Annotated in this window: 54 protein-coding genes (1 of these 54 running past the window's edge); 25 read left to right on the top strand and 29 right to left on the bottom strand. The window is 46.3% G+C overall.

Features of this window, described 5'->3' with window-relative positions; genetic code table 11:
• Positions 1-70: 70 nt before the first annotated feature.
• The 4 genes from NC997_RS11515 to NC997_RS11530 all read right to left on the bottom strand — a co-directional run bounded on the left by NC997_RS11515 (position 71) and on the right by NC997_RS11530 (position 3,742).
• Positions 71-322 (bottom strand): hypothetical protein, encoded by a 252-nt coding sequence (locus tag NC997_RS11515; protein ID WP_190525593.1) that lies wholly within the window; start codon positions 320-322, stop codon positions 71-73.
• Between the two features lie 146 nt (positions 323-468).
• Positions 469-1,134 carry a phosphate signaling complex protein PhoU gene (gene phoU / locus NC997_RS11520; RefSeq protein ID WP_190415204.1) on the bottom strand — a complete coding sequence of 222 codons (666 nt, stop codon included), beginning with the start codon at positions 1,132-1,134 and terminating at the stop codon, positions 469-471.
• Between the two features lie 340 nt (positions 1,135-1,474).
• Complete coding sequence (locus NC997_RS11525) at positions 1,475-2,791, bottom strand: ATP-binding protein (RefSeq protein WP_190429550.1); 1,317 nt, start codon at positions 2,789-2,791, stop codon at positions 1,475-1,477.
• A 198-nt stretch (positions 2,792-2,989) separates the two neighbouring features.
• On the bottom strand, positions 2,990-3,742 hold the full coding sequence (locus NC997_RS11530; RefSeq protein ID WP_190415208.1) for a response regulator transcription factor: 753 nt from the start codon (positions 3,740-3,742) through the stop codon (positions 2,990-2,992).
• 170 nt (positions 3,743-3,912) lie between these two features.
• On the opposite strand from NC997_RS11530, the gene NC997_RS11535 reads away from it, so the two are divergent.
• Both NC997_RS11535 and NC997_RS11540 read left to right on the top strand, forming a co-directional pair.
• Positions 3,913-4,659 carry a creatininase family protein gene (locus NC997_RS11535; protein ID WP_190525594.1) on the top strand — a complete coding sequence of 249 codons (747 nt, stop codon included), beginning with the start codon at positions 3,913-3,915 and terminating at the stop codon, positions 4,657-4,659.
• 637 nt (positions 4,660-5,296) lie between these two features.
• Positions 5,297-5,437, top strand: coding sequence for a hypothetical protein (locus tag NC997_RS11540; RefSeq protein ID WP_190525595.1), 141 nt, complete (start codon positions 5,297-5,299; stop codon positions 5,435-5,437).
• 30 nt (positions 5,438-5,467) lie between these two features.
• On the opposite strand, the gene NC997_RS11545 is transcribed toward NC997_RS11540, so the two are convergent.
• Both NC997_RS11545 and radA read right to left on the bottom strand, forming a co-directional pair.
• Positions 5,468-6,805: an MFS transporter gene (locus tag NC997_RS11545; RefSeq protein ID WP_190525596.1), complete on the bottom strand. Its 1,338-nt coding sequence runs from the start codon at positions 6,803-6,805 to the stop codon at positions 5,468-5,470.
• Positions 6,806-7,365: 560 nt separating this feature from the next.
• The gene (radA, locus tag NC997_RS11550; protein ID WP_190525597.1) at positions 7,366-8,913 is read right to left on the bottom strand and encodes a DNA repair protein RadA; all 1,548 of its coding nucleotides are present in this window, start codon (positions 8,911-8,913) and stop codon (positions 7,366-7,368) included.
• Positions 8,914-9,089: 176 nt separating this feature from the next.
• Between radA and rpaB the strand changes: the two genes are divergently transcribed.
• From rpaB to NC997_RS11565, 3 genes are all read left to right on the top strand, one after another.
• Positions 9,090-9,818, top strand: a complete 729-nt coding sequence (gene rpaB, locus NC997_RS11555) for a response regulator transcription factor RpaB (RefSeq protein ID WP_190525598.1) — start codon at positions 9,090-9,092, stop codon at positions 9,816-9,818.
• A gap of 97 nt (positions 9,819-9,915) precedes the next feature.
• Positions 9,916-10,584 carry a cofactor assembly of complex C subunit B gene (locus NC997_RS11560; protein WP_190525599.1) on the top strand — a complete coding sequence of 223 codons (669 nt, stop codon included), beginning with the start codon at positions 9,916-9,918 and terminating at the stop codon, positions 10,582-10,584.
• 6 nt (positions 10,585-10,590) lie between these two features.
• Positions 10,591-11,124: a DUF456 family protein gene (locus NC997_RS11565; protein ID WP_190427552.1), complete on the top strand. Its 534-nt coding sequence runs from the start codon at positions 10,591-10,593 to the stop codon at positions 11,122-11,124.
• 205 nt (positions 11,125-11,329) lie between these two features.
• Here NC997_RS11565 and rfbB read toward each other — a convergent pair whose 3' ends face one another.
• From rfbB to NC997_RS11585, 4 genes are all read right to left on the bottom strand, one after another.
• The gene (gene rfbB, locus NC997_RS11570; RefSeq protein WP_190525600.1) at positions 11,330-12,391 is read right to left on the bottom strand and encodes a dTDP-glucose 4,6-dehydratase; all 1,062 of its coding nucleotides are present in this window, start codon (positions 12,389-12,391) and stop codon (positions 11,330-11,332) included.
• Positions 12,392-12,442: 51 nt separating this feature from the next.
• Positions 12,443-13,468: a D-glycero-beta-D-manno-heptose-7-phosphate kinase gene (gene rfaE1 / locus NC997_RS11575; RefSeq protein ID WP_190525601.1), complete on the bottom strand. Its 1,026-nt coding sequence runs from the start codon at positions 13,466-13,468 to the stop codon at positions 12,443-12,445.
• 227 nt (positions 13,469-13,695) lie between these two features.
• Positions 13,696-15,558: a hypothetical protein gene (locus NC997_RS11580; protein WP_190525602.1), complete on the bottom strand. Its 1,863-nt coding sequence runs from the start codon at positions 15,556-15,558 to the stop codon at positions 13,696-13,698.
• 246 nt (positions 15,559-15,804) lie between these two features.
• Positions 15,805-16,524 carry a precorrin-2 C(20)-methyltransferase gene (locus NC997_RS11585; protein WP_190415225.1) on the bottom strand — a complete coding sequence of 240 codons (720 nt, stop codon included), beginning with the start codon at positions 16,522-16,524 and terminating at the stop codon, positions 15,805-15,807.
• Between the two features lie 41 nt (positions 16,525-16,565).
• Between NC997_RS11585 and NC997_RS11590 the strand changes: the two genes are divergently transcribed.
• Both NC997_RS11590 and NC997_RS11595 read left to right on the top strand, forming a co-directional pair.
• Positions 16,566-17,267, top strand: coding sequence for an alpha/beta hydrolase (locus NC997_RS11590; protein WP_190525603.1), 702 nt, complete (start codon positions 16,566-16,568; stop codon positions 17,265-17,267).
• 151 nt (positions 17,268-17,418) lie between these two features.
• Positions 17,419-18,114, top strand: coding sequence for a cytochrome b N-terminal domain-containing protein (locus NC997_RS11595; protein ID WP_190427564.1), 696 nt, complete (start codon positions 17,419-17,421; stop codon positions 18,112-18,114).
• Between the two features lie 161 nt (positions 18,115-18,275).
• Here NC997_RS11595 and NC997_RS11600 read toward each other — a convergent pair whose 3' ends face one another.
• Positions 18,276-20,216: a cation:proton antiporter gene (locus NC997_RS11600; protein ID WP_190415230.1), complete on the bottom strand. Its 1,941-nt coding sequence runs from the start codon at positions 20,214-20,216 to the stop codon at positions 18,276-18,278.
• A gap of 582 nt (positions 20,217-20,798) precedes the next feature.
• On the opposite strand from NC997_RS11600, the gene NC997_RS11605 reads away from it, so the two are divergent.
• Positions 20,799-21,770: a DUF5895 domain-containing protein gene (locus tag NC997_RS11605; protein ID WP_199306090.1), complete on the top strand. Its 972-nt coding sequence runs from the start codon at positions 20,799-20,801 to the stop codon at positions 21,768-21,770.
• Between the two features lie 551 nt (positions 21,771-22,321).
• Positions 22,322-24,061, top strand: coding sequence for a group II intron reverse transcriptase/maturase (ltrA, locus tag NC997_RS11610; RefSeq protein WP_190525604.1), 1,740 nt, complete (start codon positions 22,322-22,324; stop codon positions 24,059-24,061).
• 250 nt (positions 24,062-24,311) lie between these two features.
• On the opposite strand, the gene NC997_RS11615 is transcribed toward ltrA, so the two are convergent.
• The 4 genes from NC997_RS11615 to NC997_RS11630 form a co-directional block, all read right to left on the bottom strand.
• Positions 24,312-25,508, bottom strand: a complete 1,197-nt coding sequence (locus NC997_RS11615; RefSeq protein WP_190525605.1) for a murein transglycosylase A — start codon at positions 25,506-25,508, stop codon at positions 24,312-24,314.
• A 27-nt stretch (positions 25,509-25,535) separates the two neighbouring features.
• Complete coding sequence (locus NC997_RS11620) at positions 25,536-25,796, bottom strand: hypothetical protein (RefSeq protein ID WP_190415235.1); 261 nt, start codon at positions 25,794-25,796, stop codon at positions 25,536-25,538.
• Between the two features lie 230 nt (positions 25,797-26,026).
• Positions 26,027-26,797 (bottom strand): hypothetical protein, encoded by a 771-nt coding sequence (locus NC997_RS11625; RefSeq protein ID WP_190415237.1) that lies wholly within the window; start codon positions 26,795-26,797, stop codon positions 26,027-26,029.
• A 63-nt stretch (positions 26,798-26,860) separates the two neighbouring features.
• Positions 26,861-27,238, bottom strand: a complete 378-nt coding sequence (locus NC997_RS11630) for a Mo-dependent nitrogenase C-terminal domain-containing protein (protein ID WP_190415239.1) — start codon at positions 27,236-27,238, stop codon at positions 26,861-26,863.
• An 824-nt stretch (positions 27,239-28,062) separates the two neighbouring features.
• Here NC997_RS11630 and NC997_RS11635 point away from each other — a divergent pair.
• Complete coding sequence (locus NC997_RS11635; RefSeq protein ID WP_190525606.1) at positions 28,063-28,917, top strand: WecB/TagA/CpsF family glycosyltransferase; 855 nt, start codon at positions 28,063-28,065, stop codon at positions 28,915-28,917.
• A gap of 61 nt (positions 28,918-28,978) precedes the next feature.
• Here NC997_RS11635 and NC997_RS11640 read toward each other — a convergent pair whose 3' ends face one another.
• The 3 genes from NC997_RS11640 to NC997_RS11650 form a co-directional block, all read right to left on the bottom strand.
• Complete coding sequence (locus NC997_RS11640; protein WP_190525607.1) at positions 28,979-29,395, bottom strand: secondary thiamine-phosphate synthase enzyme YjbQ; 417 nt, start codon at positions 29,393-29,395, stop codon at positions 28,979-28,981.
• Positions 29,396-29,410: 15 nt separating this feature from the next.
• A complete protein-coding gene (locus NC997_RS11645; RefSeq protein ID WP_190525608.1) occupies positions 29,411-30,499 on the bottom strand; it encodes a glycosyl transferase in 1,089 nt (362 codons plus the stop codon).
• 67 nt (positions 30,500-30,566) lie between these two features.
• Positions 30,567-31,763 (bottom strand): aminotransferase class V-fold PLP-dependent enzyme, encoded by a 1,197-nt coding sequence (locus tag NC997_RS11650; protein WP_190525609.1) that lies wholly within the window; start codon positions 31,761-31,763, stop codon positions 30,567-30,569.
• Between the two features lie 391 nt (positions 31,764-32,154).
• Here NC997_RS11650 and NC997_RS11655 point away from each other — a divergent pair, with 391 nt between their 5' ends.
• Positions 32,155-32,352, top strand: a complete 198-nt coding sequence (locus NC997_RS11655; protein ID WP_190415249.1) for an NblA/ycf18 family protein — start codon at positions 32,155-32,157, stop codon at positions 32,350-32,352.
• Between the two features lie 3 nt (positions 32,353-32,355).
• On the opposite strand, the gene NC997_RS11660 is transcribed toward NC997_RS11655, so the two are convergent.
• Positions 32,356-32,505 carry a hypothetical protein gene (locus NC997_RS11660; RefSeq protein ID WP_190525610.1) on the bottom strand — a complete coding sequence of 50 codons (150 nt, stop codon included), beginning with the start codon at positions 32,503-32,505 and terminating at the stop codon, positions 32,356-32,358.
• On the opposite strand from NC997_RS11660, the gene pcrA reads away from it, so the two are divergent.
• Together pcrA and NC997_RS11670 are read left to right on the top strand one after the other, a co-directional pair.
• Positions 32,504-34,849 carry a DNA helicase PcrA gene (pcrA, locus tag NC997_RS11665; RefSeq protein ID WP_190525611.1) on the top strand — a complete coding sequence of 782 codons (2,346 nt, stop codon included), beginning with the start codon at positions 32,504-32,506 and terminating at the stop codon, positions 34,847-34,849. The two genes, NC997_RS11660 and pcrA, sit on opposite strands and share 2 nt — an antisense overlap.
• A 52-nt stretch (positions 34,850-34,901) precedes the next feature.
• Positions 34,902-35,462: a GNAT family N-acetyltransferase gene (locus NC997_RS11670; RefSeq protein WP_199306091.1), complete on the top strand. Its 561-nt coding sequence runs from the start codon at positions 34,902-34,904 to the stop codon at positions 35,460-35,462.
• 42 nt (positions 35,463-35,504) lie between these two features.
• Here the strand turns inward: NC997_RS11670 and NC997_RS11675 are convergent, their stop codons facing one another.
• Positions 35,505-36,776 carry an FGGY-family carbohydrate kinase gene (locus NC997_RS11675; protein ID WP_190525612.1) on the bottom strand — a complete coding sequence of 424 codons (1,272 nt, stop codon included), beginning with the start codon at positions 36,774-36,776 and terminating at the stop codon, positions 35,505-35,507.
• A 150-nt stretch (positions 36,777-36,926) separates the two neighbouring features.
• On the opposite strand from NC997_RS11675, the gene NC997_RS11680 reads away from it, so the two are divergent.
• From NC997_RS11680 to NC997_RS11690, 3 genes are all read left to right on the top strand, one after another.
• Complete coding sequence (locus NC997_RS11680) at positions 36,927-37,130, top strand: ChaB family protein (protein ID WP_190525613.1); 204 nt, start codon at positions 36,927-36,929, stop codon at positions 37,128-37,130.
• A gap of 134 nt (positions 37,131-37,264) precedes the next feature.
• The gene (locus NC997_RS11685; protein WP_190525614.1) at positions 37,265-37,408 is read left to right on the top strand and encodes a hypothetical protein; all 144 of its coding nucleotides are present in this window, start codon (positions 37,265-37,267) and stop codon (positions 37,406-37,408) included.
• 78 nt (positions 37,409-37,486) lie between these two features.
• Positions 37,487-39,136, top strand: a complete 1,650-nt coding sequence (locus NC997_RS11690) for a hypothetical protein (RefSeq protein ID WP_190525615.1) — start codon at positions 37,487-37,489, stop codon at positions 39,134-39,136.
• A gap of 100 nt (positions 39,137-39,236) precedes the next feature.
• Here NC997_RS11690 and NC997_RS11695 read toward each other — a convergent pair whose 3' ends face one another.
• Complete coding sequence (locus tag NC997_RS11695) at positions 39,237-39,362, bottom strand: hypothetical protein (RefSeq protein ID WP_277877671.1); 126 nt, start codon at positions 39,360-39,362, stop codon at positions 39,237-39,239.
• Here NC997_RS11695 and acs point away from each other — a divergent pair.
• The 3 genes from acs to NC997_RS11710 all read left to right on the top strand — a co-directional run bounded on the left by acs (position 39,361) and on the right by NC997_RS11710 (position 44,450).
• Complete coding sequence (acs, locus tag NC997_RS11700; RefSeq protein WP_190525616.1) at positions 39,361-41,334, top strand: acetate--CoA ligase; 1,974 nt, start codon at positions 39,361-39,363, stop codon at positions 41,332-41,334. The genes NC997_RS11695 and acs overlap by 2 nt on opposite strands.
• A gap of 454 nt (positions 41,335-41,788) precedes the next feature.
• Positions 41,789-42,712: a nucleoside hydrolase gene (locus tag NC997_RS11705; protein ID WP_190525617.1), complete on the top strand. Its 924-nt coding sequence runs from the start codon at positions 41,789-41,791 to the stop codon at positions 42,710-42,712.
• Between the two features lie 109 nt (positions 42,713-42,821).
• On the top strand, positions 42,822-44,450 hold the full coding sequence (locus NC997_RS11710; RefSeq protein WP_190525618.1) for an alkaline phosphatase D family protein: 1,629 nt from the start codon (positions 42,822-42,824) through the stop codon (positions 44,448-44,450).
• A 161-nt stretch (positions 44,451-44,611) separates the two neighbouring features.
• Here the strand turns inward: NC997_RS11710 and NC997_RS11715 are convergent, their stop codons facing one another.
• Positions 44,612-44,956, bottom strand: a complete 345-nt coding sequence (locus NC997_RS11715) for a hypothetical protein (protein ID WP_190415267.1) — start codon at positions 44,954-44,956, stop codon at positions 44,612-44,614.
• A gap of 470 nt (positions 44,957-45,426) precedes the next feature.
• On the opposite strand from NC997_RS11715, the gene NC997_RS11720 reads away from it, so the two are divergent.
• A complete protein-coding gene (locus tag NC997_RS11720) occupies positions 45,427-46,470 on the top strand; it encodes a hypothetical protein (protein WP_190415269.1) in 1,044 nt (347 codons plus the stop codon).
• 300 nt (positions 46,471-46,770) lie between these two features.
• Here the strand turns inward: NC997_RS11720 and NC997_RS11725 are convergent, their stop codons facing one another.
• From NC997_RS11725 to NC997_RS11735, 3 genes are all read right to left on the bottom strand, one after another.
• On the bottom strand, positions 46,771-47,481 hold the full coding sequence (locus NC997_RS11725) for a DUF3558 domain-containing protein (protein WP_242031285.1): 711 nt from the start codon (positions 47,479-47,481) through the stop codon (positions 46,771-46,773).
• A 127-nt stretch (positions 47,482-47,608) separates the two neighbouring features.
• On the bottom strand, positions 47,609-48,493 hold the full coding sequence (gene rsmI, locus NC997_RS11730; protein ID WP_190525619.1) for a 16S rRNA (cytidine(1402)-2'-O)-methyltransferase: 885 nt from the start codon (positions 48,491-48,493) through the stop codon (positions 47,609-47,611).
• A 64-nt stretch (positions 48,494-48,557) separates the two neighbouring features.
• Positions 48,558-50,966 (bottom strand): EAL domain-containing protein, encoded by a 2,409-nt coding sequence (locus tag NC997_RS11735; protein ID WP_242031286.1) that lies wholly within the window; start codon positions 50,964-50,966, stop codon positions 48,558-48,560.
• Between the two features lie 241 nt (positions 50,967-51,207).
• Here NC997_RS11735 and NC997_RS11740 point away from each other — a divergent pair, with 241 nt between their 5' ends.
• The 3 genes from NC997_RS11740 (at position 51,208) to NC997_RS11750 (ending at position 53,529) form a co-directional block, all read left to right on the top strand.
• Positions 51,208-52,080, top strand: coding sequence for a sugar kinase (locus tag NC997_RS11740; RefSeq protein ID WP_190430368.1), 873 nt, complete (start codon positions 51,208-51,210; stop codon positions 52,078-52,080).
• An 83-nt stretch (positions 52,081-52,163) separates the two neighbouring features.
• Complete coding sequence (locus NC997_RS11745; RefSeq protein WP_190525620.1) at positions 52,164-52,634, top strand: hypothetical protein; 471 nt, start codon at positions 52,164-52,166, stop codon at positions 52,632-52,634.
• A 1-nt stretch (position 52,635) separates the two neighbouring features.
• Entirely contained in the window at positions 52,636-53,529 is an 894-nt protein-coding gene (locus tag NC997_RS11750; RefSeq protein WP_190525621.1) for an inositol monophosphatase family protein, read from the top strand.
• A gap of 166 nt (positions 53,530-53,695) precedes the next feature.
• On the opposite strand, the gene NC997_RS11755 is transcribed toward NC997_RS11750, so the two are convergent.
• The 4 genes from NC997_RS11755 to NC997_RS11770 form a co-directional block, all read right to left on the bottom strand.
• Positions 53,696-53,929 (bottom strand): Nif11-like leader peptide family natural product precursor, encoded by a 234-nt coding sequence (locus NC997_RS11755; RefSeq protein ID WP_190415279.1) that lies wholly within the window; start codon positions 53,927-53,929, stop codon positions 53,696-53,698.
• Positions 53,930-54,210: 281 nt separating this feature from the next.
• Entirely contained in the window at positions 54,211-55,098 is an 888-nt protein-coding gene (locus tag NC997_RS11760; protein WP_190430365.1) for a hypothetical protein, read from the bottom strand.
• Between the two features lie 109 nt (positions 55,099-55,207).
• The gene (locus NC997_RS11765; protein WP_190441150.1) at positions 55,208-55,720 is read right to left on the bottom strand and encodes a hypothetical protein; all 513 of its coding nucleotides are present in this window, start codon (positions 55,718-55,720) and stop codon (positions 55,208-55,210) included.
• 287 nt (positions 55,721-56,007) lie between these two features.
• On the bottom strand, positions 56,008-56,652 hold the full coding sequence (locus NC997_RS11770) for a class I SAM-dependent methyltransferase (protein WP_190525622.1): 645 nt from the start codon (positions 56,650-56,652) through the stop codon (positions 56,008-56,010).
• A 243-nt stretch (positions 56,653-56,895) separates the two neighbouring features.
• On the opposite strand from NC997_RS11770, the gene NC997_RS11775 reads away from it, so the two are divergent.
• Both NC997_RS11775 and NC997_RS11780 read left to right on the top strand, forming a co-directional pair.
• On the top strand, positions 56,896-57,363 hold the full coding sequence (locus NC997_RS11775; RefSeq protein ID WP_190415287.1) for a MarR family transcriptional regulator: 468 nt from the start codon (positions 56,896-56,898) through the stop codon (positions 57,361-57,363).
• A gap of 297 nt (positions 57,364-57,660) precedes the next feature.
• Positions 57,661-57,671: the 5' portion of an MFS transporter gene (locus NC997_RS11780; RefSeq protein WP_190525623.1), read on the top strand. 1,264 nt of this gene lie beyond the right edge of the window; the window shows 11 of its 1,275 coding nt (coding positions 1-11); it begins with the start codon at positions 57,661-57,663; its stop codon lies beyond the right edge, outside the window.

The following is a 57,671-nucleotide window of genomic DNA, read 5'->3' on the forward strand; positions in this document are numbered from 1 at the left end:
CGCTTTTATAGGCTTTTCTAGTCATAGCCGCAGTTTTAGGCAACATCCACTTATGGTATTGGCGGCATTGCTATCCACTCCCTGTCTTCAGATTTACTTTATAAATCAGCTCTAAGTCCAACTTCAGAGCGTTGCTAATCTTGTAGTTCAAGCCGACACCAGCACCCAAAGATCCAATCCGATAAATGGGGTTGCGTTCGGCAAAGCGGGATAGGGCATTATTGCCACCGCCATTGCCTTCAAAATACGGGTTAACTGTGTCAGCGTAATAGTGATGCAGTCCATTAGCAGCAGTGAGGGTAACAGTTATATCACTTCTCAATGAGAGGGAAATACAGCGATAGGGGTCTACAGGTAGCTAGCTGTAGACCCTTATCGCGAACTGTATAGAACGCAAGTAAAAATGCTATATGAGTGCAAGCTTACTCTTAAATCAGTATGGGCACTGCCGTGCCGTGACTGTAGCCTTTAAGACCTGGTTCCCGTGACAATGTAGGCAACTCGTTGACCAATATTGGTGGCGTGGTCTGCCATTCGTTCCAAATGCCGAATGATCAACCCCATCAACAGAATCGGTTCAACCACCCCTTTGATATCCCGCTGAAAGGCTAAGGTTTGATAAACCGTTTCGTAAGCGCTATCCACGGCATCGTCTTGCTGCTTGACAGCTTTCCCGGCGGCTGCGTCCAAATCTGCCAGCGCGACTAAACTCGACGCCAGCATGGCTTGAGCATGATGGGACATTACCTCAATCTGCGGTAGGCAAGAATGAGGCGGGTAAGGAAAGAGTTTAATCGCAATTTCTGCTAGGTCTTTGGCGTAATCACCAATGCGTTCTAAGTCTCGCACCAGCTGCATACAAGCACTGAGTAAACGCAAATCCTGTGCAACCGGAGCTTCCAGGGTCATTAAAGTTGCACAATCTAGCTCGATTTGGCGATAAAATCGGTCAATTTGTTTATCCAATAAGGGAATTTCCCTAGCGGCTGCCAGGTTACGGGAAAACAAGGCTTGATGCGAGAGGCGAAAGGAGTTTTCTACTAAGGCTCCCATTCGCAAAACATCCCTTAATAAGCCCCTAGTTCTGCGATCGAAGTGTATCCGTTCCGTATGCACGTGTTTAGAGGAAAGCATTCACCTCTGCTGGTAGAAAAACAAAACGACTGTACTCTCTAAGATGGCTTAAATTTGTTGATTTGGCTGTATGCATATAGACTAAATGAAAACCTATCGTAGGATAGATGTAATCTCTAGGGGCTGATTTTGGAAGGTACAGTTAATAACTTAACGATCCAAGTTCAGTCGCTGAAACCCTTGAAAAATCATTTAGTCGAATCATACTTTGGTCATCTTAGTGTTTCAGAACCCTTTTAAATTGTGGGTTCTGTCTGACTAGCATGATTGGTTAATACTAATTTTCCTAAATGGTGCAAAAAACTCAAAGTGAATATCGAAACTGCAACGATGGCTAACCTTAAATTTCAAGCGGGGATTGAAAGGAAGGTAATTCAATTTGCAGCCATGCGCCGCCGGTTTCTGGATGATTCTTCGCTTTGACGGAGCCGCCATGAGCGATGACAATTTGCCGCACAATCGCTAAGCCTAAACCGCTGCCAGTCGTTACTACAACTGACAATTCTTCAGAAGTTCCAGAGGAGTTGTGCTGACGCCGCCTGGAGGGATCTCCTCGGTAGAGCCGCTCAAAAACATGGGGTAAATCGAACTCAGGGAACCCAATCCCTGAATCAATAATATTGATCTGAACCAAGTTAGGGATATCCTTATTCGGAATAAGATTTACTTCAACACGGATAGCCCCTTCAAGGGGACTGTATTTAATGCTGTTGTCGAGTAAGTTGAGAAATACTTGGGTGAGACGAGATGCGTCGGCTTTGATGAGTAAGGTGTCGGAACCAGAATAGCTGAAGCTGAGTTGCTTTTGTCGTGCTAAAGGCTCTATTGTTTCCCAGGCAGAGTGAATTAAGCTTCGCAGTTCTACTAATTTTAGGGTGAGGTGTTTGCTGGGATCTTGCTCTAAGTGGCTTAGTTCTAGCCAGTCTTGAACTAGGTTCATTAGTCTGTTGACTTCTGGCAGGAGGCGGTCAATTAATGAGCGCTCTTTTGTAGACTGCAAGCGTTTTTGCAAGGTTTCCGTTACCAAACGGATGGAGGTGAGGGGGGTTCTGAGTTCGTGGGCTAAATCAGAAACCCAGCGATCGCGCGATTGGGAAAGTTCGATTAAAGGTTGGCGATTTTCTAGAAATACACCCACTTGTCCGTAGGCTAAGGGCAAGCTAGATGCGCGTAAAGTAAGCGATCGCATCTCCCCAATTACCGCTGCATCCGAACAATCTGGGTGAAATACCCACTCTTGTTCACAAGGCTTTTGCTGGTGTCGAGTTTGCTCAATTAGCTGATCGAGTTCATAGGATCGCACTAACTCCAGCAGCAAACGCACCTGTCCCGGTTCCCATCGATGAAGCTCTAATAAAATGCGGGCTTGCTCGTTGCACCAAATCAACTGGTTTTCTTCATCCACCTCTAGATAGCCGATGGGTGCCACTTGCAGAATCTCTTGATTCATTTGCAACTGCGTCTTTAGCTGAAGAGACTGCTGATTTGCCAAAGCAATTCCACTGCGTAGCTGCGAAACCAGCGGTAAAGATACCCCAATTACACTTGAAGGTAGCAACCCAAGAATTTGCTCTAACTGGCGGTAAAGCTTGTTCCGCCGCCAGATCCAAAACCCAATTCCTAAAGTTAGCCCCACAAAAAATGCGATGAGGGTCATTTAAGCTATCAGTTGAAAATACAAAGTTAGTAGAGGTGGGTGTCAATAAACGTAAGGTGATGGGAATGGTTGGGGGGAGTGATTCATAAAAACAGCACCTCTCAACCATCGACCGCTACCAGCCATGTTTAGTTGTGCCCCTCTACTGATGAAGAAGGAAGGTTGAAAATTCATACTTCCTTCTTCATATTGCATCTTTTAGCCGAACCGATAACCAAACCCACGTACCGTAATTACGTATTCTGGTTGGCTAGGGTCGCGTTCTAATTTTTCTCGCAACCAGCGAATGTGAACGTCTACTGTTTTACTGTCCCCCACAAAATCTGGACCCCACACCTGATCGATCAACTGCTCCCGCGACCAAACTCGACGCGGATAACTCATAAATAAGTCCAGCAAGCGGAATTCTTTGGGTGATAGGTTAACTTGCTCGCCCCGAACAATCACGCGACACTCTTGGGGATAAAGCGTCACATCCTTGAATTGCAGCACTGGCGCTTGGGGCAATCCGCCAAGTCGTTGGCGTCGCAATAAGGCACGACAACGGGCAATTAACTCCCGCATACTAAATGGCTTGGTTAAATAGTCATCCGCTCCCACTTCTAGACCTAAAACTCGGTCAGTTTCAGTTGCTTTAGCACTGAGAATCAAAATCGGGACTGGATTTCCTTGATACCGTAACAAGCGACAAAGATCCAAGCCATTGACCTGAGGAAGCATTAAATCGAGAATAATCAGGTCAAAGGGGAAATCTACCGTAGCAGGGGTCTCACCCTGAAGAAATGTCAAAGCGGTACGCCCATCGGCGGCTGTTACCACCTCGAAACCTTCCTCTTCTAGAGCCAAAACTATCATTTCCCGGATGAGATCCTCATCTTCAACAATTAAGATCTGGCTCGTTCGCCCTAATTCTGGACTAGATGGGTTCTTCGGGAGGTCGAGGGAAAGCATAATTGGGGAACTTGAGAGTGTAATTCCATCCTCATTCATACAACAAAATTGCTGCCTCAGAGATTCCTTTTCGAGTACATGACCCCTCAACCCAGCTAGGATGGAGTCGGTGCGCTGTTTCGCCCAAATTTATCTTTAGCGATCGCCCAACATTTCTGATTATTCTGATTATGCTGCTGCACTTAAGTACCTGGCCTGAAGTAGAAGTCTATCTCAACCGTTCTCAGGGGATAATTTTCCCGATTGGTTCGACAGAGCAACACGGGCCAACTGGGTTGATTGGGACAGATGCAATTTGTGCAGAAGCGATCGCGCGCGGGGTCGGCGAAGCGATTGACGCAATGGTAGCCCCTACTATCAATGTTGGCATGGCGCTGCACCATACGGCTTTTCCTGGCACAATTAGCCTGCGCCCCAGCACCATGATTCAGCTAATTCGAGACTATATCCTCTGTTTAGCTAAGGCTGGATTTACCAAATTTTTCTTTATTAATGGTCACGGCGGTAATATTGCGACGCTAAAGGCGGCTTTCTCGGAAACTTACGCTCATTTAGCTGATTTAAATATTCCTAATGCCCAGTTAGTGCAGTGTCAAGTCGGCAACTGGTTCATGTGCAGTTCTGTCTACAAGCTGGCAAAAGAGCTATATAAAGACCAAGAAGGTTCTCATGCCACCCCTAGTGAAGTTGCCCTCACTCAGTACGTCTATCCAGAAGCCATTAAACAAGCGCCCCTCTCAGATCAAGTCGCTTCTGGACACCCAATTTATGGTGCTACTGATTTCCGTAACCGTTATCCCGATGGGCGTATGGGTTCTAATCCCGCTTTGGCAACACCCGAACACGGCAAGCAATTTTATGAATTAGCCGTAAAAGAACTCAGCAATGGATATCTGGAATTTTTGAATGCAAACTGAGCGCTTCTTTTCTTTATTTAGGTCTTTATTTAGGCAAATTGAGTAAAATCTGCTCAATTTCCTACTAGACCTATAAAATCGTTCTCGTTTTACGCTTAGCGGGCACTAAGAGTACACAATCCTGCCCACAAGACGATAAATGCCAGTATAGCTTTTCCAATATCCAGACCCGCTCCCAGCAATATTCCAAAAACACACCCTACAAACCCTAAAAGCAGGAACGCGCAAAAGAGCAAGCGGCGGTTGCGTCGGCTGATTTGCATGGGGTTTCCCAAAATCCATCCACTGTGCGTATCAAAATTTGTACGTGTGCTTAAAGGTGAGCTTTCGGAAGAGTTGTACATAATATTTATAAAATACAGGCGTCTACTTAAAAATACTTACATAGCTTGCTATGAATTCCCAGTAGGTTCACGGAATCTTTATCAAAAAAATATCTTGATTTACCTACAAATAGAGTAGGTAAAACTATAAAGCTGCTATTTCCTTGGCTTTAAGGAGTTTTACTGAATATTAATACTTAACTAAATTATGAAGATTAGATAAAGCTTCCGTATTCTTCGATTTGTTTTTGTGGTTAGCAGAATATCAAACTTGGGCAGGATGTAAATGAGGACAGGTGTTTATTTAGTTACAGTTGTATAAAAATAGACAAGAAACAATTTGGGGCGATGCGATCGCATCCTCATCAGACAGAATCAGACAGAGTGCAAGCGATCGCGCTCAAGAATTTGTCTTTGTTTGCACTTGCCCGGTCATTTCAAAAATTGTTGCCTAGTATCTTCTATTTACAAAGCCCAAAAGCCACTCAGGACGTTTTGGCTAATACAACAGGCTGTAGTTGCCAAAGCAACCATGCAGTGAATGCTGTCAATAGTGCGCCTATCCCAAAACAAACGCTATACCCAAAGGTAGCAGCAAGGTATCCGCTTCCCAAGCTACCCAGTGCGCCTGATGCCCCAATTATTGCGTTGTAAAACCCAATTGCCGAACCTTCCTTGTCTTTGCCAGCCAGTATACCCACTGCCGTGCTACTAGATACAGCGATCGCTGCCCAAGTAATACCGCTTAATATCTGGGCTAATCCAACGAACGCCAGACTGCTCGGTTGAGGCGGAATTAAAGCCAACAAGACAAAAATTCCAAAAACGCCACCCCTGAGAGCGGTAGCCTGCGCTTGGAGTTTGATACCAGGTCGCTGATGCACCCAATGACCGACAGGAACGTACAACCAAGACTCTATTGTTGACTTAACTAAGGCAATTAAGAATACCTGAGTATTCGTAGCTTTTAATGTGTTGGTGAGAAAAACCGGGAAGGGCACAATAACCAGGTTGATGGCAACGAAAAATAGTAAAGAACATAGATAATAACGCCCTAAAGGGCTTCCTAGTGGCTGAACCGCTTGGCTCAGAGTGCTTGGGCGCAGTACAAAGTACAGGGCGCGAGATGGGTAAAAAACTGCTCGCCTTTCAATCACTCCTACAGTCAATTGTCCTAGCAGTTTCGGATTAAATTTTCGGCGTTTGCGAACAAATTTCGGTTCTTTTACCCAAAGAAAGCACAGAAGTAAACTCAGCGACGAAACAACACCTGCAAATAATAATAATCCGCGCATTGCTGCAACATTACTCACGAATTTGGAAGCAAAGTTGAGCCAGGTCATCCCGAATAGAACACTAGCGACAAAACTCCATCCTGTTACCTGATAAAATTTACCGAAAAACTTAGGCCACTCCTGTTCGGGAAAACTATCCAGTACCAATGCTGAACCTACTGGGGTAATCGTTGCCATGAAAAAGCCCCCCACACTGCCAAGAATTAATACTTGTGAGAGGTTATCGCTAAAGCTGAGCATTGATGTGCAGAGAGTGAATCCCAGAAATCCCAATATCAAGAAGGGAGTACGATAGCCCATCTTATCTGATAGGTTGCCCCATAAAATGAAGGCAAACATACCTACTAGGGCGATCAGTGAGTTTACTTTAGCGACATCAGCGACGGTTCCCCCTACTACCTGAATGATAAATAGGGGCATTAGTATAATTAGTAGACCTTCGCCTATTTTATAAGGAACAAAAGCGAAAAACCATAATGGAACTGAGCTTTCAAGCTTCCACGCGTTTTTCTTGGTAGTAATATTCATTGCTAAATTAAACTTAATCTGGGTGCTGGATTGGCTGTAACTCTCTGTTAAGGTTTACCAGAGTTCTTCATCAGTAACAGGATCGATTATCTGCACCCAGACGGTTAATTATTATTAACCCTTTTCTCAATTCAGCCTATTTTTTTTTATTTGTGCATCAGTAATATTACGGATAAAATTGCGATGAATATTAACAAATAAAACTATTTGGTTTTATAAAAAGTTTATTTTATTAAGGGATTGAAAGTTAAATTTCTATAATTTGGGATTTAAATAAATTCATTTTTTGAGGCAATATACAGCAAGCCTAAATGATGCGGGAAAGCGAGATCCCTGACTTCCTAGAGAAGTCGGGGATCTGAAGAGCTGGCTCACAACTTAAATAGAATTGCTATATTCGCTTTCTCCTTGGTTCCGCTTAATAACGGTTTTTGAGAAAGCGTATATTACAAAAATTGGTGAAATGGATAGATTCCAAAATGATACAAGATGCCTAGAAAACGCAATAAAGGCGATCGCGCATCATTCCCCAAGCGCTACCACTTGCACCTTAATGCCGTCTATTCATCATCATCATCTAGCATTTCTTCATCATCATGATGATGAGAGGCTGGGATAGCAGCAATGATGGCATCGATAACTTTGGCGACGGGTACAATTTCTAATCCCAATTCTGGGAAAGTTTGCCCTTTGGGGACAATTGCTCGCTTAAAGCCTAGTTTGGCGGCTTCTTTCAGGCGCAGTTCCATTTGGGAGACAGCGCGGACTTGTCCGCCTAAGCCAACTTCGCCAATTAAGACAGTGCGGGGATCGACGACGCGATCGCGAAAAGAAGCCACAACTGCGATCGCCATTCCCAAATCAACAGCGGGTTCTTCTACACTCAAACCGCCCGCTGAAGCCACATAAGAATCTAATTTAGATAAAGGGATGCCGACTCGTTTTTCTAATACTGCCAAAATTTGTAGCAGTCGGTTGTAATCAACACCCGTCGTTGAGCGGCGGGGGGAACTATAACTGGTTGGACTCACTAAGGCTTGCAGTTCCACGACAATCGGGCGAGTGCCTTCGCAGGCGACGACAAGGGCGGTACCCGGAACCACTTCGTCCCGATTGCCCAAAAATAACTCCGAGGGATTAGAAACTTCTCGGAGTCCTCGATCTGCCATTTCAAAAACGCCAATTTCGTGAGTTGCGCCGAAGCGGTTTTTAACAGAACGCAGAAGCCGATGAGAAGCAAAGCGATCGCCTTCAAAATACAATACGGTATCTACTAGGTGTTCTAGGACTTTTGGCCCAGCGATCGCGCCCTCCTTAGTAACGTGTCCCACAATCAGCAGGGTGATACTCTCTCTTTTTGCCACCTTCATCAATGCAGCAGTACATTCCCGCACCTGCGCCACCGATCCCGCTGCCGACGTTAGAGACGGTAAGTAAATCGTCTGCACGCTATCAATTACTGCCACATTCGGTTTCAGAGATTCCAACTCCCTGATAATCTCTTCTAAATCGGTTTCCGCCAGCACATACAGATCCGCACCCGCTGAGATAGATGTCACCGGAGTCTCTACAGATGTCTCTACAGATGCCTCTATTTCTGGCTGGAGAGACACGCGATCGCCGTTTTTTTCCCGATCCGGATTCAGGTTGCTAACACCCAAACGCGAAGCTCGCAGTTTCACTTGTTGTCCCGATTCTTCCCCACAGACATAGAGAATGCGATACATCTGCGACATCTGATTCGCCGTTTGCAGCAGCAGCGTTGACTTACCAATGCCCGGATCGCCACCAATTAACACCAAAGAGCCAGGAACAACCCCCCCGCCCAGTACGCGATCAAATTCTCCATAACCAGAAGTCCAGCGCTCCTGATACTTGTCGGTAATTTGCGCGAATGTCAGCGATGCTCTCGCCTGGGGCGCTTTGGCAGCTAATTTTCCATTGCGCTGTGAGCTTTGCAAACCCCGGCTGGGAAGGGAAGAATTAAGCTGGGACACAAACTGCTCTTCCAGGGAGTTGTAGGTGCCGCAGGTGGGACACTTGCCAAACCATTGTGAAGATTCTGACCCACATTCGTTACAAACATAGTTAGTTCGCGGCTTTGCCATGCACCATTCTCGATTTGTTAAAGAATCTTAATAAATCGCAAGGAATAAGAGAATATAAAAATCCAGCAACTGTGAGGATTTCAGGCTTTCCAAACCGACTAAACAGAATGATATCTTAATGTAATGGTATCTAAAATTAACGATTAGAAATCGGAACTTAAGGAGCGTTGACGAGCTTGGAAAGCCATAAAGAAAAAATTCTGGTAGTTGACGATGAAGCTAGCATCCGTCGCATTCTGGAAACGCGCCTTTCCATGATTGGCTACGATGTCGTGACGGCTGCCGATGGAGAAGAAGCGCTGGATACCTTTCGCAATGCCACTCCTGACTTAGTAGTTTTGGATGTGATGATGCCAAAGCTAGATGGCTACGGCGTCTGTCAGGAATTGCGGAAGGAATCGGATGTGCCAATTATCATGCTAACGGCTTTAGGGGATGTCGCCGACCGCATCACTGGTTTAGAGCTGGGTGCAGATGATTACGTTGTCAAGCCTTTTTCCCCTAAGGAACTGGAAGCCCGCATCCGCTCTGTGTTGCGGCGGGTAGACAAAACGGGTGCCTCTGGGATTCCCAGTTCTGGGGTCATCCATGTCGGGAATATCAAGATTGACACCAATAAGCGGCAAGTCTATAAAGGCGATGAGCGGATTCGACTCACCGGAATGGAATTCAGCTTGCTGGAGTTGTTAGTCAGCCGTTCTGGAGAACCTTTTTCCCGTTCTGAGATTTTGCAAGAGGTTTGGGGATATACGCCAGAACGCCACGTAGACACTCGCGTGGTGGATGTGCATATCTCACGACTCCGGGCAAAGTTGGAAGACGATCCAAGCAATCCAGAGCTAATACTGACGGCGCGAGGCACTGGCTATCTGTTTCAACGGATCATTGAGCCGGATGAACTCTGAACTGAAGGATGAAGAATGAATTACGTTAAAAGGTGAGAAAATTTCTACTCTTTTATTCCTACTCATTCCTCAGCCCTTAATCCTCAGCACTAAGAAAATGGCTAAGCCAGATCAAAATCAGGTTCTACGACAACTCCCTCTTGTGGTTGGTGGGTTGGCAGGGGTGCTGCTGTTGATTAACCGTTTATTGACACCGCAGCTAGCGGATTCTCAAGCTCGTTCGGATGCGTTGGGCGTGATAATCAGTGCGGTGTTAATTTTAACGGGGTTGCTGTGGCAGCAAGTACAGCCGCGATCGCCTGAAGCTGTCGAATTGATCGGCGAGGAAGGGTTTGAACTAGCACCCGACTTACCGGAAGCCGTAAAGATAGAACTGGCTTGGGCATCGCATCTGTTGCTCGCGAACACTGGGACGCGATCGCTCGTCGTTTGGTACAAAGGACGAGTGTTGTTGCGGCGGGGTATCTTAGGCGTCAACCCAGAAGTAAAACCAGGGCCGATTCTACAGCGGGTGTTGGAAAAACAAAAACCCGTTTATCTAGTGGCTCTAAAAATATACCCAGGACGGATTGAATTTGACTATCTACCAGAGAATACTCAAGGAGCGATCTGTCAGCCGATTGGCAATCAAGGCGTCTTGATTTTAGGTGCCAATGCTCCGCGCAGTTACACCAAGCAAGATGAAAACTGGATAGCTGGGATTGCTGAAAAACTAGACGTTACTCTCAGCTACCACTTAGATGATGTTGCACCCGCTGGAATTTAAATATCCATGACGATTCTCTACTGGCTTCTCGTTGTCCTCATGCTCGTTGGCGTCGTGGGCGCAGTGGTTCCCGGCATTCCTGGAACTAGCTTGATTGTGATTGCTATTGTGGTTTGGGGAGCCGTTCACAGTTTTAGCAGCGTGTCTGTGGCGCTGGGCGTTGCTATCCTAGTGTTGCTACTTAGCGTTGGCGTCGATCTCTTAGCAACCTACTTGGGGGCGCAACAAGCAGGGGCTAGCAAGTGGGGGCAGATTGGAGCCATTGTTGGCTTGGTGTTGGGCTTTTTGGGATTGTTACCCGCTTTTCTAGTTGCGGGGCCACTAATCGGAATTTTGATTGGACCGCTACTGGGAGCGATTACTGGAGAGTTTCTCTACCGACGCGATTTAGAATTTGAGCCAAGAATCAAGCTAGCACTGAAAGCCGGGATAGGCATTGTGGTGGGTTCGCTGATTGGGAATTTGATTCAGGGATTACTCGCGATCGCCGCCGTGAGCGTATTCTTATACACAACTTGGCCCTTTGGATCTGGGGCATAAGAAATTTAAATCGAATTGCACTGGCTTAAGCTTAGCGTTACCCACAGCTCTGCCCTGAAACAAATTTCGGGCTAGCTAATCCCTAAAGTTAGCTAAAGCCAACTGGATAGCGATTTCAATTTGTTTCAATGGGTTTGCGTGGTGAAGCCGGAAATTTATTTTACGGCTCTTAAATCAGTGCCATTCGCGTTAAGGTAGGAAATTTTTAAGAAACATAAACCTGGCGATAATAAGCTTGGTACTCCTCAGACAGTAACGGTTCCCACCAATTGCGGTGAGTGAGATACCATTCAACAGTGCGTCGTAAACCTTCTTCAACCGTTACAGAAGGAGTCCACCCTAACTCAGTTTTTAATTTAGTGCTATCAATCGCATAGCGACGATCGTGCCCCGGTCGATCCTTCACAAATGCGATCAATTTTTTGCAAGGATGCACGGGTAAATTAGGGGCTAATTCATCCATTAGCTGGCACAACATATTCACTAAGTCAATATTTTTAACTTCATTATTGCCGCCAATATTGTAGGTTTCGCCCAGTTTGCCGCGATGAATCACTACATCCAAAGCGCTACAATGATCGCCTACATACAGCCAATCCCGTATGTTCTGCCCATCTCCATAAACTGGCAGAGATTTGCCGATTAAAATATTGATGCACATCAAGGGAATTAGCTTTTCAGGAAACTGATAAGGGCCGTAATTGTTAGAGCAATTGGTGATAATGGTGGGGACGCCGTAGGTGTGGTGATAGGCGCGGACTAAGTGATCGCTACCCGCTTTTGAAGCAGAATAAGGACTATTCGGAGCATAGGGCGTTGTTTCTGTAAATGCGCGATCGCTGGGGTTTAGGCTACCGTAGACTTCATCAGTGGAAACATGAAGAAATATCCCCTCTTGCCTTCCTTCCCAATGTTTCCGAAAAGCTTCTAGTAGGGTGAATGTGCCGACAATATTTGTTTGAATGAAGGCACCGGGACCTAGAATTGAGCGGTCAACGTGGGATTCAGCAGCAAAGTGAGCCACTGTATCAATATTTTCTTCTTGTAAGAGTGAGTCTAATAAAGCGCGATCGCAAATATCCCCCTTGACAAACCGAAAATTTTCTTGCCCCTCCAAGGACGCCAAATTATAGCGATTCCCTGCATAAGTGAGCGCATCTAGTACCACCACTCGATCGTCAGGGTAAGCCTTACCCCAATAATGCACAAAATTGGAACCAATAAACCCAGCCCCACCTGTCACCAACAACCGACGGCTTCCTCTCATCAAACTCTCTCCTTTTCTTCCCTCTGCGGACTCTGCGTCTTGGCGGTTCGTTTATTCTTCTTCTAACAACGCCAGTAAAGCCGCCTTCATCTCTTCTGGACTGGTGGTTGCCGTTCCAAATTGGCGCACCACGATACTAGCCGCCAAATTTCCCAAAACCGCCGCTTCCCAGAATGACGCCCCAACAACTAAGCTTAGCGTCAGCGCCGCTACCACAGTATCTCCAGCGCCAGTCACATCAAACACATCGGTACGGTTGAACGCTGGGATATGCTGCTCCGTCCCGCCGCGGTCAAACAAACTCATCCCCTCTTCACCGCGAGTAATCAGCATTTGCTGAGCTTGAGTCAGTGCCAAGAGGTCGCGTCCAGCTTGGGTGATTTGCCCAGACGCGATCGCGTACCCTACCGCTTGCTCCGCCTCCGGCAAATTTGGCGTAAACAGCGTCGCCCCTTGGTATCTTTGGAGACCGACTTGAGCATCCACTATTGTCTTCTGGTGAGACAACGCCGCCTCAATTACAGGCTGAGTAAAAACGCCATCGCCATAATCTGAGCAAACTACTGCATCCACTGTATCTAGATGTTGCTGAATATACTCAGCAAGCTGTAGCTGCAAATCTTGATCTGGCAACTCATCCGATTTCCGGTCAACGCGCACAATCTGCTGAGTCACTGACTGCCGAGCATGACCAGAAATCCGGGTTTTCGTCACCGTCGGGCGGTCTGGATCGAGCAACATTCCACTGGTATCAATTCCAGCTGCCTCAAAGATATGGCGCAATGCTTGCCCCTGGTCATCCTTTCCGACTAATCCAGCCACCTTCACCTGTGCCCCCAGCGTTGCCAGGTTATAAACGGCATTCGCTCCACCCCCAGGCACCTGCCGGGTATTTTCGTGGCGCAGAATCAATACAGGTGCTTCACGAGAAATTCGTTCCACTTGACCCGTCAGAAACTCATCGAGGGTGAGATCCCCGACAACCAGCACCCGTGCTTGGGCAAAGTTATCCAGTAGCTGAATTAATCGCTCAGATGAATTTTGCAGCTGAGCCAAGAAGGAAGCATCTAAAGCCATAGAGGAAGTCGCAAAAGTCCAAGGGTTTATTATCCTGCAAGAGGGCGCTTTTAATGAATCCAGATGGATTCCAACCACTAGCCGCTTACTCCCACGTGAGTTTTGAGTTTATTGAGAGTTGTAGGCTAGCTTGAAGAACGAACCTCAACACGCATAAGTATTGGTTGGGGTTCGTTCCTCAACCCAACTGACTGTCTAATACTGTCTTCGCTTCTTGTGAACTATGTTCAGGGTGTCTGTTGAGAATTTTGAGAATCCGGAGATTCTTGTGGTTTTCTCGGCTCAGGTGAGTTTTGAGAATTTTGAGAATCTTGCGGTTTTTTGGACTCCGAGGATTCTTGAGATTCCCGTGGTTTTTGAGACTCAGAGGATTCTTGAGAATCTCGTGGTTTTCTAGAATCTTGAGCTTCTTGAGAATCTCGTGGTTTTCTCGGCTCAGGGGAGTTTTGGGAATTTTGAGAATCTCGTGGTTTTTGAGACTCAGAGGATTCTTGAGAATCTCGTGGTTTTCTAGAATCTTGAGCTTCTTGAGAATCTCGTGGTTTTCTCGGCTCAGGGGAGTTTTGGGAATTTTGAGAATCTCGTGGTTTTCTCGGCTCAGGGGAGTTTTGGGAATTTTGAGAATCCCGCGGTTTTTGAGACTCAGAGGATTCTTGAGAATCTCGTGGTCTTCTAGAATCTTGAGCTTCTTGAGAATCTCGTAGTTTTCTCGGCGCAGGTGAGTTTTGGGAATTTTGAGAATCCCGTGGTTTTTGAGACTCAGAGGATTCTTGAGAATCTCGTGGTTTTCTAGAATCTTGAGCTTCTTGAGAATTTCGAGCTTCTCGTGAAGCTGTCATCGGCGGACAATCTTTTTCGTTGTACGCAAACTTGACCTGAACAACATAAACTTGTTCCTTTGCACCAAAGGAATGAGCCTTAACGACTTCCTGCGCTTTCTCATTCAAAATGTTGTAACCAGAACTCCTAAGCAGTTCGGTCGTGACACTACCTTTAGCATCCACCTGCGCCCCAACTAAAGCAGTTGCTTCCGGCTTCTTAATAAAGCACGCACGAAATTGAGAAGTCAGCGTAATTTCTTGTTCTTTCGATGGGACTTTGTTGAGTCTAGAACCCCAACCCGCTAACTTTTGTCTGTAATCGTCATCACGAGTGCCATTTCCGTCATAGGCGTAGTTTCGACGTTGCTGCCGTATATCAGCAAGGACTTGCTGCCGTTGCAGTTCGCGCCGCGCCATTGCTATTTGTTGTGGAGAAAGAGGAGGCGTCTGTTGTCCGGAAGTCGCTGGAGGTTGTTGCTCAGAATTTTTAGACGTTTGTTGTTCGGAATTCGCTGCTATTTGTGATTCCGAATTCGGTGTCTGTTGTCCAAAATCAATTGACCTCTGTGGCTTGGGATTGCTAGGCGTCTGTTGTCCAAAATCGATAGGGGGCTGTTTTCCAGAAGATTCCTCAGAAGGGTTGAAAGGTGTCTGTTGATCGGAAGTGGGCGGTGGCGGCGGAAACAGACTGGAAATGTCGTCCTGCCCCGGCTGGACACCAGCGGGCAATCCCTGAAACAGGCGACGGCGAATCTCTTGCTGTGTCACCTTCCGAGAACCTGATTGGGGAACTTTGGGGGGATCGGGAAGCCGTCCTACGATAAAGTTTGGGTTGTTGGGATTGAAAGGATTTTGCCTAGCTCTTTGCTGACGGCGATCGCTCGATCTCTGAAAAATCTCCGGCAACCCAGCCCCAGTGTTAGGTTGCGGTGTGGAGTTCAGCGGAAATTTGTAGGGTGGGGAGCTAGGGATCGGCGGCAATACGGAAGACGGCGGCGGCAAAGGTGGCAACAGCTGGGTTTGGTTGGGAATGGGTGGCAGCGACACGGGCGGCGGTGCAAGTTGCGGAATGCGGCTTTGCTCTGCCGGTGTTAACTCCACAACTTTGACAGTCCCTCGCGGCTTCTGCTCTTCCGGTTTGGAGGACGCGGATAAACTGGGAAGGGTCATCGCCAGCACTCCGTGGATGCCCACGGAAGCCAAAGCTGCAATCAGAGGCGGCTGAGTTAACTTTTCAGGCAGGTTTCTAATGAATGAGAGATAGGACATAGCAGGTAAGTTACACTCCTCAGCGACAGGACAGGCTGGGAATCAGGTCAGGTGGGTACGTGCGGCAAGCACGCGATCGCGATCAAAACAAGCACTCCGCTTTTATATTAGTTTCAGATTCTGAATTTTAATCTCAATTATTTCAGTCTAAAATGCTTAAAAGTTAATTTTCAGGTTCTCTGACCCAATCGCCAAGACTGGAAAAAAAGCCCAAAAGTTGCCACTTTCCTCAAGTTCCTGAAGAAATTAATCTACTGACTCGTTTACTTGCACAATTAATAAAGAAAAGTAAGGCAATTTCAGATTCGGGCGATCGCTTAACCCCGCATAAATTACCTGCTCTGGTAGCGTTGCCCGTTCCACTACCCAGCTACGTTCCAACAACCCGCGCTGCTGCAACACTTTCCAAACTTGCTCGTAAACTGAACTCACTTTCATCAGCACCACCACATCTGCCCATTCTAAAACAGCTTCCAGCTCTCCTACCGTGTAGATCGCTGGTAACACAACAAGGCGCTGAGCGCGAATTGTCAGTGGAATTCCTAACACCGCTGCCGCCGCCAAAGGGGAACAGATTCCCGGCACTGTCTGCACTATTACTTCAGGATGCAGTTGTTGCAGTGTCTGCGCCAAATAGGTAAACGTGCTATAGAAACTGACATCGCCTTCCGAGACAAAAGCAACATCTTGACCCAATTTTAGAGATTGCCAGACTTCTTGGGCTGCCACTTGCCACGCCTGAGTCAAAATCTCGCTTTCTTGTACGTAAGGAAAAGTTAACGCTAATTGCACTTGGCGGGGATTCAACCATTGAGCCACCATCTGCTGAGCGATTCCTGGCTTACCGTGTAACCCAGCGGGAAAAGCCACCACCGGCACCCGTTGCAAAATGCCGAGTCCCTTCACAGTAATCAGTTCTGGGTCGCCGGGACCCACGCCAATGCCGTACAAGATACCTGATTGCACAATAAAATTTAAAATCTAAAAGCCAAAACCCAAAATCTCAAATGCCTTTACCGACTGTCATTTTGCCCGGATATCTCGAAGGCGCGATCGCCTACCGTCCACTCGAACAATCTCTACAAGAATCGGGTTTCCCCACTGTAACCGTACCCTTGCGAAGTCGGGATTGGGTGCCCACTGTAGGAGGACGGTCGATGATTCCGATTTTGCGGCAACTCGACCGCACGGTAAAACAAATGTTGCAGCAATACAACGTTTCTCAGCTTAACCTGATTGGTCACTCCGCTGGCGGCTGGATTTCCCGGATCTACCTGGGGGAAAAACCTTATTCTATTCACGGAGATGTCACAGAAGACGCTGGTTTGTGGCACGCTCACCCTTCTGTTGCCACGCTTGTCACCTTAGGAACGCCCCATATCAGCGGGGAACGCTGGACGCGGAAAAATCTAGATTTTGTCAAGATGAACTATCCAGGAGCCTTCTACTCAACGGTGCGTTACATCTGCGTTGCCGGTAAATCTATCTTCGGGGCGAGGCGTCCGGGGCAGTGGCTAGCCTACAGCAGTTACAAACTCACCTGTGGGATTGGTAACACTTGGGGAGATGGGATTACGCCGATTGAAGCCGCTCATCTGGAGGGAGCAACCAATCTGGTTATCGAAGGTGTCAAGCACTCACCCAGAACTCCTGGAATTTGGTACGGTTCGCCAGTCGCTTTACCGTCTTGGGTGGAGTATTTGGCATGACATGGGTAATGCTGATGAGTCATTGGCGGTTGGCGAATCACTCATGACTCATCACAACGATTCAGCCTTTAGGCATACGCTGTTAGGACAACGAAATTCCTTCTGTAACTGGCTAGCATTTGACTAATGTTAAGAAAAGTAAAGTTTAGCCATGAAAACCGAGCAGTATGAATTTGTCCTTCGGCGTCTGGCTACGATCCTGGCTGTTGGGATTCTAACCTTGAGCCTAATCGCTGCTGTGACTGGAATTCTGTTAGCTTTCTACTACGAACCGGCGGCGGGTGGTGCTTATGATTCCCTGCAAGCGATCGCAAATGAAGTTTCCAATGGCTGGGTGATTCTCCGCGTTCACGATCTCGCGGGAAATGGGTTAATTGCAGTGTCTTTAATCGAAATTGTCGTGATGTTTCTGGGGCGACAATTTACGAATAGTTGGTTAACTGCGTGGATTAGTGGCATTCTATTGACATTAACCGCGATCGCGCTCGGTTGGACGGCGATGATTCTCGATTGGACTCAACTCGGCTACTGGCGTCTGAGCATCGAACTGGGAACTATCGAAGCCATTCCTTTTATTGGCTCCCAGCTGCGAGACATCGTTACAGGTGGTGGAGCCATTACTACAGCTACTGTCGAACACCTCTACACCCTACACAGCTACATTTTATCCGTGGGAGCGATCGCGATCGCACTGATTCATCTAGGCGGGTTATTAGTCCAGGAAAGACAGCAAAAGCAGCTTCAGATAAAATTAGCTGCCACTAACTTAGCTGCCGAGTCAGAATCCGCGCAAGCACAGAACGATCCCAAATCTCTCAGCCTTAGCAGTGCTGAGTCACAGAAATAGCAAATTTATAGTCTCAAATCTAGTTCCACTTAGTAGCCTGCTCCTGGAAGGTTTCGGTTGTGTGCTTGCTGTCGCTGTGCGGTTTCAACCGCCAAGTGCAAGAATATGCGATCGCTTTTCTTGCTTTCCAGGCAGATTGGCATAGTCGCGACTGTCTTGTGTCAAGCTTCTGTAGGTTCTGTTTGAGGTTCTGGTTTGAGTTCTCCCAAAAGGACACCTACACTTGCAGATGAGATGGGTACCTCTTCAACTTCCGGCAGTTTCTCTAGCGCCAAACGAGAAGATGGACTCGCACCCGATAAACGCTTCAAGAGTTTTGGTCGAGGGTCATGCAGCACATAAATAATCTGATCTCCCGCTTCCCAATCCTCTGTCGCAGGTACCACTTGGAAACGCCCCTCCCGTAAAAATAGTAAGGGTACTAGCTCCCCGGAACGAATTAAGGCTTGTAGATGAGCTTGTTGAAACGAAAAACCAGGCTCTTTGAGTGACGTTTTGCCTAACTTCACCTGTCCATCGTTCAGGTATTGATTCCAATTCTTAATTGATAAATTAGGAATGAAAGCTTGGTGAACCTTACTATTATTAGTCGGTGTATTCGCTTGGGGAAATACTGCCAACACACGAGGAGGACGAAACTCCTCAGAAGCACGCTGCGCCAACACTAAATTCACCTCCCCATTATTCGTCATTGCCAGAAAGGTTCCCATTGAGTCGAGTCCCGCCTCTTCCAGAACTTCCGTATCCAAACCACTGCTTAAAAATACCCGCAGATTTTCCTGCTCTGCTTTTTGGCACGCTTCGGGGTCTGTGTCAATCAGCACTACAGACTCTCCTTGTTCCTGAAACAAACGGGCAATCAGGCGGCTTAAGGGATTACAACCAATAATCACAGCGCCCGTTGCTTCCTGGAGGTTGATTTGCAGCCAACGAGCAACCCAACGTGCTGTCAGTCCTTGCAAAAATACGGTCAGGATAATCGTGAGGAAGACCAACGCTTTGATAGAATCGCCGCCGTTGATGCCCCGCTGGGTCAGAAAAATGGCAAATAGAGAAGCAACCGACGCCGAAACAATTCCTCTAGGAGCAATCCAGCACAAAAACAGCTTCTGCCGCCAGTTCAGGTCGCTATTGAAGGTACATAAGCCGATGTTTATCGGTCGCACGATAAACATCAGTGCCAGAACTGTAAACAAACTTCCCCACCCCAGCGCAAATACACTTGCGATGGACAAGTCAGCTGCCAGCAGGATGAACAAAACCGAAACGCCAAGAATCGTTAATTGTCCTTTAAATCGCCGCAACATCCGTTCTTCTGGGATTGAGGAGGCACCCAGAACAATTCCCGCCATCACGGTTGCCATTAACCCCGACTCACTGCGGATTGTTTGCGCCAAACCAAATAAGCCCCACAACCCAGCCAGAACGACCAGGTTATTTAAGTCTTCTGAAAGAAACTTGGCGCGTTTGATAATCCAACCCATCAACCAGCCACCGACAACGCCAATGCCGCCGCCGATGCCTAAGCGTAAGACGAGACCGATGAAAGCTTCGATGGGGTCGGTATCGGCGTTCAAAATGGTGTCCAGCACGACGACAGCCAAAATAGCCCCTACTGGGTCAATTAAGACGCCTTCTCCTTCCAGAAGTGCTGCCACTTGCCGATCTACTTGCACCTGTTTCAGCAGAGGACTGATCACGGTTGGTCCCGTTACGACCACTAAGGAAGCGTAGAGAAAAGCGATAGGCCAGGGAAATTCACCCAGCCAGTGAGCTGCCATACCGCCGCCCAGAAGCGTGATCAGCGTTCCCAGCGTCACTAAGTTTCGCAGGCTGCCGGAAACCTTGCCCAACTCTCTCAGCTCTAGGTTCAGCCCCCCCTCAAACAGAATCACTGCCACTGCCAGAGCAGTAATGACCTCTAAGCCCGTACCTAGAGAATGCGGGTGTAGCAGGCGCAAGCCATCAGGTCCCAGGAGAATGCCAAACAGCAGCAAAAAGACGATGCTAGGAACCTGAAGATATTGGGCTAAAACCTGGGCGCTGATACCTGCAACAACCGTGATAACGATTTGCAGGGTTAGTTCAAAGGATGTTTCCATGTTGTAGATTTTGATAAAACCAACGAAGTTTTATCAATATCAATATCTTTGGTAAAGGATAGTAAATATTAACCCTTCCTGGCTGCTATGCAATAGTCAACCTGTCTTTGCATCGGATATTTTGAGACAAGTATCTGTAGTCTATGATACACGTTTGGGCTAAAAATCTACTGAAAAAGCAAAAATTTGTCTGTGATGCAAACAGGGTATATAGAGTAGATGCGAAAAGGGCACAGAAGAAAAGTGCGATCGCTCCTTTTCTGAATTGCCTGCCCTTTCAACCACGCTTTTCAATCCGTTTGTTGAGGGATAATCCAGCAGCACCTCCCCCAAATCTTCTGACTGGACAACCGTTCCTGCACTCAGAACGCAAAGAACCTCTTCCTACTGTGCTGGTTCGATCCTAGCAAGCTGTTCTAAGAAACACTGCTTCTTGCTGGCATTCAACTGGAGTAAGGGTGTCAGTAAACCCGGTTAGCTGCACTTGTGTTACTTTTATCATTTCTACGGTATCTTTTCGGATATCACCACTTGCTCCAGACTTGTAAACTTGATCAGCACACGACTTGGATGCCTAAGACCATGAACGCATCTGCGAATTTTGACTTCGACGACGACAAGTTCAACGCACCACCTTCTCAAGTGATCCCTTGGTGCCAGATGATCAATCCTCGATATGGGAAAACTGGCATCCAGCCGCACGGATTGGCAATTAAGCTAGATAACGCTAATGCGGTTGGCTTTAAACCGGATGCCACTTGGGACCAGGTGCAGCATGAGTTTAGCACCGGAGTCGAAACGCTGTTTATCACTACTACCCCCCGCTTAGTCATCGTGCGGCGGGGGCCATTGTCTGTGAAAGACCGTGAAACTGGGATGAAATTGGGTACGTTTAAAGATAACTACGATGCTTTCTTGGCAGACAAGCTCAAGTTTAAGACGTTCACTCGCCACTTGATTTTTTTAGTCGGGGAGAAACAAAAGCTTTTGCATTACTTGCCACTGCAATTGACGGTGAATGGTGCAGCAGGTGCTAGTTTTGGAAAATCCTACTGCGAGATGAAACAAGGTCAAGTCGTCGGTGGATTTATTGCTGAATTGGAAAAGGCTTATGCTCAGTATCGCAAGCAGCCTTTAACACCAAAAGGACCGTTGTTTCACGCTCATGGAATTTTTTGTCCGTTAATTGAAATGGAGGAAAGGGGCAGTGGCACAAATACGGCTCTGGTGGCTAGTACAGTAGATTACGAGCATCCTACTGCTAAGAATTTAACAGAATATCTAATTTCTTCCAGTTCTGAGGAGTCTGTGCTTATCTGCAAAACTTTTGAGGAGTACCAAGACTTCGGAAAAGAAAAACCGAAAGAGGAAACCCTCGCGCCCAAAATGGAGATGGCAGGGGTGTCTAGTTCATACGATTATCACGATGAATTTGAGTACGGCGAACCTCCTTATGTGCGAAACGTTTGGTCAGAAATTGATGGTATTTATGAACCTCTAACCGAGGAATGGAATCATCAAAGGATTGACCACCGGATGAAATTTCTCGGTTAGAGAAATGCTCTGGATAACTTAACAATCATATGGGTGAGAATGAGTAACCTAGAAAGTTCAAGTCCCATCCTCTAAGTGCTAAGAGTGACTGCATTCCCTGCTGCTATATGACTGGTAATCATACGGTGGTGAGCAAGGGAAAAAGGCAAGAACCTAGAAACCTAATCTGGAACACTGTCAAGCGAGAACTCATGGATAGCGAAAGCAAAGATACACTTTAACCACCATCAGCTCGACGTTGCGAAAATAGGTTGACACGCAACAGACAAAATGTCACAGGATATCGGGGCTGGCAAATGTACGGTTGACCAGTATGCACTCCCATTAAACCTGGTGGAAAGTATCATCCTAAAAGTTCAATCAAATGATTGTTAGGAACGTTTTAACCCTTGCTTCACTCTCAGAAAAGGTAGATATCTGAGAAGTAACCAGCGCAAGTGATGCAAGGGCAGGATTGTCTCAAAAGCTAATGCCTCATTGTAATGACGAGGATATGCAGACAGAGACACGATGATTTGAAAGATAGAGGTACTAAGTAGAGTACAAAAGACATGAACACGGCTGACAAGTCGATGTATGTATGGGAAACAATTCCTTGGCGTAAGCTTGAGCGAAGTGTTTTTAAGCTCCAAAAGCGCATCTATCAAGCTTCTCAACGTGGTGATGTCAAAACAGTCCACAAACTCCAGAGACTACTGATAAAATCCTGGTCGGCAAAATGTTTAGCTGTACGTCGAGTAACGCAGGAAAACAGGGGCAAAAAGACAGCCGGAGTAGATGGAATAAAATCACTTACGCCCATCCAAAGGCTAGCCCTAGTTAAAAACCTGAAACTATCCCAAAAATCAAGACCAACGAGAAGGGTATGGATTCCCAAACCCGGAACAAAAGAGGAGCGACCATTAGGGATTCCAACGATGGCAGACCGTGCGTTGCAGGCATTGGTAAAACTAGCATTAGAGCCAGAATGGGAGGCAAAATTCGAGCCTAACTCATACGGTTTCCGACCGGGGCGCTCATGTCATGACGCAATAGAAGCAATATTTAATACAATCAGGTACAAAGCCAAATTTGTATTAGACGCTGATATTGCTAAGTGCTTCGACAGCATTAATCATGAAGCTCTGCTTAGAAAATTAAATACATCCCCCACCATTCGCCATCAAATAAAGGCTTGGTTAAAAGCAGGGGTAATAGACTGGAAAGCCTACTCCGAAAGGAAAGAAGCATATAGTCATACATCTAAGAGCACACCACCGGGAGGCGTAATATCACCTCTCCTAGCAAACATTGCCCTTCACGGATTGGAAAATCGAATTACTCAGGCGTTTCCCAAAAGAAATCTCTTGGTAAATGGTAAAACGGTAACGATTCCAAGCCCTGCCGTTATTCGATATGCCGACGACTTCGTAATATTACACGAAGATTTATCCGTTGTCCAAAGATGTCAGCAGATAGCATCAGACTGGTTAAAAGACATGGGCTTGGAACTAAAACCAAGTAAAACCCGAACTTCTCATACCCTCCAAAAGTATGAAGAAAATAGAGGCTTCAATTTCCTAGGTTTTAATGTCAGACAATATCCACAAGGAAAAAATCACTCTGGCAAAAACACCAATGGACAATTGCTTGGATTTAAGACCCTCATCAAACCCAACAATGAAGCAATAAAGAGGTTGTTGAGTAAAACTGCCGAAATAATTGGTTCCATGAAAGCTGCTCCCCAGCCTGAGGTAATCAAAAGACTGAATCTCATACTGCGTGGATGGGCAAATTATTACTCAACAGTAGTAAGCAAAGATGCTTTTGCAAAAGCAGATCACTTACTATTCTCACAGCTTAAAAGTTGGGCGGAATTTAGGCACCATAACAAAGGAACATCTTGGGTAAAAGCAAAATACTGGAAGACTATAGGTACTGAGAAGTGGGTGTTTACGAACTCCACGAAGGAGGCAAGACTGCTCGAAATAGCGGATACACCCATACTCAGATATACAAAAGTCAAAGGTAATAGCAGCCCCTTCGATGGAAACTGGGTGTACTGGAGTAGCAGGTTAGCAAAATATCCCGGTATTTCAAAAGATGCCGCCTTCCTACTAAGAAGGCAAAAGGGTAAATGCAGCCGTTGTGGGCTTAATTTTAACATGGGAGATGTCATGGAAATACATCACATTGACGAAAACCATAACAACAACAAAAACAGCAACCTATCAATGCTACACGGGCATTGCCACGACCATACACACTCTATATGGTTAGAGAACGAATTTAAGGCACTAGAGGAATGGTAAATGAGAAGTGCTAATGACAAAGTTCAAATCATTGAGGAGCCGTGTGAGGTGAAAGTCTCACGCACGGTTCTGAAGACCAATTCAAGAAGTGATTTTTGGATTGAGTTCAACTAAATAGGACACAAGGAAAGAGTAAAAACTTAAAAAGGCAAAAGTAAAAACTTGTTACTTTTGCCTTTTTACTTTTAATTTCTAGGTAGGATTAGGACGCGATCGCCTCAATTTCTTAGGTTGGGGGACGCTAAAAAATTTACTGTTTTAGCAGCAGGTAATACAGTTGCCCGTTGCCGCCGGTGACACCCGCGCGATCACCCGCCCGTTTACCCGTTCCGATAAAATAATCTACGCGACCGGGACCCAGAATTGCACTTCCTTTATCCTGGTCGAGTACGTAGCGACTCACCAGACGCTGTTCGATCTTACCGGCACGATTAAAGTAGGGAACTCTTGTATGAATTAAAGCTAAAGCACCCGGAGGCATCAAAGATTTATCCGTCGCAATCGAACGCTCAGGTGTCACCGGCACCCCAACGCTTCCCATCGCTGGGGCACCATTAGTTTCGTTGAAGAAAACAAAGCGCTGATTGCGCGGGATATAGTTACTCAGCTCCAAAGGATTTTGCTGGAAGTATTTGATCAGCACAGGTAACGTCAGACCGGATAGGGGCAGTTTGCCATCTTTAGCGAGTTCTTTCCCAACACTGGTGTAGGGGTAATCGGTTCCACCTGCATAACCGACCGTCATCACGCTTCCATCAGTCATCTGGAGCTGAGCAGAGCCTTGGATTTGCACCAAGAAGGCTTCCAGGCGATCGCTCATCCAAGCGATTTCTAGCCCTTTTAGCGGACTGTTCGCTCCCAGCAAGCCATCCTCCCCTTCTAGCTGAACCCGTGTGGGGTGGGGTTTGGGCCAAGAGTTGAAGTTTGACGGCATCCCATAGAGAGGATAACGATGCTCTGCCGTCTGCTTGCGGCTGGCTGTATAGGTTGGTTCGTAGTAGGCGGTGTACTGAACGTTCCCCTTATTGTCCTTGCCTACAGACTGGTACAAGACAAACTCACGCTTGATTGCGGCTTGCAGTTCGGCAGCCGAACCAGAGTTGAGAACTAGCTGCCGAAAGCGAACCAAAGATCGGCGGACGCGATCGCGGGTAATTCCCGGCACCGGATACTGCTGGTAGGCTTGAGCGGCACTGTTTGTCTGTAAATATCGCAGACTGTTATCAATCGAGGCGATTAAAGCTTTTCGGTCTCCGGCTTGACCGTTTTGCCCCCAGATTTGCTCATCAAGTCCCAGTGCATCTGACCGGCAACAGACGAGATTTAAAAGGTTTGAGTTGACTGGTATCAGCGGAACGGACAGGGGATCTTTAGCGAGGGCAGGCAAAGTGACATTTCCCAGAGTTACACCAAAACTCAGGGACAGTAAAGCCAATGTCTTTCTCATTACTTACACCAAAAGGGAAAGTGATAGCTATTCGTAGTCACTTCTATCGACACTTCCGGCGAAGACAGGTTCCACTCGGATTGCCCTAATGCTGACGGGACGTATAACCATGTACTCGCCCTGGATATTTTTGATCGGCACACTGATAAAGTCCGTGGAGGCGGCTTTGGGCATCAGCTCGCCGCTGTACCACTTCTGAAACTCTTGAATGGTTGCAAAACGCACTTCTGCTTTGTGACCACCTTCTATCATCAGGTGTACAGCGTATTCGGTGGGAGTTCTCGGCATACAGTCGATTGATTTTCAATCCGTCCTGATTATTATGAGCTGAGAATGGTCGAAAATAACAGGCTATTTCTACAGAATTTTCTCAAAAGGTCATTCGTTATTAGTCTGTAGCGACCAACGAATGACGAATAGCACTGGCTTCAGAGCCTTGAATTAAAATTCAGGCTTCACGGCTAGAACCTGTTTTCACAGGTTGAAATTTATATACTGTAATGACCAGTGACGAATGACTAGGAAAATAGATTAAACCGATGCAGCAGGGTTTCTAGCAGGGGCGGTAAAGTTTGATGCAGTTCCGACGCACTGTTAAACAACAGTTGTTGATGGTTGGGAAGGTCAAAGGGAAACTGTCCCGACATCTCCGAACGCTCCATTTGAGCTAGCAGAATTTGTTCAGAACGCTTACTTTGAAAGGCGTAGCCAATTTCTACACAAACATTCGGACTGGGAATGAGTAGGGGCGTTTCTTCCCTGGAAATGCTAGTGATAGGTGTCCCATCAGCAACAAATAGCAGACTCTTCCGAATTTTTCGCATCTGCGTGGTGTTGAGGCGATTTGAGGCACCTGTGGGGCGGTTGGATACTTCTAGCGTCAAAGGAAGACGCGATCGCGTGTTTAATGCTTCTAGGGCGTTAGCCAGTCCCTCTCGCAGGGCTTCACTCGACGCCGCATATTCAGTCTGATGGCAGAGGAAGATAATCGGTTCCAGATTCGCCATCACCGTCTGTTTAGTGAAATAAATCTCGTGGCTTGTCAGGTCAATGTTGGAGATTATGTAGCCACCGCTGCCTTCGATGTAAAACTCTACCGATTCCCCTTCTAGATAACGACCAAACCAAGCTGAGCGCTTAACATCCTGGCTGTCTTCTAAAAAATCTGCCCGTAATCCAGACTTCAGCAAGCTATTTTTGCTCAATCGCAGATCGTGGGGACGTTTCTCTAATTCTTTAATCGGCTCATACTCTTGGAGATACCAGCCTCTCAGGGCAATGATAGCCATGATGTCTTATCAATAATGCACAGAATCTTCACGTCTTTAATTTAAGACGCCTGAGAAGGAATCTTAGCAGTATGCGGTGACATCTTCTCCACATTCATCTGCTAGATAGCATAGTGCCCGGAAACGCAGGCTTACGACTTCTTCGTAAAGCGGATTCAGCTTGCACATTGGAGGAATGTGAAACAGGGTGCGACCAAATACTTTGATATCGCGCTCAAAGGGGCACTGGGAGGGGATTGACTTGCACAGGCGATGAGCGAGTTCGCGATCGCGCACTTGTATGTTGTCAATCCACTCGCGCAGAGGTTGCAGGAAGTTCAACCGCGTCCGTGCTTTTGTGGGTTGTTGAATCGGGGCTACCTTTTGGGAAACCTCTTCTTGAGGCATCCAGAACCAGCTTGTCAGGGAAATATTTTTTACTGTATACTGGGATACATTCATGATGCTTCTCCTGTGTTACGTTTTCAAGTCTTCAAAAAGCTAAATTTAACTGTCTGTCCTTTATCTACAACTGCGACTCTGCTTTTACCGGATGCTGGCTGTGAGATTTGAGCGTTTCTAGAAACTTTGACCGTTAGACTTACTTAATCATTGACGCGCGATCGCTATTTTTTGTTCTTTGCTCGGTTAATCTCGGATGCCGACTTGACAGACAAAAGGCTTGTGAGAACTCTTCTGTTATCATCCTCCCTAATTTCCTGTCTATATTGCGTGAGGAACATCACTGAATATTTGTGAGTGTCCCTTCCAGGTTTCAGTGATTACACGCATATATTGCCACTGCACTCTCGCATAAACTTGTCTGCATGAAGGCTGTAAGGTCTGTGGTTGCTTTGCTTTCGGCAAAAATGCCCCTAGACGCTTCGCGGCTCGCTCGCTTCCTAACTTTTCTTAGAATCAGAGCCATTTATTTTCCTTTAACGACGAGAAAATAATCACTCCTTGAAAACTCTAAGGAGAAGTGAAAGACAGTGAAAGAACCTAGCCAAGTTGATAAAATCATTTCCCGTCTACCAATTTGAATTCAGCAATTTTGCTGATGAAATAAAAAATAAAAGTTGGTAATAAATTACCTATTTCACTGAGGAATAAAAAAATAGAGATAGAAATCTTAAGCTACAGCTAGCTGATTCAGTTTTTGCCCTATTTTCAAAGAGCAATACTTAAAAATCATTAAAAATAAATTTCGTAAAAGTACTTGCAAAGTTATACTGCAAAGGTAAATTATGATCGCTCTACAAAATATATGTGAGTTCAAGGTCAAGATGAACACCCGAACTTTAAAAACAACTCCAATTAAGACAAATATATTGGGAATTGGAGTCAGTCGTACTAAATATAAAGACTGCACGGATTTGATTATTCAAAGTGCCCAATTACGCCAATCTTGTACCGTTGCAGCAGTGAATGTCCATAGCATTACCTCCGGTTATCTTGACCCAGACGGTCATGGCTATCAACTCAATCAGTTTACTCTGGTTGCCCCTGATGGTCAGCCGGTGCGTTGGGCGCTCAATCTTCTTCGTAATCGTGATGAAGAGATACTCCCGGAGCGGGTGCGGGGTCCAGAGCTAATGTTAAATATTTGCGAACAAGCTGCTGCTAAAGAAATAAGTATTTTTCTATATGGCTCTACGGAAGCAGTTCTAGAAACTTTACAGAAGAATCTACAAGAAAAATTTCCCAGCTTGATAATTGCCGGAGCAGTTTCTCCTCCGTTTCGCCCTTTAACGCCGCAAGAAGATGCGGCATACACTAAACAAATTCGGGAATCTGGCGCGGGAATTGTCTTTGTTTCTTTGGGTTGTCCGCGCCAAGAAGCATGGGCTTTTAATCATCGCCATCAGCTAGATTGTCCGATCGTTGCGGTGGGTGCTGCTTTTGATTTTCATTCTGGCAACATTCCTGAAGCTCCGTTTTGGATGCAAAGCTTGGGTTTAGAATGGCTTTTCCGCTTTTTACAGGAACCCAAACGCTTGTGGAAGCGCTATTGGTTACTTAATCCTCTTTATTTGATTCTTTTGGGTTTACAGCTGCTCAAATTACTTCCTGTCGAGCAAGACCCAATAGAAGTAGAAACCAGCAGTGCCGAGCGCCACCCAGAAGCAATCAATCGCTAGTTACAAAGTTGTGTCGCTGTTACGGATTGAAGTCACTAGCGTTTTGGAACGCTCATCTAGCTTAGTCACCCGCGATGTGAACAACAATTTCTCGATAATGACCGCGCTGCCGATGTTCCCAAATATAGATTCCCTGCCAGGTTCCCAATAGCAATTTACCGCCAGCGATGGGGATTTGTTCAGAAGTATGAGTCACAGCAGTGCGAATGTGAGCTGGCATATCATCAGGGCCTTCCGCATTGTGGAAGTAGCGATCGCTTTCCGGCACGAGTTTTGTTAAAAAGTTCTCTAAATCTTTGAGAACATCTGGATCGGCATTTTCTTGAATCAGCAGACTGGCTGAGGTATGACGCAAAAACAGGGTGCAAAGTCCAGTCTGTATACGCGAATCTGCAACGATCGCTTGAACTTTGGGCGTGATTTTGTATAAAGATTTGCCAGGAGTTTGAACGGTCAGGATCTGTTGGTAATGAGTCATGGCGGCTCGAAAAAATTAACGGTTTTGGAAATAGCTGACGACAGCACGGGCGATCGCTTCGGTTCCATCTGTCGCCACCATCTGAGATTGATGGGGTGGAAGCATTGGTTGATGGAGAAACTCCCAGTTGCTTTGGAAGAACTCAGCAGGTTGTAGAATTTGATGATAGGTATAATTTTGGATGCCTTCAAGTAGCAGAGGCGCTTCGGCAAAGTCTTCTCGTGTTAGCGTCACAATGGGTACTCCCAATCGCAAAGCTTCGGCAAAAGTGCTGTATCCAGGTTTGGAAACGACGCGCCCGCATATTGGCATAAAATCGACTGGGCGGTAAGATTGGTCTGTAATTTTTATAAGATTTGGTAAATTGGGTGCATTCCGGTCAAAGGTGATAAATTGCCAATCGGAAAACTTCAGCAAATTGTCGTAGGGAATTTCTTGTAACCCTAAACCGCCGAAGGTGAGCAAGATGGTTTGCTCGGTTGGTGTGGTAATTCCCCATTTAGATCGTAGTGTGTCTGCGCTGTGGCGAGGAGTGCCGCCGGTTAAACCGACATCGACGAGCTGTGGGAAAACGCTCATCGATTCGTGGAAGGGCAAGCGAAACAAGCGATCGCACTTTGCATAACATTCGCTTATCCAATCCGCAATTGCAATAAACTCTCCTCCCCACGCCCGATAGATAAAGTCCCAGCCAAAATTACTCAGCATCCAGCAAGGAATCCCAGCCGCTTTGCCAATTGGCGCTGCCAGCGGTGGAATATCTGCCAAAATCAAACCTACTCGGTTTTGACGGATAAAGTTTACTTCACTGGCAATTATCGATTTCTCTTGGGCGCGAATTTGTTGCACTTTTTCCAAAGTGGCAGCTTTATCCATTGCGAAACTATCAGCTTGCACAACGCCGATATCAAAACCGCGAGGGCGATGAATAAAATCCCCTGGAATATAAGATTCTAGTAACCAGCGGGGTGCTGTTGTTACCAGAATCAGCAAAATTTCCGGATACATTTGCTGAACTGCCGCCGCGACGGATGCCGCCCGGACTGCATGACCAAAGCCATGATTGGTGATAGCGATGTATAAAATTGGATGTTTAGCAGTCATTCGTTCGTAATCAGTAGTTATTAGTCATGAGTCTAGTTGCTAATTCCTAAGGTCTAACGATCGATAACTACTGACTCAATTGTTGAATGGCTTCAACAAGTTGGTCAATGTCAGATGGCAGGGTGAAATAGTGAACGCAGGCGCGTACACAGTCGGGATTGCGGATTGTCCGAACCAGCAAGTTTTGATTTTCTAAAGATTGTACTAATTGCTGGTGATTGCCCTCTCCTGAAAGCTGGAAGGAGACAAGACCGGATTCCGGCGGTGCATTTCGCAGACATTTGATGTGAGGAAGTTCGGCTAAACGTTGCCAGAGGTATTGGCTCAACTCCAGGATTTTTTGGAAGCGAGATTCTGGGGTTCCCCATTGTTGATGAAGAGCGATCGCTGCCCTAAGCCCAGCATAGAGGGGATAGGCAGAAGTCGCGACTTCATATCTTCGCCCATCCGGTTGCCAGCCAATCGGTTGACCGGATGAATTGTAAAGAATGCTGCGCCAGCCGATAAACGTGGGATTCAGGCTTTCTAAAGCTTCCGGTCGCACGTACAGACCACCGACGCCTTCTGGCCCGCACCACCACTTGTGACCCGTGAAAGCATAAAAATCAATCCCCAATTCTGTCAAATTTAGCGGCATTGACCCCACGGATTGAGCTGCATCCACCAAAATTCTGATGGGATGATTTTCGGTGGAATGGTTGCGGCAGGCGGCAGCAATTTCAGCCAGCGGCAAGACTTGACCCGTGTTCCAGAGGATATGACTCAGCACGACCATTCTGGTCTTGGGGCGCAGATATTCTGCGATCGCTGCTACGGGATCGCCTTCATTCAAAGTTCTCATGAGCGGACAGCAGGATACTTCAATGCTAAAGCGCCGTTGGAGTTCCTGAACGGTTGCCACAATGCCTGGATGTTCGCAGTCAGAAATTAGCAGATGGTCTCCGGCTTGCCAGTCCATGCCCCAGAGGGCGATATTGCAGCCGACGGTGACATCTTCAGTCAGGGTAATGGTCTGGGGAGAGACACCCAGAGAAGACGCGATCGCAACTCTCGTTTCCGTTGCCTCCCGTACCACCCAACTCCCTACCTCATTGGAAAACGGCCCCACACGCTGCACGTATTCATAGGATTGGAAAATAGCATCCAATGCTGCTTGGGGCATCGGGCCTTGACCGCCATAGTTGAAATAGGCTTTATTCGCGAGAGCTGGAAATTGCTGCCGATGCTGTTCTAGCAGCGTTTGTCCTGGAGAAATGCTCGTCATAGTATCAATATTAGACTTCACTGGAACAAGGAATTGTCACTTCGTAGCTTTGCTGGATACGGCAGCAGAGGCGTTGCAATTGGTTATCGCTGTAACGGTTGCTAGATAATGTTAACTTATTTAAAATTTTGCATAAATCCGGTGCGTTGACTTGACAAGTTTACAAGAACGTGAATCAAATTTCACAAAATCTCTTTCTCAGATTTCCCTTGTATGCAGGCTACAAAATGGCGTTGAGTGTCGGTTAAGTTGCTATGCATCTAATACCAAGTTTTCTTTTTGATGCTACACAACATTTAGAACCCAGTTATTTCCCTAGCAAATAACAAACAACAAGGGAGAATCAAAAATCGGTTCAAAGTTCATCTTATAACGAGTAAAGGAACTCGCTATGAATCAGCCAATTGAATTATCTTTAGAGCAAAAATTCAGTATTAGAAGCTTCTCAGACCAAGTGCAAAATATGTCCCGCGAACAAGCACAGGAATTTTTGATTATGCTGTACGAGCAAATGATCGTCAAAGAAAATATGTACAAGTCCTTTCTGAAGCACGAGTGGGGACTTGATTCAGGCAAAATGTCTGCATGAATCTTATCCGTAGTGCCACATTCGGGATGAGAAGTTAATGCTGGGCGATCGCACTCTCTTCAGCGAGGGGGCAATGGTGGTCAACCAGGTTAGGTAGTATGGGATAGCCTTGCTAAAATACGCTCTTGCGTCGCATCCCTCCAGTTGAACCATGACCACCACTACTGACTTCCTTAGCCACCTCAACCCCTCCCAGCGCCGTGCTGTTGAGCATTTCTGCGGGCCTTTGCTGGTTGTTGCCGGTGCTGGTTCCGGCAAAACGAGGGCGCTGACTTATCGGATTGCCAATCTCATTTTGAAGCACCGGGTCGATCCGGAAAATATCCTGGCGGTGACTTTTACCAACAAAGCCGCACGGGAGATGAAGCAGCGGATGGAAAAGCTGTTTGCCGAACAGCTTGCTGAAAAAGAATATGGGAAGCCGCTGACAGCGTTACCAGCGGATGAACAGACGAGATTGCGATCGCGCGTTTACAAAATTTACATCAAAGACTTGTGGATTGGGACTTTCCACAGTCTCTTCTCTCGTATTCTTAGATACGATATCGAGAAATATCAAGACGAAAGAGGACGCAAGTGGAGCCGCAATTTTTCAATATTTGATGAATCCGACGCTCAAAGTTTGGTGAAAGAGATTGTCACCAAACAAATGAACCTGGATGAGAAAAAGTTTGAGCCGCGTTCGGTTCGTTATGCCATCAGCAACGCCAAGAATCAGGGATTTTCCCCCAAAGAATTTGAGGCGGAACAGGCGAACTATCGCGGACGGGTAATCTCGGAAGTTTACAGCAAATACCAAGATAGACTGGCAGAAAATAACGCGCTTGACTTCGATGATCTAATTGCGATTCCGGTAAAGCTATTTCAACAAAACGAGCAAGTCTTGGGTTACTGGCATCGAAAATTTGGTCACATTTTGGTAGATGAATATCAAGATACAAACCGGATTCAGTACGATTTGATTCGCCTGCTGACGACGAATGGAGAAACTAGAAAGAATGAGTGGGATTGGAAAAATCGCTCGGTTTTTGTCGTCGGTGATGCGGATCAATCTATTTACTCTTTCCGCATGGCAGATTTCACCATCTTGCTGGAATTTCAAGAAAACTTTGGGGATGGTTTGCCGGATGACGATACGCGGACGATGGTAAAGCTGGAGGAAAATTATCGCTCTAGGGAAAATATTCTCCAAGCGGCAAATAAACTCATTGAAAATAACACTCAGCGGATTGATAAAATTCTCAAAGCGACACGCGGGGCAGGCGAACAAATTTTTTGTCACAAAGCCGACAACGAGATTACAGAAGCTGAGTTCGTCGTGCATCAAATTCGCAACCTGAAACATAAAGATCCAGAGTTAGACTGGGGGAGTTTTGCGATTCTCTACCGCACGAATGCTCAATCTCGTGCTTTTGAAGAGTGCTTGGTGCGTGCGGGTGTTCCCTACAACATTGTTGGGGGTTTAAAATTTTACGACCGCAAAGAAATTAAAGATGCGATCGCGTATCTGCGGCTCATTGTGAATCCAGCGGATGCGCTGAGTTTGTCGCGAATCATTAATACTCCACGGCGCGGTATTGGCAAAGCGACCTTGGATGCGATCTCGGATGTCGCCCAAGAATTAGGCGTATCGATGTGGGAAATCCTCAAAGACGAAACCTCTGTGAAGACTTTAGCTGGACGGGCGGCGAAGTCTATTAACAGTTTTGTGCAGATGATTTGCCACTGGCAGCTACAATTGGACACTCTGCCAGCTTCGGAAATCGTGCAGGGAGTGATGCAAGATTCTGGTTATATTCAGGATTTGAAAAGTCAAGGCACCGACGAATCGCAAAACCGATTGGAAAACGTCCTCGAACTCAAAAACGCTGTTCTGCAATTTGAGGAAGAAAACGAAGATTCAAGCTTAGAGGGTTTTCTCGCAAGTGCTTCCCTATCTTCTGATTTGGATGATGTGAAAGAAGAGCGATCGCGCTTGTCGCTGATGACGTTGCACTCTGCCAAAGGACTAGAATTTCCAGTCGTCTTTTTAGTAGGAATGGAGCAAGGATTGCTTCCTCATACTCGGACTCTCAACGATCCGGCGCAGCTGGAAGAAGAACGCCGCCTCTGTTATGTGGGCATCACCCGCGCTCAAGAACGACTCTATCTCACCCATGCCCGCGAACGTCGCCTCTGGGGTTCCCGCGAACCAGCCATTCATTCTCAGTTTCTCAAGGAGTTACCCGCAGATTTGCTGAGTAGTAATTTACCCAAGGCAACTGCTAATAGTCGCGCTGGTATGGCGTCAACATCTCCGAGACAAACATCCAATGGTGCCAGCAGTCTAGGGCAGAATTGGAGCGTGAGCGATCGCGTCCTCCACAAAGCCTTTGGTGTCGGTCAAATTACTAACATTTTCGGGCAAGGAAACAAAATAACTCTCGCCGTGAGATTTCCTGGCATCGGTATAAAAATCATCGATCCTAAGATTGCTCAACTGCAACGAGCGGAATAAACAGTCAGGAGAGCTGATTCATTCAAAACTCAAAACGATTGAGATTTGAGCCGTGAGTAAAATCACCCCAAAAGAATACCACTCGAAAACTGGAGATGTTCTTACAGTCCGGAGTGCCTTGATTGAGGATGCAAAAGCTCTCGTCGATCTTCAATTTTCAGTCGCTCAAGAAGGCAAGTATATGGTGACTGAGGCTGAGGAATTTAACTTAACCAAATCGGAGGAAAAAGAAACAATTGAACAGCATTCTCAGCAACCAGGACAGCTTTATTTGGTCGCTGAGATTGGCAACACAGTTGTAGGATTCATTGAATTTGAGAACGGAAACCGAAGACGCACCTCTCATAGCGGGATACTCTCCATTTTTGTTGACAGAGAATGGAGAGGAAAAGGCATCGGATCGTTTTTGCTGCAAGAACTGCTTGATTGGGCAGCGAATGAGCCGCTGATAGAAAAGGTGACTCTAGCAGTGTTCTCTACAAATCGCAGTGCGATCGCTCTTTACAAAAAATTTGGCTTTGAAGAAGAAGGAAGATGTCCTAAAGATATGAAATTAGCAATAGGTAAGTATATCGATAGTGTATTGATGTACAAATTTGTAAAAAAAATGTAGAGACGCAATATATCACGTCTCTACATAATAAAGGAAACATTCTCACTTGATATCGAGTCCGCGCATAGCCAATAACGCCGAACCATATGCAGCGGCTGTGTGCATTGGCGGAACAATTGGCACTTGTAGATAACGACCACGAATTTTTGTCCAAGCGGGATTTTTCGCACCACCTCCAGCCGTATAAATGCGAGTTAGAGGAGTGCTACCGAGTTGTTGTAAAAGTTGATACCCTCGTACTTCTATTCTGGCAATACTTTCGAGCAAACCGTGTAAAAAGTCTACTGGGTTATCGGGACGGGGTTCCAGTCGTGGCGGTAGATGGGGGTCGTTAATCGGGAAGCGATCGCCTTCTTTTAACAACGGATAATAATCCAGCAAACTTTCTTTTTCTGCATCAATCTGACTGCTGAGGCTTTCTAATTCAGCATCGGTGAAGAATTTTCGCAGCACAGCACCGCCAGTATTAGAAGCACCGCCGACTAACCACAAATCGCCCAAACGATGGCTGTAAATTCCGTATTTTGCATCATCTACGCGAGTGCGACTTAACAGCTTCAGCACCAGCGTTGAACCGAGGGAGGTACTCGCTTCACCGGGAGACTTTGCACCGCTAGCGAGAAAAGCCGCAATACTATCAGTGGTTCCAGCACACACTACGCAATCTTTGGGGAATCCCAAGTTAGTAGAAATTTCAGGTTTTAATTCAGCAACAGGTGTCCCTGGGGCAATAACTTCAGGAAGATGAACGGGTAACTTGAGATTTACTAACCATTCTGGATAACATAAATTTTCGACATCGTAGCCTAATTTTAAACAATTTTGATAGTCACTTATGCCCAGTTTTCCATGTAATAAAAATGCCAGCCAATCTGCCTGATGAAGGAAGTAATAATTTTGAATTATAGGAGTAGACCCTTGTACCTGCTCTGAATTTTGAAGCAACCATAAAAGTTTGGCGAGGCTGGAGGTAGCGCTTAATACCGTGTGGTTTGGGGGCGCAATTTCCTGCAACTGCGCCATGACTTCCACCCCTCGCGCATCGTTATAGAGGATAGGTTCAGTAACAGGTTTACCGGCGTCATCGCATAGCAGCACTGTGGAAGAAGTTCCATCGATAGCGATCGCGGTAATTTCCCGACGTACTTGCAAAGGGATTTGCTCAATTAAGGAAAACAAAGCTTTCTCCCAGCTTGCAGCCAATGCCGCTCCCTCAAAGGGATATTCCGCCTCAGCTTGAATAGTCCCATCCGCGTGAATTGCGACGGCTCGTGCGCCAGAGGTGCCAAAATCAATGCCGAGGTAGAGGTTCATGATGAGATTATTGACTTATGTTCTAGAGAGACGTAAGTTATTTTATTTGCTGTCTCTAGTTAATTAAAGTATGAAAATAAGTCTTTAGAGATAGGAATTTTAATTAGGAAGATTGCAATTTAGTATTACATGAATTAGGTGAGTAAATTTATGCCTTATAAACAAACTGACGAATTACCAGATTCGGTAAAAAATCACCTACCTAAGCACGCCCAAGAAATTTTTCTCGCTGCCTTTAACAAGGCTAACGAAGAGTACAAAGAGGAAGAAACTGCCTTTAAAGTTGCTTGGAGTGCGGTAAAGCGCGACTACGAAAAGGGAGAAGATGGGAACTGGCATAAAAAGCCGGAATAGATATGACAACAATAGAATCAGGTTTGCCTGGGTGGAGCGTATAGGAAGCTTTTTCCAGGTCAATTGGCGCAATGCGCGATCGCTCTCTCATGTTTGCGCTCGCTGTGTAGAAAATAACATTAACTGGTTTATCGATGCGATCGCCTCCTGAAGAGCCAGCTGAAGCCGCTCAAGCGGAAGTGACAACCGCTCAAGCCGAAGCTGCTGCTCAAGAAGCAACGAACAGCACTTCATGCAAACGCGATCGCAGTGGAAAGAGATGCGATCGCGCTTATTAACATCTGCAAACAACTCTGGAGTCTGGTTCCTCCAATAGGTAGACAATAGTGCTTCATACCCAAAGTACAGAGGTCATAATGTCTGAACCCACAAGAAGTCCCCAACCAATCATTTTGATTCGTGGTTTTGGCGGACTCGACGTTTCCGACGAGAAAAAAGATACCTACCAGAGATTTAATGTTGGTACTGTTTACCCTCAAAAACAAGGTGAAAACTACATCTACGAGGGGCTAATTCTGCGGTTTATGAAGTCGAACTGGAAGTACCAAGACACCACTAACGTCGTCGGGTACTACGGTAAAACTTATGCCTACGAACCGCTGCTACCGGAGAAACTGAAGCGCTCCACAGATAAGGATATCGTGGAAAAATTTATGCGCTTAAAGGAGTTGGGCTATTTTTCTGGCAATAAGATCATTATCGACCCCGGCATGGCGCTACATCTGCTGGAAACGGTGGAGCAACCCTGGCAAACTCTCTGGGTATTTCGTTACTACGACTTGGACGAGCGAAAATTCAACGTGTATGGTGAAGCTCTCGTTCGCTTGATCGACTTTATTCGGGAACTCACAGTCCAAAAGGAAGGCTTTAAGCCCAAGGTGAATATCATTGCCCATTCAATGGGTGGTCTCATTGCACGCGAGGCAGTTCAACGCACTTATCCAACCTTGAAGAAACAGAAGGCAGAGGATTACATTAACAAAATTGTCACCCTCGGTACACCGCACCAAGGCATCAGTTTCCAAATTCTCAAAAATTGGATCAATATTAGTGCGGAAGATGAGTTAAAGCATTTTAATCCTGATTTTCAAAAAGACCCTAGAAATGATGCGGCTTTCGTTAATTTTCACAACTATTTTCCCGCAGAACGACTGCTGACAGTGGTTGGAACGAACTACCGTAGCTACGACACCGCGATCGCATCCCGGTTAAATCGCGCTTTCTCTCTAGAGGGCGAGTATGGGGCAAACTACAATCGCAGCGATGGTTTAGTCAAACAAACTTCGGCGCAAATCCCCGGCACACCGCGCACTTTCGTCCACAAGTGCCACGGGGGTGACGACTCGCTGATTACTTCACGAGAAGCGTTTGAAGTGGCAACCCGCTTCTTTTTTGGGAACGTGCGATCGCGTCTGCGCTTGGTGAAGGGAAAAGTTACTCGTGGTAAGGATTTCTTCGGCAAGAGCGAATTTTTTCTGGGCGTTTCTATCAAGCCGCGGGGTGTAGATTTCGAGCTTTTCCATCAAAGTAAAGATGCCGAAAATTGCTATGGCCCCTTTAGTCAAGTTGATCCGCTTGACAAAAATGTTAACTTTTCGGAAGCCAATCAGAGTCTCGGCTTTCCTTGGGCAGATACTAACAAACTCATCTGGCAAGGATACCTCGACACGAAAAAGAGCCTCAGTGCCAAAGATATGGTGTTGCGCGTAGAATTTTATATTGGCGAACGCGATCTTTATGGCTTTGGTTTCTCGGACAACAAGATTTTCAACAAGCAGTACTACGTCCGTGCCTTGCTACCAACCAATCTACAGCCCAACCTGAAACTCTACCTCCATGCCGATGAGCAGTTTATGCGGGAAGGCTTCCAGCCTTCGCCGCAGGAGGAGATGCAGAAGGTGAACGGCGGCTGGCAGTTTGATGTCAGAGAAACCGGGTTTGAGGGGACTTTCCGGATCGAACTGGATAGAATTCCCGAAAATGGGCTGCCAATCCCGTTTGTATAGGTAATTCTTGTCACCTCTCCCCAACCTCTCTCCAGAATGGGAGAGCTTTCAATTGTCCTCCTTCCCTTGTAAGGAAGGGGATTAGGGGGTTAGATGTATCTTAAGTAGCGATCGCAGAGTGGGGGCTGAGGACAGTTTGCTTTTCTTTACGAAACTCACAACACTTTTGGTCGGATCTACCTCCAGAATGGTTTTGAGTAACAACGCCGATTACAGCAATCATCATGTCTCAGCCCACAATAGAATCCATCCTTCAAGAAAAACGCTTATTCCAGCCACCGGCTGAATTTTCACAAAAGGCACATATTAAAAGCCTGGAGGAATACCAGCAACTTTATGACCGCGCCAAAGCCGATCCGCAGAAGTTTTGGGCAGAACTTGCAGAACAAGAGTTGCACTGGTTCCAGAAGTGGGATACGGTGCTGGATTGGCAACCGCCTTTTGCCAAGTGGTTTGTCGGTGGTAAAACAAATATTTCCTACAATTGCCTGGATAGACACTTAACTACCTGGCGCAAGAACAAAGCCGCTTTGATTTGGGAAGGGGAACCGGGCGACTCGCGCACCCTGACTTATGCCCAGTTGCATCGGGAAGTTTGCCAATTTGCCAATGTCCTGAAGCAGCTGGGTGTGGAAAAAGGCGATCGCGTCGGGATTTATATGCCGATGATTCCGGAAGCCGCGATCGCGATGTTAGCTTGTGCCAGAATTGGCGCAGCCCACAGCGTCGTTTTTGGCGGTTTCAGTGCCGAAGCTTTGCGCGATCGCTTAATCGATGGACAAGCCAAAGTAGTTGTCACGGCTGATGGCGGTTGGCGCAAAGATGCGATCGTTCCCCTCAAAGATCAAGTTGATAAAGCTTTAGCTGATGGCGCTGTTCCCAGCGTGCAAAACGTCCTAGTTGTCAAACGCACTGGACAAGAAATTTATATGCAGACAGGCGGACGCGACCATTGGTGGCATGAGATGCAAAAGACTATCTCCGCCGATTGTCCCGCCGAACCGATGGATAGCGAAGATTTGCTGTTCATCCTCTATACCAGCGGCAGTACCGGCAAACCGAAAGGCGTTGTGCATACCACTGCTGGTTACAACCTCTACACCCACATGACCACCAAGTGGATTTTTGACCTTCAGGATACGGATGTCTACTGGTGTACTGCTGATGTGGGCTGGATTACCGGACACAGCTACATTGTCTATGGTCCCCTATCCAACGGTGCCACCACCGTGATGTACGAAGGTGCGCCTCGTGCCTCGAATCCCGGCTGTTTTTGGGATGTGATTGAAAAACACGGTGTCAACGTTTTTTATACCGCACCGACGGCAATTCGCGCTTTCATCAAGATGGGCGAAGACTTACCCAACGCCAGAAATCTCTCTTCCCTACGATTGCTGGGAACCGTAGGCGAACCAATTAACCCGGAGGCGTGGATGTGGTATCACCGCGTGATTGGTGGCGAAAAGTGTCCGATTGTCGATACCTGGTGGCAAACTGAGACGGCTGGCATTATGATTACGCCGCTACCTGGGGCAATTCCCACTAAACCCGGTTCTGCTACCCTTCCTTTTCCTGGAATCCTCGCTGATATTGTTGATTTGGAAGGCAACCCAGTCCCCGCCAGCGAAGGCGGCTATCTAGTAATTAAGCATCCTTGGCCTGGGATGATGCGAACCGTCTACGGCGACCCCGATCGCTTCCGCCGCACCTACTGGGAACACATCCCCCCCAAAGATGGGCAGTATGTCTACTTTGCCGGAGATGGTGCCAGACGCGATGAGGATGGTTACTTCTGGGTGATGGGGCGTGTGGACGATGTGCTGAATGTGTCAGGACACCGCTTAGGTACGATGGAAGTGGAATCCGCTTTAGTTTCTCATCCTGCGGTCGCTGAAGCTGCGGTTGTGGGGAAACCGGATGAACTCAAAGGGGAAGAAGTAGTCGCCTTTGTTACTTTAGAAGGTACGCATAGTCCCAGTGAAGAACTGAGCAAAGAACTCAAAAAGCACGTTGTCGCGGAGATAGGCGCGATCGCGCGTCCCGGTGAAATTCGCTTCACCGACTCCTTACCCAAAACTCGCTCCGGTAAGATTATGCGGCGACTGTTGCGAAATCTCGCTTCCGGTCAAGAAGTCTCCGGTGACACCTCTACGCTAGAGGATCGGGGCGTGTTGGATAAACTCCGAGAAGAAGCGTAATTTTTTTAACGTAAAGGTACGCAGTAGGGCAGGTTTTAAACCCGCCCCTACCCCAAACGTTCGCCAAGGAAATTCTCTGCGAACCTCTGCGATTTCCTTAGCGTACCTTTGCGTTTAAAAAAGTGTTGGCAGACATTGCCCACTCTACAATTCAACTATTTGAAAGTGGGCTATTTTGACATAGCTTCTTATGAAGCTAAAAAGCCACTAGAAGTCAGCATTTATTCAACCCCTTATCTGCATCAGTATCGGCATCCTTGCGGGAATCAGCATATCCCCTGTAGTGCTGGCTCAAACAAGTGTTATCTCTGAGAATGGGGATAGATATTTGTTGTCCTACCCATGTGCAACAGAAGATGCGATCGCTATCTTTAACTCCACTTCAGAGGGGAGAATTAGCGAAGTTAGCACAATGCGTTGTATCTGATTCTGACTCTAATTCAGGCAGAGATTTATGTCCAAAAAACTGGTACTCATGGATCACGATGGCGGCGTTGATGATTATCTCGCCACGATGCTGCTGATGACAATGGATGACGTTCAGCCACTTGGCATCGTTGTGACGCCAGCAGATTGCTATGTTCAGCCAGGGGTGAGTGCTACGCGCAAGATTCTAGATTTGATGGGACGTTCAGAAGTGCCAGTGGCAGAAAGTACGGTGCGCGGGATTAATCCATTTCCACGCCTATTTCGCCGCGATTCGTTTGTTGTCGATCATCTTCCAATTCTTAACGAACGAGAAACAATTCAGACACCGCTAGTGCCAGAATCGGGTCAGAAATTTATGGTGCGATCGCTCCAAGCTGCACCCGCACCCGTCACACTGATGGTAACTGGCCCTTTGACAACAGTAGCCACTGCACTGGATATGGCACCGGAGATTGAAGGGAAAATCGAGAAAATTGTTTGGATGGGAGGTGCGTTGAATGTTCCGGGTAACGTTAGCCGCGATATCGAACCAGGACAAGATGGTTCGGCTGAATGGAATGTCTACTGGGACCCCATCTCAGCAAATCGAGTTTGGCAAACATCAATCCCCATCGTACTTTGCCCATTAGACCTGACTAACAATGTGCCGGTGACTTCAGAAGTAGTGCGCCAATTAGGTAAACAGCGGCGTTATCCTATTTCCGATTTAGCAGGGCAATGTTATGCGCTGGTGATTCCTCAAGATTATTATTTTTGGGATATTTTAGCGACGGCTTACCTTGCTCATCCGGAGTTTTATGAAGTGCGAGAAGAGGAGACAATAATTGTGGCTACTGGCATCAGTCAAGGACGAACCAAAGTGGAACCAGGTGCGAGGAAAATTCGGGTGATGCAAAAGGTAGATAAGGAGCGATTCTACGATTACATTTTGCAGCAATGGGCGCGTTAAGGAAAATCATTCCAAGTTTCTGAAAGTAAATAAAAATAGAGGGTTTCCGGAACGGGGCTTTCCTAAAGAGAAGAAAAAATATATATCAGATTCTCGTTCGGAAACATCTATGTTTACCTCTATTGATTTGAGTCTATCTACCTTACCTAATGGCGTTGCTTCTGGGGATACAACACAAACCTCAACCGTTTTGTGGACACGCAGCACCGCCAAAGGGACAGTTTTCTTTGAATACTCAATTCACCCGAACTTCTGCACCATTCTTGGCACTGCCAGCGGCTTAGTTACCGATTCCAACCAACCTGTAAAGGTAGAGTTAACTAACTTAAAGCCTAGGACAACTTATTATTATCGAGTCACCGACGCTGCTGGAACGTGTGCTGGTGGTCAGTTCCGTACCGCCGCTGAGTTGGGGACTCCTGCTGGTTTGCGGTTCGGGGTGGCGGGGGACTGGCACGGCGATTTAGCACCCTACCCAGCGATCGCTAATGTACCAGAACGTCAACTAGAGTTCTTTGTTGCACATGGTGATACTGCTTACGCTGACCTGAAGACGCCGGATTTAGACAGACCCGCTTCTACCCTTGACGAGTTTCGCATCAAGTTCAACGAAGTTTATTCCGCCCGTTTGGGGTTAAATACATGGGCGGATCTTCGCGCCTCTACTTCCATCCTCGCTACAATTGATGACCACGAAGTTGATGATAATTTTGCAGGGGGCGCACCAGCATCCTCTCATCGGAATGTGCGCTTCGGCACAGGTGGCGAGTTAATTAACAATACCGAACTGTTTAAAAATGCTCTACAAGCATTTCAGGAATACCATCCTCTACGCGATGAATTTTATGGGGAAACGGGCGAAGAACGCACGACAAATAAGCGCAAGCTTTATCGCTACAACACCTATGGCAGCGACGCGGCTGTTTTCATCCTAGATACCCGCTCTTTCCGCGATGCTAATTTGCCGCTTTCTTTTAACCCTACTAAAGAACAAGAAAAAGAGTTTTTAACTCGTTCTTTTGAGCCAAATCGCACGTTCTTAGGTCAACAACAACTTACGGACTTACAACGGGATTTGCTAGATGCCCAAAATAACTGCATTACCTGGAAGTTTATTTTGATTCCCGAACCCATCCAAAATTTGGGCATCCCCGTTGCCAACGACCGCTATGAAGGTTTTGCAGCAGAACGCACCCAACTGCTGCGTTTTATTAAAGAAAATTGCATCAAAAATGTTGTGTTTATCTCTGCTGATTTTCATGGCACAGCGGTGAACAATCTCACCTATCAAGAGTCTCCCGATGGGGTTCAGATCCCGGTTGATGCCTTTGACATTATGACGAGTCCGGTGGCATTCTATGAGCCGTTTGGGCCTACTAGCGTAAGATTTTCCAGCCTCACGTCAGAGGAAAAAGCTGCTTATGAGGCTCTGCCAACTATCCACGAGAAGGATGAATTTGTCAAAAATTTAGTGGATGCCCGTCTTATCCCCTTCGGCTACAATCCTCTAGGGCTGGAAGGTTCGGGAATTGATGCTACCCTGCTTAAAGGTAGCTATGTGGCGGCTCATGTCTATGGCTGGACTGAGTTTGAAGTAGATGCCTCCACGCAACAATTGCGCGTAATAACCTATGGAATTGAACCCTATTCCTTAGAGCAACTAACAGCAAATCCCAGCACTATTATCAGCCGGACGCCCATTATTATTAGTGAGTTTATCGTTAATTCTAAGAATTAGAAAATAAGCGCGATCGCTTTCAGCATCTTTTTTTTGGGACTCACTCACTAGCTAAACTCAAATCTTCTCAAAACGAATCATTACAGCAATATAAAACACTAGAGACGCGATTAATTGCGTCTCTACTCATAAATAGACGATTCGGTAACAAGCGGCTTAACTTAAAAAGTAATTCTTCCCTCATTGAGCAATTTGTAGCCGCCAGCCAAAGCAGCAAATCCGACAAAGAAGTTCCAGAGGCTAGTTTGTCTTAAAATAACGCCACCGCTCATAAAAACTAGCACAATTCCTAAACCCAACAAAAATGCCCCAAAGGTGCCCGTTTCTCTTCTAAAAAACATCAGACAAATCACACCGCCCATAATGGCTAAAACGGAACCCATTGCTGGTAAGTTCCGCCAATAGTAAGGGAAGTAGTGACTAGCAAAAATAATATTTTTACCTAAAAAGTAAACTCCAGCCAGAAGCAGGATGAATCCTATTAATTTGATGAAGAGTCTAGTCATAATTTTGGCTATGGTTTCTAACTAAAGTTATTGTATGCAGCCGAGTCAGTACCGCAACCCTTAGTTTTACCGAACTCTTATCTCAGGTTGTAACTTCCGGTAGAGGAAATTACTTAAATGTAACACTACATAATAGCTAGCCAGAGTGAAGAAAGCGTGTAGAACCCTCCGCTGGACAAATAAATCAGCAAATTTATGAGAATCGTTGATTTAAGTTAACATTCGTAAATATTTGTTCTCCGATTGTCAGAAATCAGTAAAAATACTGAATACTCAATCTTAATTAAAGAATTTGTATAACTTTTGTAAAAAGTTGGTAAAATACAAAACCATTTTCAAGTTTTGTATTTTTGGCAACAGACCCGGATAACCCTACTATGTGTTAGCTTGATTTTTCCAGATTGAGAAACCTTGGCTGAATTGCCTTGGATGGCTAAATTTCCCTTTTTTTAACAATTTTGGATTTTGTGATGACTCCCTCATTAGCATCTGCTCCGGCTAAAGTTCAGTCTCCTCACGTTGCAATCCGCAACTCATCAAAATCGAATGTTCATTCTCTGGCAGCACTGTGGGCACGAAAATACTATCGTGCAGTTACAGTGGACTATGATACCGAGCATCTAAGACAAAATGAATTTTTAAAAGAAGTAACGTCCAAGGAAGGTCGAGCTTGCACAGCGAACAAGCTAATGCAAAACCTGACTTTGGCGAGTGCTAGAGCCTGGACTAAGACAGAAACGCTGTTATCGGAAGAGATTCGGCGTCATGGCATCAACCCAGACTTAATCAATCCATTAGAAATTGCTGCCGATACTCGCTACTTATTTCAAAAAGTTTTGAATGGTTATGCTGAGCGAGCTACAGCACAACGGGTGTCAGTGATTGCAGGTAGTGACTTTGGGCAGGTACGCGACAAATACACTAACGTCGATCCCCGTGCCATCGGCTTTGTAAGTATGCAGTTTCATTACACAGGTCAGATGTTACTGGAGTGGCTTTCGCCGCCAGAGAAAGCGCTGTGGATGCCGTACTTAAAAATGATGGACGATCATATGTATATGCCGCTACGAGCTGCCTACTCAGCAGCGGCTAACTATAATTATGATTCTCCAGTTTTAGCCGCAGTTCAGCATCTTCTACCGATTAGTAGCAAAATTGCCGAAACGGTTTGTAATCAGGTTTGCCGCTTACATTCCAACCATCGCACTTACAGCGGATCTCTGAGCGAAGCAGTCGTCAGAACCGCTAGCATTCGCGATGCTGAGATGTTTCAGGTTTATCTGTGTTTATGCGTTTTGGAACATGATATCTGCTCCGTACAGCGAGAACTGTTTCCTTTATGCGTGATGTTATATCCTCGCTTAAATGTGAGCTGGAGATTGGTGCAAGATATGCTTCAGGCAATGGGTTGGGCAATGCACTCCCATCTGAGCGCTGATGATATGGCAATCTTGTTACCTTATTTACGGACGATGACGGAAATGTTTTCTTTGGAAGTGTTTCAGGGCGGCTGAGGTGATGAGTAATTAGTGAGTAGTCATTCTTAACGAATGACTACTCATAACCTTCTAAGCTTTCCGAAAAGCTTATGTATTACCGATAAGTTTCACAATCCTTTAGCTGCAACCCTACCAGATTTCAAGAGATGTGGGTCTTGCATAGATTGAAAAGCGATGAGGGAGAATATCGATACCCTTTCGCCTAAAGGTCGCCACAAATAAATTTTTGGAAGTGCCTACTGGCAGAGATGGAATAACCCTAAGGAGTTCACAATTTGGATTGCGAACTCGAAAATCTAAAACGCAGTTCCTTTATCAATTCACTTCAACTGAGCGAATAGAGGCAGCGTCTTTAAATTGCTTTGTCTCAGACAATCCGCCCGATCCTGATTTTGAAGAATAAACTCCTATCAAGCTTGCATCATTAGCATTTCCAAGACGGAAGGAGATACTCTTAGCTGGTTGATTAGCAAACCGGACGTATTCTCTGCCTTCATTGTCAAGGTTGTAAGACAAGGTGGCGTCTCCGTAGGCTGCCTCTGCTTGTTTGAGAGAGGTTCCGGGACCGACTCCTTTTTCAGTTTTATAGTCGGAATTTTCGGTTACTAAAGCATCGATTTTGCCCGAATCAGCTAAGGGGTTCCCGGCTGGGTAGAGGATGTAATATTGCACCTTTCCATTTTGGCTGACAGCGATCGCATCAAAATCCACGATGTAAGGCGACTGCACCTTAAATTCAGCTTTTGAACCCAGCTCTTTTTTGAGTTCGCCTAAAGTCATTCCCAGCTTAGCCGGGCCAATCCCTGTGGCTGAAATTTTTTGGCTTTCAGAAATTGTTTCCGAAACTGGGCTAGGGCTTGGAGATTCTGTAGCCGGGGTGGGACTAGGCGACCCTTGTACTGTCTGGGGTGTCGCTGTGCTGGTAGGTGAAACGGATGCTTGTGGAGTTGGCGGCGTCGCCGTGCTACAACCCACGAGTGTCATGAGCAAAAGCAAGGAACTAGAGAGAAAAAATCGAGCTTTCACGGGCTAAACCTAACGCAATTATGTATCGAGTCTGTTATTGAGATGAGGTAATGAGTAATTGTCATTTTTCCTTAGCCCTTGGTGCTTATGTTGCTACTAACTAAGAACTAAAGGCTAATAACTAATTTTAGGGTTCATCTACTTCTTTCTCCTCAGTTAGAGCTTCAGCCGGAATTTCTAGCGCTAACTGATAGAGGTGGCGGCGGGAAAAAGAGGTGGCTTTTGCTAACTGGCGACTGGCTTGCGATCGCGAGATTCCTGCTTGCAGGAGATGTTGTAACTCGGCTTTTAGCGCCTCTTCCGACAGCATTGGCATCGTTAACTCGGCACCGGCAACGACGAGGGTAAATTCTCCTTGGGGTTCGCGGGTGGCATAGCGATCGCTTGCTTCCTGAATGCTTCCCCGCCAAAATTCCTCGTGCATCTTGGTTAACTCCCGCGCCAGTACAATTTGACGGGTGAGTCCCAATACAGCCCCTAAGTCTTGCAGCGTTTGTCGCAACCGATGAGGAGCTTCGTAAAATACAATCGTACGGCTTTCGCTTTGTAAAGCTTCCAAACGTTCTTGCCGTTCTTGACCTTTTGCGGGTAAAAAGCCTTCAAACACAAATTTGTCTGGGGGAAGTCCGGCGGCGCTTAAGGCAGTCGTGACGGCAGTACAACCGGGGATAGGAACGACGGAAATGGCTGCTTCGATACAAGCTTTCACCAGTTCGTAGCCCGGATCGGAGATTCCCGGCATTCCGGCATCGGTGACAAGCGCGATCGCTTTCCCGATTTTGAGTTGTTCCAACAACTCTGGAATCCGCTGCTGCTGGTTGTGTTCGTGGTAACTCCACTGGGGCGTTTTAATTTGAAAGTGCTGCAACAGCTTCCCCGTGTGGCGCGTATCCTCGGCTGCGATCGCGTCCACCGTTTGTAAAATTCGCACCGCCCGAAAGGTCATATCTTCCAGGTTGCCTATCGGTGTCCCGACGATGTAAAGTGTCCCCAATTTTGGCTCAGTTTGCATCAAATCAATTAAAAATTAACAAGTAAAATTTAAAAAGAACAATTTCCTTTTTAATTTTACATTTTTAATTGAATTCTAGTGGCTGGGGTTTGGCAATGACATAACCTTGTGCATAATCTATTCCTAAAAATTTTACCTTCTCTAAAATCGAGTCATTCGTGACAAACTCAGCAATTGTTTTCAGACCCATGACGTGCCCAACCCGGTTAATCGCTTCCACCAGTGCAAAATGAATTGGGTCATCGGCAATATCTTTGACAAAACTTCCATCAATTTTTAAGTAATCTAGCGGCAGATATTTGAGATAAGCAAACGAGGACATCCCGCTGCCAAAATCATCTAAAGCAAAACGACAACCTAAAGCTTTAACTTCCTTAATTAACCCTGATGCTTTACTCAAATTTGCAATTGCAACACTTTCAGTAATCTCAAAGCAGATCATCTGTGGGGGGATTTTATAGACGAAAAACTGCTCTTTAAGGAATTCTATAAACTGGTCGTCGTTAACGGTAGCACCAGAGAGATTGATAGTATACAGGGGAAAAGATGAAGGAGGAAGGATGTAGGGTGTTAGTGGAGGCGAAGTGGCAACATTGCTAGCACCAGCAGCGAAGGAGTTACGAATCCTTCCTGTAGGGTAAGATGCAAAATTCTGAAATTGAGGTTCTAAATTCTGAATTTCTGATTGGTGAAGCATCGCCAAGAAGGTACGGATCACCCAGCGGTCTATTGCAGGCATTAGGTTGTATCGCTCGGCGGCGGGGAGAAACGCCATCGGCGGGATCAACTCGCCTTTGTCATCCACGAAACGCAGCAGAACTTCGTAATGTTCGCCAGTGGTTAGTTCGGCATTCAAAGGCGCAATCGGTTGGTAGTACAAGCAGAATTGATTCTTGGCTGGTAATGTATTTTCAGGAGTAGCCAAAAGCTGCACAGACCCGCTTTGCGCGATCGCTTGATTCAATCGGTTCAACCATTGCACTTCATTGTGCTGCTGCGCCAGTTTTTGAGCGTCAGCTTGGTAAACATACACGCGATTTCGTCCCCGATTTTTAGCTTCATAGCAAGCTGCATCAGCAGCACTAACAACGCCTGACAAAGTGGAACAATTGGCGTCAAATGTCACGACACCAATACTGACACCGACTGTAAAAGTTTTATCCTGCCACGCAAATCGAAACTCCTGAATGGTTTCTAGGAGCGAATGAGCAACTCGCAGTGCTTCATCTGTGGGACATTGGTACAGCAACACAGCGAATTCATCACCGCCTAATCGTGCCAGAACATCAGTTCTACGCACTCTGCTTTGTAACAAACTACTGATTTGACGCAATAATTCATCGCCAGCAACATGACCGCAAGTATCGTTAACAATCTTGAACCGATCGAGATCCAGATAGCAAAGCGTGTGTTCTTGGTTTTGCATTCTGGTATTTGACACCGCTTCCTGCAAACGTTGCTCAAATTCGTAACGGTTGGAGATTCCCGTCAGTGGATCGTGGTTTGCTTGCCAGGAAAGCTTTTCGTTAACTTTGGTGAGTTCGGCAGTTCGTTCTCCCACCACTTTTTCTAGATGTTCTTGGTACTGTTTGAGTGCTGCCTCTGCTTTCTTGCGGGCAGTGATATCTTCCACCAGGCGAATGCCAAATTGCGGTTTGCCCTCAGCGTCACGTACCTGGGAAACAGTGATGTTGCACCACAACATCTGCCCATTTTTTCCCAGGTAACGCTGCTCCATTTGATAGCAATCGCGACCCCAAATCAGATGTCCATCCTTTCCCAGATAACGCTTCGCCATCTGAGAATAGTCATATTTTCCGGCGAGTAAGTTAATGTAACGATCCCAACCCACTTCGTTCGGAGTGGTATCTTCTTGAATATATCCTGCTGGCAAATTATCCTCTTTGCAACCCAGCATCCGTTGGAGTGCCGGATTCGTTGTCACGACATGACCTTCCATGTCTACGATCGCGATTCCCATGCCTGCTCCCTCAAAAATTGAGCGAAAGCGAGCTTCGCTATGCCGCAATGCTGCTTCTGCTTGCTGGCGTTCGATGACTTCCTGACTGAGTTTTTGGTTCGTTGCTTCTAGTTGTGCCTGACTGGGAATTGCCAGTGCTTTGGGAATCAAACGAATCAGTTCGACAGCTGTGTAACCGGAAATGATAGCGGTAATCACTTTGACGGCACCCGAAAGCCAATAAGCTGGATGCCAGAGCGTCCAGATTTCCATCAGGTGGGTCGTGCCACAGGAAACAATGAAAGCTCCAAACAGGAAAAATATCCTTCGGAAGGGCAAATCCTGTCGTTGGTGGATGAAATAGAGCAAGGCGAGGGAAATCGAGTAATAGGCGATCGCAATCAACGCATCTGCCACGATATGCAGCGAGACTAACCCTGGTTGCCAGAGATAGCCGCGCCCGTGGGGAATAAACCAATTTGGAGAGATTAAATTTTTTAAAAATTGCAGCATTAGTCGTGAATCCTTAAGGATTAGCGGTAGGTTTGATTAATCTGCAAGGATGTTCAACAAAGGTTCCCGCTACTTTTAGGATGCCCAAAAAATTTGCTGCATTTCACAATTAATTGGCTTTCTAGATAAACTTTTGAGTTAATTTTTATGTGTTAATCGTTGTCGGTAATAATTTTAGCAACTAGCATTTAACCCACTTGTCCGTAGAGAATTGGGTCAGTCGGAACAGGAAAAATAATCAATGGCTTTTCAGGGGCTTTTTGTAGGATTAGTTACCTTAGACCTGGTGTATTTAACGACGGGTCTACCCGAACAAAATCAGAAAATTGTTGCATCTGACTATACGGTAGCGGCAGGAGGCCCTGCGACCAATGCAGCCGTGACTTTTAGTTATTTGGGCAATCGAGCAAGCCTTTTGGGTATAGTTGGTATTCATCCAATTAATTGCCTGATCCGGACTGATTTGGACAGTCACTCAGTGACGCTGATAGACCTGTCACCTAGCCAATCTGAACCTCCGCCGATTTCTTCTATTATCACGACTCAGGCAACAGGCGATCGCGCGGCGATCTCGATCAATGCGACGAAAACACAAGTTAGCGGTGAATGTCTGCCCCTCAATATTTTACAGGAAATTGATATTGTACTCATTGATGGGCACCAAATGGCAGTTGGGGAGAAAATTGCCCGATTAGCTAAAGAAAATCAGATCCCTGTTGTCATAGATGGCGGCAGTTGGAAGCCTGGATTTGAAAGAATATTGCCCTTTGTAGATTACGCCATTTGTTCGGAAAATTTTCATCCCCCAAGTTGCGATCGCGCACAGCAGGAAGTTCTTTCTTATCTATCCGCACTAGGGATTCCTCACATCGCTATCACTGGCGGAGAGAAACCTATCCAATATCTTTCGCAGGGTACAAGCGGATCGATAGAAGTTCCCCAAATAAATCCCGTTGATACGATGGGTGCTGGGGACATTTTTCACGGTGCCTTTTGTAACTATATCCTACGGAAAAGTTTTGCCGATGCGATCGCATCGGCGGCGAAAATTGCCTCTCATTCCTGTCAATTTTTTGGCACTCGTCGATGGATGCAGAAAACAGCACCAAAGTAATCAGAATTAACCAATCTTAAACTTGGGAGAGGGAACCGGCAGCATATAATAAATCAACTGGCTTAAGACAGAAATTCTCAGAAATGGAAAGCACTTATCAAAAAAGCGGTTTGACCCGCAGACAACATCTTTGGATTGCTGGTAGCCTTTGGACGCTAGTCGGATTAGGGCTTTTTAGCATGGGGTTGGTATTCTGGTTTAAATTCCCTTATTTGGGATTGTTAGACGGACAACATTTGGGGTGGGGTGCAGCAGCTTTTAGTCTTGGTCTAATTAAAGGGAAACTGATTCTCGATCGCACTGCAAATCGCGTAATTAATAGGGTAGAAACACTACAGGAACCAAACCCGTTCAAGAGCATTTTCCAAATGTTTGGAGTCAAAACCATTGCTTTAATTGTGGCAATGATGAGCATTGGTATCGGATTGCGACGTGCGGGTGTTAGCTTTGAAGTGAGGGGTTTAATTTACATAGCGGTTGGCGCTGCCCTGCTGTGGAGTTGTCGCCGCTACTGGATAGCCTCCACCCAAGTGCCGACAGCCGAGGAAGCTTAAAGTGACAGTATTAAAATCGTTGGGCGAAAACCGATATGAGGGGCTAGAAGAAATTGTCGCGATCGCTCGAAGTGTAGGTTGGGGTGCCGCCGATATCCTCCAGTCTTACTATCGCGGCGATCGTAGCACCGATGATTTGGAAGTTGAAAACAAAAAAGATGGCCCAGTCACGGCAGCAGATGTCGCCGTCAACGAATACATCCTCTATAACTTGCAGGCGTCTCTCAACAACCCAGATTTCGGATATTTAAGCGAAGAAACTTATAAATCTCAGACACCAGCAGTAGAGCAACCTTGGGTTTGGATCGTTGACCCCCTCGATGGAACGCGAGACTTTATCGATCGGACGGGTGAATTTGCAATTCATATTGCCTTAACGCACCAAGGGCGTCCCATTCTGGCAGTGGTCGCGTTGCCAGAGGCAGGAAAATTGTATTACGCAACCAAAGGCGGCGGCACCTATATGGAAACTCGTGAAGGTCAACCCAAGCCAGTTCGCGTATCGGAACGCAACGCCCTTGAGGAACTCACCTTAGTCGTTAGCCGCACCCATCGAGATGAGCGCTTCAATCAGCTAGTGCAACACCTGCCGTTTAAAAATAAACACTATGTCGGCAGTGTCGGCTGCAAAATTGCCACCATCATCGACCACCAAGCAGACGTTTATATCTCTCTGTCTGGTAAATCTGCTCCCAAAGATTGGGATATGGCGGCTCCAGAGCTGATTTTGACGGAAGCAGGCGGACAATTCACCCACGCTGATGGCACTCCCCCCAAGTACAACCAGGGGGATGTGAATCAATGGGGTTGTCTGATTGGGAGTAATGGTCACTGTCACGACACGCTTTGCGCCCAAGCCTCAGAAATTCTGGCTCAATTGGACGCGCCCGCTTAGGTTGCACCGTGCGATCGCGCGTAAAACACGATCGCGTTTCCCACCAGTAAAACCATGAATATTTCTTAGCACCATCATCAATTAAAAATTAGAAATTAAAAATGCCAAGTTTTTAATTTTGCATTTTTAATTGATGATTGAGTAGTTTTACTAAGAATCAATCAGATTACCTAGGAGTTAGGTGTCTCCGGGGACCAATACCTGGATTGATAACGGCTGCCAACTCCTCCTCAGATAAATTCTCGATTTCATTATTCAGTTCTTGAACCGTGAAGTCATAGCCACGTTCACGGGCAATCTGGATGAAGGTTTCTGGGTTAGTGGTTGCTTTGAGTCTTGCTTGTAATGCTTGATCTTCTTTAACTGCTTTGAACAAACTGGCAGCGCTTTCCTGTGCCATGACAATACATCTCCATTAAATATGTGTGATTTAAATGCGTGATTCCGATGCACTAAAGATATTAAGATAGTGCATCGAGTCGGCATCACAGCTGAGGTGAAACAAGTCTCTACCCCACATGTCATGTCGGCTGAACCTAGTTACCTTTTAGGATAAAGATTTCTGTGATACAAGTCACAAAATATTGACAAAAATTAAAGCTGCCGGTATCTGCAAATACCGGCAGCTAAATACACTTGTGCTAATACATACCAGTGCTAATACATACCAGCACGAAGATTTTAAATTTCGGCGGAGGCGCGTTCAATCAAGCGACGAGCCAAGGTTTGAGTGCCTGTGTGTTCGTAATAGTTTGTTGTCACATCTAGAAAGGCACCCAGATAGTCCAACTTGTCACCGGAAACTTCCACAAAATTTTGCAGGTTACTGACAACTTTTTGTGGGGTTAAATTGTGAGAGGTGACAAAACCACTCATCCAGCCTTTAACTGAATCAAAGCTTTGACCGATAAAGTTGAGCTTACCTTCCGGACTGCCGCCAGGAATCAAATCGTTGACACGCTGGTATGTCTGATTTCCTTCTAACTCTGCGGGACTCGCTTGATTCAATCCGGAGGTAGCTTTGAGGAGGAAGTCAGAGCCAAGGGGAACTAAACCATCAAAGCTAATTAAAGCCACCATCCGCATCAAAGATTCGCCACTATAATCAGCTAAAGAGGCGACAAAATCTCCAATGCTGTCTCCTGGGATGCCGTTGATTTGGCAAAAGGCAACCAACTCAACCACCAATTTTATACACAAATCAATCGTTTGAGCTTTGTCCGCTTTAGGAGTGATGTTGTTTAAAAAACCGAAAAGCGGAATTTTTTCGCCTACTTTGTTCGCCAAGGCGGCTGTACCGAGTGCTTTATCTGCACTATCAACAGTTTGATAGAGCCACATGGCTCGCTGATATCCCTGCGATTTGTCGTTGTACAGATAGACGGCGCGTTCGCCAATTTGCTGAATTAACGCTTCATCAGTTTCGCCAGTGACAGCACGAATTGTGTTGTCAAAGCCAACAATATTTTGCCATTGCCCCGGAACGACAAAATCAAGCGATCGCAAAGCCATCGTGGTGATGTTATTGGTTGGTAGCTCATCAACCAGTTCAAAAATCGATTTGCTCACAGTCGTAGTCTCCTTGTTTTTTCAGTTGTCATTCATCAGTAGTCAGCAGTAATCAGTCATGAGTCATTAATTGCAAACGAATGACTCATGACTGATTCCTCAGGACTACTTACTTTAGTCGAGACAGACCATTGAGATTGAATTTTTGCAGCCAAGCTTCGCGATCGCTCTGAGTAAAGGAAGCATCGCGGGATTGAATTTTGACTTGGTAGCGATCGCCTACTAAAACAGCAGTGCCATTATTCCCCTGATTCACCGCTGGATAGCCAGCGATTGTTTTACTGCTGCTCTTAAATTTTGCTGCGGCTGTGGGGGTGCTAGTGGTATCAGAAATAGACAGTACGGCAACATCCTTGCCGTCTTTTTTCAACTTATACTCAGCAAAGCCTTTTTTCTCTTGAGCTGGTACAGTTTGGAAGCCACTGCTACTTTTTGGAAAGAATTTATTAAAGCTGCTTCCCTGTTCAGCCTGTTTAGCAACTGCTGGAGGAGCATTCCTCTGAGTGCTTTCCTTTTGCGCTTGGTCATAACGAGAGGGAGTTTGGGTTGCACAAGAAGTTACTAGCAGCAACATCGAGAGCAACATCGCTGCGAAAATTCTCCGCCCATTTTGAAAAATCATTACCGCCTCCTGATAGCTTGAGGTTTCATTTTTATCACCATCTTCACATTTTTGGCATCTAGCTATGGAGAAACTTAAGCGATTCTCAAGCGGTTCACTCACTTAAGCTGTGACAAGTCTCAACCCCAATTCTTCTTCTCCCTACATTCTACTTGCGCGAGATTTTACATCAGAATTCCCCAAACCCCTTTTTCAGGGGGACAGAGAAGTGAAGTGTAGCGCCAATCAAGCGGAGGGATTGGGTGCCTCGGAATCCCTGTGGAGAAAGGGGGAGGAGATTCTGCCGCTTAAGAGCGGTGAGCAATGACAGCGTAGAAAGGATCTCCCCCACTGGCACCCATCCACTGTAGGAACTTCGGGGCGGAGGATTGGTGAGTAATGACTTCTGGGGAGCTAAATCCGGGGATTGAGGTGAAGTAGCTTTTCACTAGCTCAACCCGGCTAGCTTCGGAACTATCCCGCCACGCAGCGATCGCTTTTTGATAGAACATCCGGTTGGAAAAGCTGATAATTGCGATTCCACCCGGCTTGAGGATGCGGTAAATTTCCGCAAATACAGCATCCGGATATTGCAGATACTGCACCGAGACGCAGTTGAGAACGGCGTCGAAATCTTCATTCGGTAGGGGTAGCTTCGGATTTTTGTTGATATCTTGAACAAAATAACGATCGAAGCGGGGATTTTTCGCCAGTTCCTCTTCGTTCAGTCCGTGTCCTTCGATGTGAGCAAATTTCATCTCCTCTGGTAGATGGGAAACCCAGCTACTCATCATGTCCAAGATGCGGGTATTCGGCTTCAAGCGATCGCGGTAGAGATCCGTCAGTTGTTGAATAAACCCTTCGTCTACGTGGGTCACAAAGCGCGGATAGGAGTAAAACTCCTTATCATCGGTATCATCTAACTTAGTGCGTTGATTCGGTCGCAGCATCATCACCTAAAATTGAAGCTATCTTTACATCACCAGTTTAGAAAAATTACGAACTGTAAAGATATGCCCGTAGGCTAAAGCCACACTCTTGAGCGTGACGGCTGTTCACTTTAACTTGGCATCCCTCTGCGCCCCCTTGGCGTTCTTTGCGTTAAAAAACCCTCTTTCAAATCCTGGCGGGGTTTCCCTTGCCAGCAACCGAGAAACAAAGCTAAATTAATATTACGCACGCTAAATAATTAACCAATGTCTTCTACATCTGCTGAGAGCAAGCCTTTTGAGCAATGGCACGAAGTAATGGCACCCTATAGTTTGGGCTACCGGATCAAACTGCTCTCCCAGGTGTTTAGCCGCAAGTTTCAGGAACGGCTGGAGCCTTTGGGACTGACTCCCTTTCACTGGGTTGTATTGTGCTGTTTGTGGGAAGAAGACGGCTTAGCCACTTGCAGTATTGGGGAAAAACTACAGCAAGTCGGAGGCACGATCACCGGGGTGCTAGATCGGATGGAAGAACGGGGGCTGATTCGTCGGGAACGTGACCTTCGCGATCGCCGGATTTGGCGCATTTGGTTGACGGAAGCAGGCAAGCAACTACAAGAAGTCCTACCGCCAATCGCGCTAGAAATTCGGGAACAGGCGATGAAAGGGATTCCGATGGCTGAACGCGAACATTTTTCTCAATTGGTAGATCAAGCGATCGCGAATCTCTCTTAAGGCTTGTAGAAGATAGGGGCAATCTTCATCCGACTGGGTGAAGCACGGCATTAGGGATTCATCTAAAAATATTACGTATACGAAGTAAATGCTGTTTACCAAAAATTTCACAAATATTACATATACGGAATGACCGCTTATTAAATACTTTGCCGAGCAGGTAAAAAGTGATAACAACAAACTGAACCAAGGACAGATGCCTCTCTTGAGGAGCGTGTTGGTCTAGTAGCAACAGCTCAACAGACAGTAGATAGGCAATCAGAACTACCTACAAGCAACCCCTGAATCCCAAGATTTATGAAAAAAAA

Source organism: Trichocoleus sp. DQ-A2 (genome assembly GCF_039961915.1).
In the GTDB taxonomy this organism is placed as follows: Bacteria; Cyanobacteriota; Cyanobacteriia; order Cyanobacteriales; family FACHB-T130; genus FACHB-T130.

Excerpts from the sequence above, each read along its gene's own strand:
- NC997_RS11565 (WP_190427552.1), top strand. The coding sequence starts at position 10,591 with ATGACGATTCTCTACTGGCTTCTCGTTGTCCTCATGCTCGTTGGCGTC.
- NC997_RS11605 (WP_199306090.1), top strand. The coding sequence starts at position 20,799 with ATGAACGCATCTGCGAATTTTGACTTCGACGACGACAAGTTCAACGCA.
- NC997_RS11710 (WP_190525618.1), top strand. The coding sequence starts at position 42,822 with ATGTTTACCTCTATTGATTTGAGTCTATCTACCTTACCTAATGGCGTT.
- NC997_RS11660 (WP_190525610.1), bottom strand. The coding sequence starts at position 32,505 with ATGGTTCAACTGGAGGGATGCGACGCAAGAGCGTATTTTAGCAAGGCT.
- radA (WP_190525597.1), bottom strand. The coding sequence starts at position 8,913 with ATGGCAAAGCCGCGAACTAACTATGTTTGTAACGAATGTGGGTCAGAA.
- NC997_RS11735 (WP_242031286.1), bottom strand. The coding sequence starts at position 50,966 with ATGCTGCAATTTTTAAAAAATTTAATCTCTCCAAATTGGTTTATTCCC.
- rfbB (WP_190525600.1), bottom strand. The coding sequence starts at position 12,391 with ATGAGAGGAAGCCGTCGGTTGTTGGTGACAGGTGGGGCTGGGTTTATT.
- NC997_RS11690 (WP_190525615.1), top strand. The coding sequence starts at position 37,487 with ATGTCTGAACCCACAAGAAGTCCCCAACCAATCATTTTGATTCGTGGT.
- NC997_RS11680 (WP_190525613.1), top strand. The coding sequence starts at position 36,927 with ATGCCTTATAAACAAACTGACGAATTACCAGATTCGGTAAAAAATCAC.
- NC997_RS11545 (WP_190525596.1), bottom strand. The coding sequence starts at position 6,805 with ATGAATATTACTACCAAGAAAAACGCGTGGAAGCTTGAAAGCTCAGTT.
- NC997_RS11775 (WP_190415287.1), top strand. The coding sequence starts at position 56,896 with ATGTCTTCTACATCTGCTGAGAGCAAGCCTTTTGAGCAATGGCACGAA.
- pcrA (WP_190525611.1), top strand. The coding sequence starts at position 32,504 with ATGACCACCACTACTGACTTCCTTAGCCACCTCAACCCCTCCCAGCGC.
- NC997_RS11630 (WP_190415239.1), bottom strand. The coding sequence starts at position 27,238 with ATGAATGTATCCCAGTATACAGTAAAAAATATTTCCCTGACAAGCTGG.
- NC997_RS11715 (WP_190415267.1), bottom strand. The coding sequence starts at position 44,956 with ATGACTAGACTCTTCATCAAATTAATAGGATTCATCCTGCTTCTGGCT.
- NC997_RS11685 (WP_190525614.1), top strand. The coding sequence starts at position 37,265 with ATGCGATCGCCTCCTGAAGAGCCAGCTGAAGCCGCTCAAGCGGAAGTG.
- NC997_RS11525 (WP_190429550.1), bottom strand. The coding sequence starts at position 2,791 with ATGACCCTCATCGCATTTTTTGTGGGGCTAACTTTAGGAATTGGGTTT.
- NC997_RS11600 (WP_190415230.1), bottom strand. The coding sequence starts at position 20,216 with ATGGAAACATCCTTTGAACTAACCCTGCAAATCGTTATCACGGTTGTT.
- phoU (WP_190415204.1), bottom strand. The coding sequence starts at position 1,134 with ATGCTTTCCTCTAAACACGTGCATACGGAACGGATACACTTCGATCGC.
- NC997_RS11740 (WP_190430368.1), top strand. The coding sequence starts at position 51,208 with ATGGCTTTTCAGGGGCTTTTTGTAGGATTAGTTACCTTAGACCTGGTG.
- NC997_RS11765 (WP_190441150.1), bottom strand. The coding sequence starts at position 55,720 with ATGATTTTTCAAAATGGGCGGAGAATTTTCGCAGCGATGTTGCTCTCG.
- ltrA (WP_190525604.1), top strand. The coding sequence starts at position 22,322 with ATGAACACGGCTGACAAGTCGATGTATGTATGGGAAACAATTCCTTGG.
- NC997_RS11705 (WP_190525617.1), top strand. The coding sequence starts at position 41,789 with ATGTCCAAAAAACTGGTACTCATGGATCACGATGGCGGCGTTGATGAT.
- NC997_RS11625 (WP_190415237.1), bottom strand. The coding sequence starts at position 26,797 with ATGGCTATCATTGCCCTGAGAGGCTGGTATCTCCAAGAGTATGAGCCG.
- acs (WP_190525616.1), top strand. The coding sequence starts at position 39,361 with ATGTCTCAGCCCACAATAGAATCCATCCTTCAAGAAAAACGCTTATTC.
- rsmI (WP_190525619.1), bottom strand. The coding sequence starts at position 48,493 with ATGCAAACTGAGCCAAAATTGGGGACACTTTACATCGTCGGGACACCG.
- NC997_RS11695 (WP_277877671.1), bottom strand. The coding sequence starts at position 39,362 with ATGATGATTGCTGTAATCGGCGTTGTTACTCAAAACCATTCTGGAGGT.
- NC997_RS11620 (WP_190415235.1), bottom strand. The coding sequence starts at position 25,796 with ATGCCGAGAACTCCCACCGAATACGCTGTACACCTGATGATAGAAGGT.
- rfaE1 (WP_190525601.1), bottom strand. The coding sequence starts at position 13,468 with ATGGCTTTAGATGCTTCCTTCTTGGCTCAGCTGCAAAATTCATCTGAG.
- NC997_RS11770 (WP_190525622.1), bottom strand. The coding sequence starts at position 56,652 with ATGATGCTGCGACCGAATCAACGCACTAAGTTAGATGATACCGATGAT.
- NC997_RS11755 (WP_190415279.1), bottom strand. The coding sequence starts at position 53,929 with ATGGCACAGGAAAGCGCTGCCAGTTTGTTCAAAGCAGTTAAAGAAGAT.
- NC997_RS11635 (WP_190525606.1), top strand. The coding sequence starts at position 28,063 with ATGAACACCCGAACTTTAAAAACAACTCCAATTAAGACAAATATATTG.
- NC997_RS11595 (WP_190427564.1), top strand. The coding sequence starts at position 17,419 with ATGAAAACCGAGCAGTATGAATTTGTCCTTCGGCGTCTGGCTACGATC.
- NC997_RS11655 (WP_190415249.1), top strand. The coding sequence starts at position 32,155 with ATGAATCAGCCAATTGAATTATCTTTAGAGCAAAAATTCAGTATTAGA.
- NC997_RS11650 (WP_190525609.1), bottom strand. The coding sequence starts at position 31,763 with ATGACGAGCATTTCTCCAGGACAAACGCTGCTAGAACAGCATCGGCAG.
- NC997_RS11645 (WP_190525608.1), bottom strand. The coding sequence starts at position 30,499 with ATGACTGCTAAACATCCAATTTTATACATCGCTATCACCAATCATGGC.
- NC997_RS11560 (WP_190525599.1), top strand. The coding sequence starts at position 9,916 with ATGGCTAAGCCAGATCAAAATCAGGTTCTACGACAACTCCCTCTTGTG.
- NC997_RS11640 (WP_190525607.1), bottom strand. The coding sequence starts at position 29,395 with ATGACTCATTACCAACAGATCCTGACCGTTCAAACTCCTGGCAAATCT.
- NC997_RS11720 (WP_190415269.1), top strand. The coding sequence starts at position 45,427 with ATGACTCCCTCATTAGCATCTGCTCCGGCTAAAGTTCAGTCTCCTCAC.
- NC997_RS11745 (WP_190525620.1), top strand. The coding sequence starts at position 52,164 with ATGGAAAGCACTTATCAAAAAAGCGGTTTGACCCGCAGACAACATCTT.
- NC997_RS11530 (WP_190415208.1), bottom strand. The coding sequence starts at position 3,742 with ATGCTTTCCCTCGACCTCCCGAAGAACCCATCTAGTCCAGAATTAGGG.
- NC997_RS11590 (WP_190525603.1), top strand. The coding sequence starts at position 16,566 with ATGCCTTTACCGACTGTCATTTTGCCCGGATATCTCGAAGGCGCGATC.
- NC997_RS11675 (WP_190525612.1), bottom strand. The coding sequence starts at position 36,776 with ATGAACCTCTACCTCGGCATTGATTTTGGCACCTCTGGCGCACGAGCC.
- NC997_RS11615 (WP_190525605.1), bottom strand. The coding sequence starts at position 25,508 with ATGAGAAAGACATTGGCTTTACTGTCCCTGAGTTTTGGTGTAACTCTG.
- NC997_RS11580 (WP_190525602.1), bottom strand. The coding sequence starts at position 15,558 with ATGTCCTATCTCTCATTCATTAGAAACCTGCCTGAAAAGTTAACTCAG.
- NC997_RS11535 (WP_190525594.1), top strand. The coding sequence starts at position 3,913 with ATGCTGCTGCACTTAAGTACCTGGCCTGAAGTAGAAGTCTATCTCAAC.